Here is a 57671-nt window from a genome sequence, read left to right on the forward strand (position 1 = left end):
AGACTTGAGGAATCTCAAGGTAAGGAAGGTAAAGAGTGGGTCGGGGGTAAAAAACGCGGTGGCCAAGGACAAGAACCAATCAAAATTGTTGAGGATGTTGCAAAAGCTGGCTACAACATGCAAAACAAGCGTAATGTATTAGAATCAGGTCGAATCTCCGGTAGTAGTTGTAGCGGATTACTTTGTCAAACTTGGGATAATCCTAAAGATATGACAGATTGGTTAACGAATGTGATCGGTGAGAAGCAATTAACTACTTGTAAAACAGATTGTGGTACTGCTAGTAGCTCTCGAGCTGGTGTTGGTTTAACACCTGAAATTGAAAAAGAAAATATTAAGACGGTAACTCAATTACAAAAAGCGCTTAACATGAGCACTCCTTCCGTTGAAGTACTTGCAGAATTAAGTTCTACAACAGTTCCTGTAACTCGTGGCTTAATTGAGTCTTTACGAGAAGATCCCGATGCTCAAGTATTAGGGCAGCGTTTAGCCAGTGAAATTGCTGTAGCTAAAACAATGGAGAAAATGCTTCTTGCACGTCGAGCTGTTTTAACGGGTATGCGTGAGCCAAATGTGGCCAACAATAAAGATGCTCAAGAAGAGTTAGAAAAGATCCTCACTTTAATTGACCGAGAAATAGGTCAAATTAGAATGGAGATTGATCTACAAAAATCACTTACCGGGAATTCCGCAGTTGCAATCCTACAAAATAAAGAGCTACGTGAATATAACACTGGAACCGGAAATGTTACACGTGACAGTGTAGATAAACGGATTAGCGATTTAGCTAATGGTACGAATAGCAATGCTGCTGAATTGGCAGATGCTGACAATATCAATATTCCTCGTAACAATGTCACTTTAGAAGTGCCTCAGATGTCAAACTCCCTGTCTTACACCGGGACTGGCGGTACATCCGGAAATAGTAGAGGTAACACTTCTTATTCATCAGTTCCAGCAATTAAAGGGACTGCACTTGATCAAGCTACAGGGTTGTTGAAAAAATTTGAAGGGTTTAGTGATAAAGCATATTGGGATGTCAATGCTTATCGCACTGGATATGGTTCAGATACTATCACAAAAGCGGATGGTACAATTGTCAAAGTAACGAAAGATACTGTAGTTAGTCGCGCTGACGCAGAGCGTGATTTAGCACGTCGAACACAAGAATTTGCAAATAGAGCGAGAAATAACGTATCATCTTCAACATGGGATAAGTTACCGCCAAATGCCCAAGCCGCATTAACATCTTATGCCTATAACTATGGCTCATTAACAAAAGATGTGATTGCTGCAGCCCAGGCATCTGCGCAATCAGGCGATATGAACGCACTAGCAAATGCAGTAAGAAATCGTCAAAACAATAATAATGGTGTAAATGCTAAACGTCGTAACCAAGAAGCAGATTACATTTTAGGAAAATAAATAAAGGATATTTTTATGAAAAAATTACTCACTATTGGAGCGGTAGCTATGTTTGCAACGCCAGCTTTTGCAGCTAATAATATTTTTTCTTGTACAGCAGAGAACGGAAGCCCGGTGTCTGTAACAAAAAATGGTTCAGATTATGAATTCACTTATGGCCAGGTTTCTTTTAAAAATCCGGTAAAACAAGTTTTTGCTAATCAGGATTCTTATGTAGCTACTGGTTCAGGATTTATTACTAGCTCATTAGAAATGAGAAATAATGGCACAAGTTACACGATTCAATTTGTGCAACCACACAATAGTAACAGTATTGAAGAGCCAATGCTTTATATCACCAATGGCAGTAAAATGGATACGGTGAGCTGTAAAGCGGGTAGTGCAACTCAAAACTTTGAACGTCGCAGTATGAAAGCTTCATAAGCGTAAATAGAGATAAAATAAGCGGGATTTTCCCGCTTATTTTTTTAGTGGTATTCACTATTTTTAAAGATTTGTATTAAATTATTTAAAATCTCCTGTTCACATTCATTTCCGTTAATGATGTTCAGTTCATCATCAAGATGAGTAAGCATTTCATCAATTCCTAATTCATTCATTGCTATTTCATTTAAACTAATAAGCCATTCTTTAAAACGAGCTTTCATATCTCCTCCTGGTACGGTTTATTTTTATATTGCAGTGTTAAGGTACATTGAGGGGATAGATAAATCAGTAAAATTAGGGGTCTGACGCTCAGTGGAACGAAAACTCACGTTAAGGGATTTTGGTCATGAGATTATCAAAAAGGATCTTCACCTAGATCCTTTTAAATTAAAAATGAAGTTTTAAATCAATCTAAAGTATATATGAGTAAACTTGGTCTGACAGTTACCAATGCTTAATCAGTGAGGCACCTATCTCAGCGATCTGTCTATTTCGTTCATCCATAGTTGCCTGACTCCCCGTCGTGTAGATAACTACGATACGGGAGGGCTTACCATCTGGCCCCAGTGCTGCAATGATACCGCTAGACCCACGCTCACCGGCTCCAGATTTATCAGCAATAAACCAGCCAGCCGGAAGGGCCGAGCGCAGAAGTGGTCCTGCAACTTTATCCGCCTCCATCCAGTCTATTAATTGTTGCCGGGAAGCTAGAGTAAGTAGTTCGCCAGTTAATAGTTTGCGCAACGTTGTTGCCATTGCTGCAGGCATCGTGGTGTCACGCTCGTCGTTTGGTATGGCTTCATTCAGCTCCGGTTCCCAACGATCAAGGCGAGTTACATGATCCCCCATGTTGTGCAAAAAAGCGGTTAGCTCCTTCGGTCCTCCGATCGTTGTCAGAAGTAAGTTGGCAGCAGTGTTATCACTCATGGTTATGGCAGCACTGCATAATTCTCTTACTGTCATGCCATCCGTAAGATGCTTTTCTGTGACTGGTGAGTACTCAACCAAGTCATTCTGAGAATAGTGTATGCGGCGACCGAGTTGCTCTTGCCCGGCGTCAACACGGGATAATACCGCACCACATAGCAGAACTTTAAAAGTGCTCATCATTGGAAAACGTTCTTCGGGGCGAAAACTCTCAAGGATCTTACCGCTGTTGAGATCCAGTTCGATGTAACCCACTCGTGCACCCAACTGATCTTCAGCATCTTTTACTTTCACCAGCGTTTCTGGGTGAGCAAAAACAGGAAGGCAAAATGCCGCAAAAAAGGGAATAAGGGCGACACGAAAATGTTGAATACTCATACTCTTCCTTTTTCAATATTATTGAAACATTTACCAGGGTTATTGTATCATGAGGCCCTTTCGTCTTCAAGAATTTTATAAACCGTGGAGCGGGCAATACTGAGCTGATGAGCAATTTCCGTTGCACCAGTGCCCTTCTGATGAAGCGTCAGCACGACGTTCCTGTCCACGGTACGCCTGCGGCCAAATTTGATTCCTTTCAGCTTTGCTTCCTGTCGGCCCTCATTCGTGCGTTCTAGGATCCTCCGGCGTTCAGCCTGTGCCACAGCCGACAGGATGGTGACCACCATTTGCCCCATATCACCGTCGGTACTGATCCCGTCATCAATGAACCGGACTGCCACGCCCTGAGCGTCAAATTCCTTTATCAGTTGGATCATATCGGCAGTGTCGCGGCCAAGACGGTCGAGCTTCTTAACCAGAATGACATCACCTTCCTCCACCTTCATCCTCAGCAAATCCAGCCCTTCCCGGTCTGTTGAACTGCCGGATGCCTTATCGGTAAATATACGGTTTGCTTTCACACCTGCGTCTTTGAGTGCTCTGACCTGAAGATCAAGAGACTGCTGACTGGTTGAGACCCGAGCGTAACCAAAAAGTCGCATAAAAATGTACCTTAAATCGAATATCGGACAACTCATGTCTATTATTACAAATTTACGATTTAATAGACATATTAATGTAACAGTTTTACGATGTCCGATAATTTATAACATTTCGTACGGTTGGAAAAATGTTACTAAATGCCCGTCAGGCAGGGAGGCCGATATGCCCGTTGACTTTCTGACCACTGAGCAGACTGAAAGCTATGGCAGATTCACCGGTGAACCGGATGAGCTTCAGCTGGCACGATATTTTCACCTTGATGAAGCAGACAAGGAATTTATCGGAAAAAGCAGAGGTGATCACAACCGTCTGGGCATTGCCCTGCAAATTGGATGTGTCCGTTTTCTGGGCACCTTCCTCACCGATATGAATCATATTCCTTCCGGCGTCCGGCATTTTACCGCCAGACAGCTCGGGATTCGTGATATCACCGTTCTTGCAGAATACGGTCAGAGGGAAAATACCCGCCGTGAGCATGCAGCGCTGATACGTCAGCACTATCAGTATCGTGAATTTGCCTGGCCCTGGACATTTCGCCTTACCCGTCTTTTATATACCCGGAGCTGGATAAGCAACGAACGTCCTGGCCTGCTTTTCGATCTGGCGACAGGGTGGCTTATGCAACATCGTATTATTCTCCCCGGAGCCACTACGCTGACCCGGTTGATTTCAGAGGTAAGGGAAAAGGCGACGTTGCGCCTGTGGAACAAACTGGCACTGATACCGTCAGCCGAACAGCGTTCACAGCTGGAGATGCTGCTGGGGCCAACTGATTGCAGCCGCCTGTCTTTACTGGAATCACTGAAAAAGGGCCCTGTGACCATCAGTGGTCCGGCGTTTAATGAAGCAATTGAACGCTGGAAAACTCTGAACGATTTTGGCCTGCATGCTGAAAACCTGAGTACACTCCCGGCTGTGCGCCTGAAAAATCTCGCACGTTATGCTGGTATGACTTCGGTGTTCAATATTGCCAGGATGTCACCGCAGAAAAGGATGGCGGTTCTGGTTGCCTTTGTCCTTGCATGGGAAACGCTGGCGCTGGATGATGCATTGGACGTTCTGGACGCCATGCTGGCCGTTATCATCCGTGACGCCAGAAAGATTGGGCAGAAAAAACGGCTCCGCTCGCTGAAGGATCTGGATAAATCTGCATTGGCGCTCGCCAGCGCATGTTCGTACCTGCTGAAAGAAGAAACACCGGACGAATCGATTCGTGCTGAGGTGTTCAGCTACATCCCAAGGCAAAAGCTGGCTGAAATCATCACGCTTGTCCGTGAAATTGCCCGGCCCTCAGACGATAATTTTCATGAAGAAATGGTGGAGCAGTACGGGCGCGTTCGTCGTTTCCTGCCCCATCTGCTGAATACCGTTAAATTTTCATCCGCACCTGCCGGGGTTACCACTCTGAATGCCTGTGACTACCTCAGCCGGGAGTTCAGCTCACGGCGGCAGTTTTTTGACGACGCACCAACGGAAATTATCAGTCGGTCATGGAAACGGCTGGTGATTAACAAGGAAAAACATATCACCCGCAGGGGATACACGCTCTGCTTTCTCAGTAAACTGCAGGATAGTCTGAGGCGGAGGGATGTCTACGTTACCGGCAGTAACCGGTGGGGAGATCCTCGTGCAAGATTACTACAGGGTGCTGACTGGCAGGCAAACCGGATTAAGGTTTATCGTTCTTTGGGGCACCCGACAGACCCGCAGGAAGCAATAAAATCTCTGGGTCATCAGCTTGATAGTCGTTACAGACAGGTTGCTGCACGTCTTTGCGAAAATGAGGCTGTCGAACTCGATGTTTCTGGCCCGAAGCCCCGGTTGACAATTTCTCCCCTCGCCAGTCTTGATGAGCCGGACAGTCTGAAACGACTGAGCAAAATGATCAGTGATCTACTCCCTCCGGTGGATTTAACGGAGTTGCTGCTCGAAATTAACGCCCATACCGGATTTGCTGATGAGTTTTTCCATGCTAGTGAAGCCAGTGCCAGAGTTGATGATCTGCCCGTCAGCATCAGCGCCGTGCTGATGGCTGAAGCCTGCAATATCGGTCTGGAACCACTGATCAGATCAAATGTTCCTGCACTGACCCGACACCGGCTGAACTGGACAAAAGCGAACTATCTGCGGGCTGAAACTATCACCAGCGCTAATGCCAGACTGGTTGATTTTCAGGCAACGCTGCCACTGGCACAGATATGGGGTGGAGGAGAAGTGGCATCTGCAGATGGAATGCGCTTTGTTACGCCAGTCAGAACAATCAATGCCGGACCGAACCGCAAATACTTTGGTAATAACAGAGGGATCACCTGGTACAACTTTGTGTCCGATCAGTATTCCGGCTTTCATGGCATCGTTATACCGGGGACGCTGAGGGACTCTATCTTTGTGCTGGAAGGTCTTCTGGAACAGGAGACCGGGCTGAATCCAACCGAAATTATGACCGATACAGCAGGTGCCAGCGAACTTGTCTTTGGCCTTTTCTGGCTGCTGGGATACCAGTTTTCTCCACGCCTGGCTGATGCCGGTGCTTCGGTTTTCTGGCGAATGGACCATGATGCCGACTATGGCGTGCTGAATGATATTGCCAGAGGGCAATCAGATCCCCGAAAAATAGTCCTTCAGTGGGACGAAATGATCCGGACCGCTGGCTCCCTGAAGCTGGGCAAAGTACAGGTTTCAGTGCTGGTCCGTTCATTGCTGAAAAGTGAACGTCCTTCCGGACTGACTCAGGCAATCATTGAAGTGGGGCGCATCAACAAAACGCTGTATCTGCTTAATTATATTGATGATGAAGATTACCGCCGGCGCATTCTGACCCAGCTTAATCGGGGAGAAAGTCGCCATGCCGTTGCCAGAGCCATCTGTCACGGTCAAAAAGGTGAGATAAGAAAACGATATACCGACGGTCAGGAAGATCAACTGGGCACACTGGGGCTGGTCACTAACGCCGTCGTGTTATGGAACACTATTTATATGCAGGCAGCCCTGGATCATCTCCGGGCGCAGGGTGAAACACTGAATGATGAAGATATCGCACGCCTCTCCCCGCTTTGCCACGGACATATCAATATGCTCGGCCATTATTCCTTCACGCTGGCAGAACTGGTGACCAAAGGACATCTGAGACCATTAAAAGAGGCGTCAGAGGCAGAAAACGTTGCTTAACGTGAGTTTTCGTTCCACTGAGCGTCAGACCCCAATTAGTAAAATTTGCGACGTGGATCGCAAAAATCACATTTTTCCTGCTTAAAACGAGGTTTTAATAAAAGAATAATAAGAGTACAATGAGAGTAAGTCAGAGTATTTTAATAGGAGAGAGAATATGGACGCTCAAAAGTTTGGCCATACTGTCGGACAATTTTTTAAGAAAATTGACCGCACTTTGTCATTTCTCCCAGGAAAGCCTCGTAAAGCTGTTGTGACAGCTGCTGCTCTTGCTGCGAGTCCAATTTTGGCCGGAGTTATAATTTCCAAAACCAAGCCTTCTAAAAACATTGAATATTTAGATGAAGAGCCAGTAAGTGATACATCTTTGTTGTCAGAATTACTTGCAAATGATGATTCATCAGAAGAAGGAAAGTGGGATTATGGTTTTCAGGGGTTTGGCTATTATATTAACGGAGTAAAAGTTTACGGAGATGATGACGATTAATTATTTTCGTAAATAAAAAAGTCCATCTGTCTAACAGATGGACTTTTTTTATACGTTATATTTTTTTACTAATTTTATCTCCAAATTGCCCCCCTGATTTTTGGGATGATTCAGTTCCTTTCGCAATGGCAGCGCTAAGCTCGCCACCCACTCGAATTCCAGCCCAGGTCATTGCTCCAAACCATAAACCAGGTAAAATTATAAATAAACTCCCCATCACAAAGTTAGAAATAATGTCATCTTCTGCATTTTCTAAAAAGTGGATGTTTAGCATATTATGAGATGGAGAACTATACATAATTTCTATTAGGTATGAATCAAGCCATCTTGCTAACTCCCACCAAAATGTGGTTGTAATGAGTGCAAAATATACGAAGCTTAATGTCATTACAGTTTTAATAGCAAAGCCACTTAAAATCGTAATAATTGGAATTAAAATAATTACAGCCATAATCATAAAGGCTTGAACCATTGGTAGGGCTTGTCGCATTGCATCTAGGCCTGGGAATATAGCCAAACTTCCAACAGCCGTTCCTACAGTTGAGGTGAGTCGAGTAACCGCATTCCAAAATCCAGCATCCACGCTACCACCGTAACCTTGATACATTTTCCCTTTTGAAACATCTATGTTTTCAGAGCGTAAAAGTGTTCTCAATAAAGCTTCATCTTGGTTGTCGATAGAGTTAAAGAAATCACTCACCTGGGCAGATAAGTTTTGACGCATATCTGTAAGTAAGCGAGATTTTAATCCAGCTCCACTTTCATCCCACCATTGATCACAACTTGGGAAACCACCTTTTCCCGAATTAGGTAATGCCGCATCTCGATTTGCATCATAAGGGAACGTGCTAATAGGTTGCTGAGCCCTAAAACGAGGGTAGAGCTCGCTGTTATTAATAAGCAATTTACCACCTAACCAGGATGTTTCGCGGATTTGTGCCGGACTCAAGGCAAGTTGGCTTGTTTGTAATTTTTGACGAGCCGGGATATAGCATTGTTGCACAAATTGCTGCACTTCAGTTAATAATGCTGGGTTAGTGATTTTTTGATGTTGCACTTCAAATCTAACCTGACGTAAATCACGCTGGCAAGGCAATACTGCAGTCATACCATAAGTTAGACCTTTATCCACTTTGTGCATCAACATCCACCAAATAGGAATTCGGGCTTGTCTGTCTCCAAATGTTGTCGTAAATGGCGCATAGCCTGATTTATCCGGGGAAGCAGGAACTTTATAGCCACATTGAATAGATGAACGTTCATTGTATTCAAGGTTATTCAATGATACCGGGATAAGAGGGGCTAATGTCAAAACAACGATAAGCATTGCTGGAAGGAGTTCGATTGTGAGCCAGCGGATTAATAAATCCCCTTTCTCACCTTCATCATCCCCTTGTTTAGCTACGTCACGCCAAATTTTAAAGATCATTCCGATAAGCGGAAGAAGCCATAACCCTGTTCCAACAAATAACGCAAAAACTCCGTTATTAAGCAACCAACCAAGTAGAGTCAGGAAATATTCAAGATAACTGTCAACTGAGAATGTCATATTTCCCCCTAAGCTAAAGTAATCTGTGTAATCGCTTCAGCAAAAATTAAAATCATCGCAATTAACCATTTTGCTTTTGCCGGCATAGAAGATGGTTGGCGACGAGAAATGGAATAGACCATCAACATAATCGCACCATATAGTAATAATCGTACTGCAAACCATATCCACTGCGTTTTAATAAACCAAGCACGAATATCAACATTCTGAAGATATTGAGTTGCAAAGATGCCAATTGCAGTAAGGGCTAAAAATAAAAATAAAAGGATAGCAATAAAACGGAGTACATTTTTAAGCCATCCTCTTGATTGTGGCTTTTTACCTTGAGACATCAGGACTCCTTATTCATTACCCACAGTCTTATCCCCAAAAACTGGGGATAAGTCAGCAGGGGATTCCCAAATTGCAGCTAATTTCCAAAGCAAATATTGAATTAACCAATATGCATCAACGTGATCGGTTAATTCCACATTAAGTCTAGCTGGCCAGTTTTCGGAAGAAAACACAGGTAATTGGAAACGCCCGGAGATATTAAATAATAAATGCACTTCACCTTTATCTCCTTTAGCGTGTACTTTCCAACTTGATTGAGTAAATACACGCTGAGGAAATGCGCTTAATTGGCAGTTTGAACCAATTTTTGTCTTAATTTTTGCAATGAAATGCAGCACGTAGGCTTTCACCTCATCAGAGGTAAAAGCAAGTGATTGGATGCGAGGCCCAATGTCAAAAATACGATGAAAAGTCATATTAGGATTAGGCTGCGATTGAGTTAAGTTCGTCATTGACTGCAATCCCCCGTTTTTTGTCTAAGTCTTTAGCAACCATCAATGCCGCATCTAACTCAGTACAGTTATGTTCCATCATTAATTGTTTACGTTGTGCTTTCTCGTGTTTTTCAGTCATCCCTAGTGCTAAGTAAAGACTAGGTGGAACAACACGGAATAAGGCTTCCATATTGGTTGCGAGCACCACACCTTCAGTATATTTCTTATCTGCTTTTTTCGCAGATAACAACATCATTTTCTGAGCTTCGGATAAACGACGGAAACGGTTTACCTGTTCGACTTCATCATTAGAAAGGTTAAGTAATTCCCACCATTCAACCATGCTGAGTAATTTATCAGATTCATCAGGGAAGTCAGCCATATTCTGTGTAGCTAACCATAACCAAATACCCAATTTACGCCACATTTTAGAACCTTTAACCAGGAACTTAGCTAGAAGTGGATTTACGGTAATGATATGCGACTCATCCGTAATGTTCACGATAGGGCGGAAACTGTGTTGATATTTTTCACCTAATGAGTTGATATGGTTAATTAGGGAAATATACGAAATCGCTAATTCAGCTTCATAGCCATCACGTGCAAACATCGCCAAATCGACAAGTGTAATATCAGCTTCAGGCCAAATTTCCCCTTCACGGTTAAAGAATCGACCATTTACCCCAGTGCAGAAAATATCCATTGCTTCGGCCATATCTGCAAGACGAGATGCACGTTCCGGGCGAATATCTTGGCGACGACTTAACTCCTCAAGTGCGGCTTTTACATCCCCGGTTAAAACTTGACGAGGTGGGGTCTCTTGTGAAGTTTTCTCTGCAGCTAATAAAATAGCCTGGCGAATAGCCGAGCGGTCAGCACGGCTCATTTTCTCATCTTCCTTCGCTTCTCCCCCGGTGATCATTAAGCGAGCGGTTAATTCCATTTCCGCAAGTAAGTCTCGTTGTTCCTCGCCTTCATCTTCATTATCGTCATCATCTTGAACTTCAAGATCGATATCCATTTCCAATAAACGATGCGCTTCAGAGAAGAGCGGTAAAGCGATGTTACTACTTGGCTCAAGAGATACCCGGTTAACCGTTAAACCGTAACGCTCCGCATAATCTGAAAACAATCCAAAAGAGTTACCTGCTTCTACAATAAACAAGCGAGGACGGTGCACCGCCATCAGTTGTGCCATTTGTGCGGTTAATGTTGCCGATTTACCTGAACCTGTAGGGCCTAAAATGAGCTTATGCGCATTTTTAGTCCGGTCTTTAGGGTTTAGTGGGTCAAAATCTAATGGGCTTCCACCGCGGTTAAAATAGGTGATTCCTGGGTGTCCCGTTCCGGTCTCACGGCCAAATACAGGTAACATATTCGCAATGTGTTGCACCCAATAATATTTGGTATAAAAACGAGATTTTGCATCTAATTGAGGATTAAAATTCATCGGTAGCCAGCGTAAATAGCTATTAAGAGGCGCAACTTCGTTGCCTTCTTTTACCGGCACTAAATTATTACTGAGTAAAACCGTTCTTAATTCTCTTGAGCGAATGCGTAGCTCTTGATCGTCTTTCCCTCTTACATAGAAAACCATGCCAGCTTGATAAAGCTTGTGTCCGTCTTTTAAATATTCCGTTACTGTGAGGGCATCTTGTTTTAAATAGATAGACTCATAGTTATTACCGACAGCTCGACTACTTAATTTGTCTAAATGCGCCTGTAATTTATCTTGAGGATGAATGACTACAGTGATAGCCATAATGGTTGATTCCGGCAATAAATCAAATAGTGCATTAATATTACGACCTCGAGTGACTTCGCCTGTCATGTGGCCAACATCCGGCTGCTTACGAATATTATCAACTACAATGACTTCGTGAGGTTGCTCATTAAAATACCAATAGCCATTTTTACTTTCCGGTGGCGTAAAAAAGAGATTTTCACTAAAATCTTGGTCTTGTAATGGTAGAGCAGATTCATCCTTAGAGAGTGATAAAAGATCATAGCAAGCTTTATCATCGAGTCCGTTAAAATAGCGTGATGGATTTGGATTAAACCATTCTAATAACCAACGATGAATTTGTGTTTCATTTTGGCGTTCCATGGTTAATCCAGCTGTGATAAAAGCACTTTGAACACGATCACAAGCTGTATTTAATTTCTCGATTGTATCTGTCTCATTATTTCCAGCATAACGATAAATAACCATGCGTGTTTTACGCACTTTTCCAGCCCATGCCGTATTTGTTACCCGGTCATCAACAAAAAGCCCACCTGGTTTACCTACTGCTTTTAAGTGACGCTCCATTTCACCAAGCCACTGTTCTGTAAACTCACTACCGCTCGCTTCAGGTGAAGTGGTTTTAATGTACTGTCTCAGATTCTCAACATAACCGCTTAAATCCTTGTCATCCTGGCAATAGAATTGTACAACGTAAGGGTTGGTATCAAGTTCATCGAAACTATCCTGTAAGGCATCTTTAACCAATGTGCGAACGCGATTAAGATAGTCGCTGCTTCTTCCCTCAGTTCCTATAGGCTTAATATCAAATACCGCACCTGCACTTTTAGCATCATCAAAAAGCATTACGCCTTCTTCTTCCAAATATTCCGCATAAGGAAGATTGGAGATAAAAGAGGGATCGCGCCCATAAAGCATTTTAACATGTTGCTCTCTGGTCATTTTTCTATTACGCATAACAGGAGTGATTTCAATCGTCTCTTCTACGTTATTGGTATCATCCTGCTGTGCTTCTTCCGGTGCAATGGATGTTAGGATAGGTTCCTTTTTAGGTTGAGGCTTATCACCTTTTTTAGCAGGGAAGAAAGCCTCTAACACGTCTTGGAATAATGCCATCGTTTCTTACCTCATCTAGTACATTCTTGTACGCTCACCCGGTTGGGCATATTGCACACGTCCATAAAATGGAATTACTGAAGAATAACCTGGTACAGGCATTTGCTCTGAGGAATCAGTTAAGTGCGGATAAACATACATCACTAAATCAGGGTTTGGTAAACGAGGGAAAAGATTTTTCACCTCGTTTTCTGCTGTACGGGTATAAGTTTGTTGTTCACGAGATGAAACGTAATTTGGTGCATCAATAAGACGGCCATTCGGTGTCCGATAAGATGTAATATTGCTATCATTACCGCCTCGATTCCAAATATCTTTCATTGTTGCATCGCCTGTTGGCAATAAATCACCTTGAGAAGTTGAGCAGCCAGTCAAAACACTGCTTGCGGCTAAAATCACGCCCATCATCATTAAAACTTTCATTATTGCTCCTTAATCCAAGTTAGATTGTCTTGAGGCTTGTCCGTATTTCACTTTTCGAGACATGCGGTCATAATCAATATCAATTTGTTTTTCGATGTGTACAGCCACTTCTTTACCCGGTGGAACATATACCGCATCAAACATTTGGCCATAACGCTGACGGAACCAGTCTGCTGTTTCTCTCAAACCGCCACCTAACGCTTGACCAAGAATATACTTACCGTTATTACCCGTTACCGCACCAATTACTGCACCGCCATCAACCACTGTTGTTGATTGAGAAGATGATAAGCCTTGTGCAGCTGCTGAAGCCCCCGTTAAGAAGAAGTTGGTCGTTAGATATTCCGGAGCATTTGTTCTGCGTTCTCCAGGAATGCAAGGCACACCATGTGGATCAGATAACCAGCCAATTTTATCGTCAGAATTGTCTGTTGAAACAATGCGGCCATCGCTAAACACAAAAGTTAAGCTTTTCACATCACCACGAACACAAGATAGCGTCCAGTCACCGCTTGCTGTTCCAGAGACAATTGCGCCTTCAATATCCGGCAGTTCAATGCCATTTGCAATTAAGTTATCTCGACCAATAAGCAATTTAAACGGATAAGGCTCGGTTACCTTATTGTCAATCGGCACACGCCCAACAAGCGCAGTCATAGCAACAGAATTAGTTAAAGTAGAGTTAGCTGCAATTGTGAAAAATGGTGTAGCGGTATTAAATATTGCATTATTACCTGTACTAGATTGCAACCCATCATTAGATTTTCGGATGTCATTCACATTGTTATCGAAGGTTTTGGGAAAACCGATTCCTGCACCATTTACACCAATACCTTGTAGAGCATTCCCTTGTCTGTCTGTAGTTGGCATATCACTAGGGTTCACCCAATTAATTCCCCCTCGAGTTTCAACCTGAGGGCCAGTTGTTGCTCCGTTTATTGGTAGAGGAGCATTGGGATTTGCCTGGGCATTTCCATTCCCTACAACTTGATTACCAGCTTGTACAACCTGATCTTTTAACGCATTAATCTCATTAATTAACGCCCCTGTTTCTGCTTGTACCGCCTGTTGAATTTGATAATCCGTATTGTTTGCTTGATTTTTTAACTGCTCATTCTCTTTTACCAAGCGTTCATTTTGTAAAATCACTTCATCAAATCGCTTATTATGCTCTTTCACTTTACCTATAAGTGTTCTTACCGTATCTTTAGATGTGTCACCCTCAATCCCCATTGCTCGTAATTCTTCCGGTGATAAATCTTTAAAAGAGATATCTAAAGTATCTTCTTTCTTGGTTTCTGCTGTATTTGTTGAACTACTACCGGAGAAAAGAAATCCAGCCATCAGCGTCACGACAAGAGCGGTAATCCCACCAATAACATAGAACGCTTTATTTGCTTTCATTTGCATTGTTCGCTCCTTATTTTGTTTGAGTTGTCACTGTTGTGGTGACTTTTTTCAATTTTTTCGGTTTATATGAATTTGACTGAGGGATAACAGAATGATTAGGTGAACCTTCTGTCACAAGATATAACGTTGTGGTATCTTCAGGTGTATCATGCCCCCCAAGCCAATTATGCTGAAATGTTGCTGCATAGAATCGACCTTGAAGCTCTCGAGGATCTAAATCAATGCGAGATTGCCCCTGGTTTTGCAAGCGAACCGCAGTGACAACATACTCATCAAGTTGCCAGCTGAGTAATGGAGTAGCTCGCACAGGCAATGCAGGTAAGAGCGTTTTAAGCGGTGTAGGAAGGCGATGTGAAACTTGGCGCACACCTTCCAAAGGCTCAACTGAACGTAAAGGCGCATAAAACATTTGTGCGGCATAACGTGTTAATGCAGCTGGAGCGGGGAGTGCCGGACGCGCATTTGGCATTGGTTCGTTATATGCATTTGCATCTTGGCCATAAGCAGTTGTTTGTTTTTCAACTTTATTTTCATAAACAAAGCGAATTGGCTCACTTGCATTGGCAACAGAATGCTTCGCTTGCACATCAAGTAAGATTATTTCTCCAGTTGCAACATCCATAAGCTGCAAGCGTGTTTTTGGGAAATCTGCAGTTGCTTTTAAATAAACCGCACCGCCAGTTGATTGAATGCGAAGCTTGCTATCTAATTCAGGTGGATAACCTACTTTTACATTTTTATCTACGAATAGAATACGTTCTTTTTCGATTTGTAAGTCAATAGGTAACGGTTTGCGCGCCCATTTCATTAACACATCGGCAGATGCCGTCATTGGTGAAAAGATAAAAGCCGCGCTTAGTAACAAAGTGAGTTTTTTCATTATTGGTTATCCCCTTCTCTAAATTCTTTTGCTTCTAAACGTAATGGAATTGAGCTGTAGCAGTTAAATCCCAATCCCCAAGGATTGTTCTGTAAATCTGTTTCCATGCGCACGATATTGACCGGGAAGCGGGTTAAAACACGTTTTACTGGTTCATCTTTGAAATACTCATCTACACTTAAATCAAGATTAACCGTCCAGCTATCTGGACTATGCACAATAACGCTACTGTCTTTAAATCCACGTCCCACAATTTCATAAACACCACGTGCACGTTCACGTAATTCACCGTTAGATAAACGGTCATAGTAGTCTTTCTTCAAAAATTCTTGGCAACTTGGCGTAATAAAGGCTTTATTTCTTTCAATATTTAATTTGTATTCTTCCTCGCCATTCTCCATCCAGCGGTTTAACTGCTGGAAGGTTTGATAAGCAAAGGCATAAACGGTTGATTTTGGCACTTCCCACCAAGGGCGTTGACTTCCCGCACGTAAATCCGGTGGGTTATAAATCATTAATCGACTTGGTGCGGTAAAAATAATGGCACATAGCACCAAACAAATCACAAGCAATGCACCGATAGCAATTCGCCCGGTCATGATTTCGCGATTTTTTTGATGAACAATCCCTTTTAAGTTACTCATAATAAACTCTCTTATTTTTTAACTCGGCGAATAGACCAAGTGCCTTGACGGGAGATAAAGCGATTCCCCCCTAATATTCCATCTAATTTAACCTCAATCATTCGATTCAAGTAGGCTTCCGGCTTACCTCGTTTAAGGCGCGCAATAATCACTTTGCCAATCACCACAGAAAGAATGCAAAACAACATGGCGAGAGACGGAATTAACAACCAAAAATCAAAGCCTAAGGCAAAACAACAAAGGAGGCCAAGCACTGCACCCAAGATAAATCCCATTGCTGCAGCCAACATAAATTCACTTACAGATAACCCGCCATACACACTCGATTCACGATTTAATCGAGTAGGAAGAAAGGGGATTGTTTGTTCTTTATCGCTTGACATCTTGACCTCACAGAGATAATTAAAACAGACCGATAGCCAATTTCACCAACCAGAGGCTGAAGAAAATTAAAATGAAACCAAGAATAAGAGCGATAATAAATGGGCCCCATCCTTTTTTGTCATTTTCGTCAGTCGCTGCGTTATAGGTTTTAATTAATGCCTTAACCACTGTCATGATTGACCATGCTGCAAATAAAATTGCACACAAGGTTGCCAATGATTTAGCAACAAGATAGATGATTTCCATCGGGTCTTTGGTATTGCTATCTACGCCTGGGATTTTAAAATCAGGGATTTTAGAGGCATTGATACCATTACCACCGCCTGTAGCAAACGCATTTTCAACGGATAACCAAAGTAAAGTTACTACCGCAAGAAAACGACTTGAAACATTCTGAAAGAAGGATTTAATCAACTTCATGAGATGTCCTTATGGTTTGTTAAATAAAAAAGCTGACAACACATATAATTAATGCTGCGCCCCATAGAATCAGTTTAAAGAATGACCAAATATCACCGTCGTTCACCATGCCTTTGTAGCCATGATTAGTTGCCCACATATACGCAAGCAGTAATACGACAACCAAAATAATGGCCAGCATGATTTTCAGTTTTAGCGGGTCTAAACCACTTACAGTATAAAAACTGTCTAATGGTGAAACAGAAGGGAAATTAGCGTTACTCATCTGCTATTGACTCCGAAGATTGAGATAATCTTCTTTTAAGTTACGAATAGCTTTAGGATTTCTAGGGATTGCCCGGGAAGGGTTAATATATTGCTTAATCCCTGCCTGTACCGTAGCAATATCTTGATGTGCTGAAGCGTAATCAAAATATTCACGACTTTTCGCAGAAACCTTTGCACTTGCAGCTGCTCGCTGTAATGAGAGTTTTGCTGCATCCAACTGTTTAATTGCTTGCGCTAAATGCTCTTGCTCTGTTGCTTGAGCACTTATAGCGCCAAACAATAACCCTATTGCTAGAGATAAACTGAAAATATTTTTAGTCACGGAGAACTCCTTACTTGAAACAGATTCCAAGCAAAGAGTGCCAAAGAAGAGAGGGAAATTTAATGAGAAACTCTTTTTAAATTCAAAACAGTTTTTAGTGATAAAAAAGGGCGCTTATTCTTGGAAAAATAAGCACCCATAATGACAACATAGAGGAATATTAAAGGTATTTTTTAAAGCTCGCTGCCGTTACACAGATGGATAGTCCAAATAGAAATGCAGCTGGCACCAAAATTATATTCGGGTAAATAGAAATTGGGATAGAAAGATACAATACCCATGCCGACAACATAATCGGGCCAATTAATCGACGTGCATGATGATAAAGAAAACTAGACTCTCTGCCCGCACCAAATTTACGACGGTCACGCATCATTAACCCTTCAGTAAAGCCCGCAAATGCGGCTAACAAAAAGAGTGGGGAAGTAAAAACAATCACTACAAGTCGAATAACAAAGGTGATAAAAACATAAATCACTGACTCAATATACGCTCGCCCATAATGATACACCCACAAACCTACGCCACTATGCTCACGAGGGTTGGCTAACCAATCTTTTACACCTGTTTTCACAAAAAGCCATTCATGTAATGACAAAATAAGACCTTCAGCCAGCTCTTTTGGAGAATGATAGAAAAGACCTCTCGTTAGACTATCAGAAAGCCATCCAAGCTCAGTTAGCATCATTTTTTGACTGTGTAAATGACCTTCTTCAGGCCATAAAAATGCAATACCTAACCATTCAAGAATAATGCTCAAAATCAGGGAACCCAATAAGGCGGCTAATACCGCATTAATGTAGTAAAAAAGACCCTTTTTCTTTTTTTTGACTTGTTGTTCTGCCATTACTGTAATGTTCCCGCTGGAGATAATTTACAGTGAAAGAAAAGATAACCTTTTACTTCACCGTCTAAAAAAATTTGAATTGCCTGGATGCCATTTTCAGATTTTTTTACATCATTAGCCGTCCAAAGTGAGATGCCTTTATTTGCATACTTTTTCGCAAATTCATGTGTGGTATAACGCTGATTATTCCAATCTTCCAAATAAGGTAAAAAGTAATTAAGTAATTCATCAGCGTTTTCCAGCCCACAAGAACAGCTAGTGACTGAATTGAAATCTACGCTCATATCCGGAATATCAAGCAAGTTCATATCCGGCTGATTAATTATCTGTGTCATCAAAATCATCCTCATCTGTATCATCATTCTGATCAATATCTTCATCTTCCATATCTTCAGCAACTGGAGCTTCAACATCCCCGAAAAGCATTTCTTCTCCTGCGTGTGAAGGCGCTCGATTTAATGACATTGACTGAAAAGCGGTTGCTATATCTTGACTTGGCGCATAATCAGAAAATGCAGATTGCCACCAATTTGGAGAAATATGGTAGTTTTTGCGCATATAAGCCGTCAATTCTTGAAGTGATTCCGGCATCACATCATCTTTATCAACCGCAGGTAAAGGCATTCTTAATTTATAAAGCGTACTCCCTTCAAGAAGAGCAAATGCCTGTCCTTTTGGTAAATTTGTAATATGTGCTGGCGATAGCATTGGCACCATTTTTTCAGAAATACGTTCACCAGTATTAGAAGTAAACGCCTTGCCATCATCCGGATTGCTGTTATCTGTCGTACTTGATGTCACCATGCTTTGATAAATTGTGACATCGTTGAGCTGACGCGTTAAAAACTCTGCAGTGGCCGGCTCTTTTACCCGGAACATTAAAAGTGTATTGAAGTTACCTGTTGTTTGTCCCGTTTTTGCCTTACTTCCAATACGAGCTTCAATATCTGAAAGTGTTTGAGTATAGGCTGTTACCTGCATTCCCGCACCACGACCTTTATTGATCAGCGGGATAAATTCATCCCCCATCAATTCATTGAACTCATCGCAATGAAGGTTGATTTTAGGCGGTTTGCTTTTAGTTTTAAATGCATCTGGCAACCCCTCATCTACGCCAAATTTATAAATATGACCAGCCATTGATACCAAATCAGCAAACATACTATTACCCACAGCTGCAGCTACGGTCGCATCGGATAATGCATCTAATCCAACGTAAACAATCCCTCTTTTACGAATAATAGATTCCCAATCAAAGATAGGGCGCTCATCATGAATATCAGTGTAATCAGGCGAGAGAAGCTCTGCAGTTTTACCTGTAGTGAGTTTTTCAAGTAACGGTAAAAGCGATGCCACAATTTTATCAAAATAGGTTTTATCGTAACGTACCGCACTTGATAACCCTTCAAGTACCGGGTCAAAAATCTTATTCTCTAAAATATATTGGTTAATAACAGCAATCAGCGGTCTATCTTTCATCGAGAACGGTAAATTTTTTACATCTAAGTTAGCCGCAACCGAAGCCAACGTTGGCCATATTTTCTTATCTACGGCATCAAAATGAAGTTTGGCGTAATCTAAGAAAAGTGCATCAATATTTTGCACAAAACGCGAGATTTGCACATAGTCCGGGCGTTTTCCCATTTCAACCAATGCACGGGAGACAATATTCACAAAACGCCACGCAAACTCTTTAAATGCTGCACTATTTCCCGCACCACTTAATTGCCCAGAAATACGTCCTGCCACTTCAGAAATTCGACCGAAGCGACCAACTGGGTTATATCGAGCAGAAATTTCCGGATGCCCTAAATGGAATACATAAAATTCATTTTCACGCCCCGCACGTTTTGCTTCTGCATACATTCGTTTTAACATATCCGGGTCGCCTTTCGGATCAAAAAAGACAACCACTTCACGCTCTTCAGGTGTTTTACCTCGATGTATATCTTGTGTAACAAGCACTTCAGCAAAACGCGTTTTCCCTACGCCAGTTGTACCAAATACTAAGGTATGACCGCCACGGTCGCCTAACGGAAGCATAATATCGCGTTCATTCGGCTCCACACCATGCATCACTGGAATGCCGCCAACTGGCGGTAGCGGTCTGACTGGATTTAATGGAGAGTCCATTGAAGTGAGTCTAGATAACCAATTATCATGCACTTTTTCATAATCACGAGCGGCTTTAAACCACTTCCCATTTTTCCAATAAATTTGCCCATTTGCAGAGAAACAGTCATAAAGACGTTGCGTATGCTTTGGTTCCCATTCAAAGCCTCGTCCTAAGAACAAGGCTTTTTTACTTACTGGAATTTGACGACTGGTCAAAGCATAGTGAGGGAGTCTGCGTAAATTTCGGTGATAGCGTACAATTTCCATGCCTTGACGAAAACGCATAACCCCCATACCTGCGAAAGCGGCCCCTAATCCATATCCAATAAGAGGATTTAATGCGAGCGACCAAGGCGCACCGCAACAAACCAAAGCACAAGTACCATGGACGGCAGCTGGAAAAAATTCAACAGGCGGTCTAAGTAAACCTTCTAATACATGTTTTTGACTCATTGCGACAATCCTTCTGAAGTCAATAAAGCAGGGTAGTGAGCAAGATTTAATCTTGAAGCTAAGTCATCCCCTGGCGTTGGCATTAAGGTTAAATCCGGTGCTAATTGGCGTAACTCGCTTAATTCGTTTGTTGTTTTAACGCTTACTACAAGTCCCATTGCACCAATTTTTTTAAGGTAATTATAATTAGCGTGTAGCCAATTTTTAGATAAGTTATCTGTTCCAATAAGAAAAATAGGCAACATTCCAGGAAGATTCATTCTGACTGGTTGTATTTGGCCCGGTGTCATTCTATGTGAGATAACAGGTAAAATATCCGCTTCGGTCAATGTTGAAGGAACGCTATTAGGGTAGGCTTGAACCATTGATTCATCCGGTTGTAATGCTTCATAAAAACGGACTGCACTTTCTCCGCCAAAATCACCAATAACTTTTAATTCAGCTTGCGCCTGAACTACTGCTCCTAAGCAGACCAAAGAGAGGAAAAAGGATTTATACTGCATAATTCTGTTCTCGTATTAATTGGTTGGATTTTGCCAACGAATAGCTTGTTGATTTGTTTGATTTGACGCTGGCTCAACCCAACGCATAGCGGTTTCTGTTGGAGAAACCCAATGTAAATTGGCTGGTAATGGTTTATTCTCAATTTGATAACGTGGTGATACTGAAGGGCGCTGGAAGTTAGCTATTTGTTTACTGACATTAAAACGCTCACTTTGATAAACAAGAAAGCCTTGTACCGACATTCCTTTTTTCATCCCGTTACGCTTCATATTTAGAATATCTTCACGTGTTGCTCTACCTTGTAGCGCTCGATGTAAACCATCTATACCGATATTATGAGCAAGATATAAATTTTCATGGGATGGTTTTATGCCTCGCTCAAAAAACTGATTAATATGCCATCTAGCTAAAAGTGCGGTTGCTAGAGTGTTAAGTTGATTGTTTTTTCTAGGGTCGAAAGGTGTATCACGATTGTAACGAGTGATTTGAGTCATACCTAAGGCTCGCCCCTCATCAGTTGTTGCAAGCCAATTCCAGGTGCCCCGGGTAAATTGCCCCACACCGGTTGCCCCGGTTGGGGAAACATTTCCATACCACCCATCTTCAATTTTTACTAACCCACGTAGCATCGCTTCATCGACCTGGTAGCGATTAGATGCATCTTTAATATAGCCATCAATATCAGTTCCAAAGCCATTAAATGCAACGGAGTGAGTCGCAACGCCAAGACCGATTAAGCTAAATACGATTTTTAATAGACGATTTGTTGCCATTGCCCATCCTGTTGAATTTGGAATGCAGCAGGCATTTTGCCATCTGCATACTGTAACCAGGCTCCATTATCATGATTAAGGGTAATTAATTTTCTATTCACTTTATTTGGGTCGATGTTATGTTTTTTCGCCCAATTATAGATTTGCTCATTATTATTCACGCCAACAAAATAAATATCTATAGGCGTTTTATCATTCACATATTGCAGTACACGATCAGCATTCGCTTCACATTTGTCACAATTTTCTAGGCGAGTAAAATAAATCACCCGTCCAAACCGCTCTGAAATATGAGGTTCAACCTTAAATGGTTGCTCATTTGGATACATTTCAGCAAATACGCGATCATAAGTGCGTTGGAACTGCAGCTCTCTCTCCATGCGGTCGTGCATTTTTTTTGCCAGTAGTCGAGCATAACGCTCTCTTTCCTGCTCATTTCGAGACTCCACACCAAGCGAGGTTAAAGGGTCAAGACCTGGCGACCATATACCACGAGCACCTTGATTAAGCTCTTGGTAGCGTTGCCATTCTTGCTCAGTTAAACCCCACTCTTGAGACTTAGCTAATAACTCTTGTTGATTTAATTTATTTGTCACCAAGTTTTGTTGATTGAGGGATTGAGTAGCAAGTGTATTAGCCGCAGTGACTTCAGCAAATACAGCAGTAGAAAACATCCCTAATATCATCGCCACATAGGATATTTTTTTGACATGATTCATTGCTTATTCCTCGATGATTTCTGTTGTAGTTGTTGTCGTTGTTGTGGTTTCTACTTTCGGCTTTTCCCCTGTAGCACGTTCCGGTACAGCTGGGCGTAATTTAAAACAAACGGTACGAGAAACGTCATTGATAGTAATTTCATAAGCCGGCCCTGCTAACATTTGAAGGGCATCACGTAAAGCCATCGGGCCAAATTGATAATGTACTTTTGGTAATGGACGGGAATAAAGCGTAGAAAGTGTTGGTTCATTCTGACCAAAACCATGACAAAGTGAAAGGCCTGTATCTTTTAACGTCGTGCGTAATCCCTGCTCAACGGTTGCCGTTAAGGCTCGTTTCTTTTTACCTAACATGTTGACAGTGACACTTTGGTCTAGAAGGTATTTTTGACCTTCTTCTGGAGAGAAATTAATTAAAGTGTATCGACCTTCACGTAACACTTCTGTACGTTCAGGCTGATAGTCTGTGTAAATATCCGGACGAACAATTCGATCTTCCGGTTGTAAAACTTGATGCTGACCTTGTTGAATATTTGGATTTTCTAGTGCTTGTTGCTCATCGGCTGTTTGTTGTTTATGTGCACAACCTGAAAGCACAACCAATGCAAAAGTGGTTAATAGAAATTTTTTCATGATGAGGCTCCAATTAAGGTATTTAAATAATGCCTTAATATGGATAACTCTCACCTGAATTTGAATAATTTATTCTTCTTGAAGTAAAGATAGAAAAATTAGCTGAGAAAAATATATTTAATGCCAATAATAATTGTTAAGTGCACCGGGTAAAAAAGATAAAAGAAAAGCTTAGGCATTCGAGAGATTGAGATATTACATTGACGAAGGCCTTTAGGGTGAAGAATAAATATCATTGTACCGACCACAACAGTAACAACACTGATTGTTTCAACAATAGTTTCCCCGAAATTATCAATAAAACTGTGATTGACGAAAAGTGCGAGCAATACACAGGTTAGCATCGTAATAAGACGAAATTGAGTATCTTTTGTTTGCAAGAATAGGTAACAACCAATGCAATATAAAAGCCCAGGTAAACCATAATCAGAGAGTGCGGAAAGAATAATAAAAAAGCCCAATCCAAAAAACATGACCCAGCTATTTAAGTCTTGACGGTTTTTATATACCCATATTACCCCGATTACAGACAAAAACTGAAATAGGACATTTAAACGGTCATAATTAGGCTCGAAAAGCGTAAAACTGATTTCAGATAAAAATGCGGTTGCTATCATCCAAGTGAAATAACTTTTAAAGTTTACTTTATCTCGAGATAAATTAAGCGCGATGATAAATCCAAACGCCACGTAGGAAAATCGACCTATCACCCGACACCAGGATAGGGCTGGGTAAGCATTTGAAAAAGCCACACCAATGTGATCGATAATCATCGTGATAAGAGCTAACCATTTTAGGCATTCAGTTTGTGAAGAAGTTAAATAAGGCATCGTTATACTGTTAAAAAGAGTTTTATTTATCATATCCTAAAAAGGAAAAGCCTATCTACATAAAGTAGATAGGCTTTCAAGGTAAATAGATTAATATTCATATCCGAGCATAATCGTTGTAGAACTACGATCTGCTTCAGTGATGACAAAAACACTTTCGCCATCAATAAAATGCTGGCTCACAATGCGTTTATCCTTCTCTACGGCATGATCGTTTTCAATCCAATCTTCAACGCAGGTAGCACCCCAATCATAACCTAATTGTTTTTCAATTAAGCGATGAATGGTTGGCATTCCCAATAACTGTTTAGCGCAGATAGTACACGAAACATCCCCTAACTTAAGTGGTGTTCTTTTTGATTGATATATATCCCAATCAAAGTGTCCTCTTTGCTCATCTTCACTTTCATCAGAAAAAGAAATCTTAGTTGTTCGATTCCCGTCATCATCTACTGAAGTAGAGAGTTGAATGGTGTCTTTACCATTATCTGCTTGATAGAAATTCATAACAATTTCTGAAAGCGGATGTGGCGGTTTTTCAATCCAATCTTTATTCCCCAGCATGATAATGCAGCCATTTTGATGCCACGAGATGACCTCATTGATCTTTTCGGTAGTTAATTCCGCTAAGATACGACGAGAGACGAAGATTTTTCCAAGTTCTAAAATACGATTTTCCTTACACATAAGTGTTTCTCCTAAATTTTTAAAATGTAAAAAGTAAAGGGGATAACACTGCCATTGAGGGTGTTATCCCCCAATGGGTGAAAGGTTGTTAGCTAAATAAGATGATTATCAGTAAAGCAAAAAGATGCTGAACCAGAAACGATAAAGTGATCAAGTAATTTAATATCCATTAATTCACAAGCTTCCTTTAATCTCTTGGTTATATATTTATCAGCATCACTAGGCTCAACATTTCCAGTTGGATGATTGTGCCCAATGATAATTGCTGATGCATTTAGCTTTAATGCTTGTCGAATAATCTCCCGAATTGACACAGAAGTTTCTGAAACAGATCCTTGAAACATCACCTCAGATTTAATCAATCTGTGGATTCTATCCAAGAAAAGTACCACGAAATTTTCTCTTTCCTCATTACCTATAATGGTTTGAAAATAGAGTTTAGCTATTGATGGCTCAGTAAATTCCTGTGCACCTTGGTAAAAGGGCTTTTCTTCCATCACTTTAGTTAAAATAACCTGTGCCTGTTCTAAAATAGCTTGTTGTTGCTCGTTTAATTTAAACATTCGATATTCCTTCTAAAATAGGGAATATCGCCCATAAGGGATATATCCCCTATGGGTAAGGTGCGAAAAGAATGCTTATCGCACATTAAAGTTAATGTTATTAATCAGAAGTTTTTAAACTGTCGATAATCTGTTTAATTTTTGCTGCAAATTCTAAATCGTGCTCAGATTCATCATCTATACAATATTCCAAATAATTACTCATATCAGCAATTAGTGCTTCTTTTGTTGGCGAAGGTTGGAACATAATTGATCCATCCCCATTATTACTAGCATTTTCCAATGCCAATTCAACAAGTAAAGCTTCTGCTTCTTGAGGTGTATATTGGTACTCAGAAGTTGCTACACATTTGCCAGAGTACCATGCATAAACTAGCTTGGTTTGAGGATCATAGAAATGATTTGGCTCAATCCCTTTAGGGGTAGTTGCCTTTCCTAGAAACTCACTTATAAACTCTTGCGTTGTTAAAGTAATTAGCTCTAATCCACTATTTACATAGTAAAACATATATTTCTCCAATTTATGTTTTCAAAAGTTAAATTTACGCCCAAAGTAATTCGGCTAATTTTACTTTTTTCTCAAGCTCATTGACTGCTTTTTTAGCATAAGTGAGAGAAAAAGCATGTGTTCGCAATTCAGGTTTATCTTTAAGCTCTTGGTGTTTTTCTTTGGCTTTTTCCAATTCAAACTTGAAGAACTCAAGACTTTCCGGCATGGATAAATCAATTTTCCCTGCCATCTGTTCCCAATAAGCGATTTTACCGTCATAACTTTCTGCTTTACGCATTTCTTCAATAGACTTATCCATGCGTCTTGCATTACGTTCAATCAAGGCTCTATGGCGTTTTTCGCTATGATGACCAATTTTAATTGGTTCTCCCAAGCTAAGAAATTCACGGCCTTCATTAGCAGCTTCACAATATTGTTCACTGCGTTTTAATGCATTATTAGCTGCGTTTTGATAACGCTCAGCTTTTTGTTCTGCACGAACTTGACTATTCACTCCATCACACCGGGTGAAGGAATAAAAATACGCATCCTCAGAGGTTTTTACGAGATTATGAATCTCCACTTCAGTCTCTTTACCGTATTTACTGGTTAAGATGATAACGTCACCTTTTTGGTGAGCATCCGGACATTTAGCAACAAAAACATTAGGGCAAAATTTAGCGTAAGTATTCATAGGTTTCTCCTCAAATAGAAATAAAAAAGGAGAAACCACCCATAAGGGGAGTTTCCCCTTCAGGGTAAAGAAAAAGCCAACAAATTTTGTTGTTGGCTTTCATCAGTTTATAGGTTAGTCATTCCCTTGCTCATCTTGGCGTTTTGCTTGATATTTCAACTCACCATCAACTTTAATAAAGTTAATACGATAGAGTCGTCCTTTAATCGACACGCCAGTATCACCTTTTTTGTGATATTCGCTATCTTTTGAATAAGTGAATGTGTCATACCACAAATCACTCATTACAAAGGAAACCAAGACTTTTTTCTTAGCTTCAACAGCTTCTTGACAGCGTTTGATTAAATTTACAGTTTCTTCACCGGATACGTTCATATCAAAAAAACGATATTCCGGAGAATCGGAAGAACCTGTAAGAGCAGCAATTCGACAAGCCCAAAATGCATCTCCTTTTTTCGGCTTGATTTCGCGAATATCGCTTAAATAACCAATGCCAGAAGTATGAAGATTGAAATATTTTGGTTGTGCGTTTTGAGTAGACATAATGTTTCTCCTAAGTAGTAAAAAAGCGGAGAAACATCCTTACCCAACACGGGAAAAATGTTTCCCGCCAAGGGTTAAATTGTGATTAAACTAGAATAAGTAATCTTATTTTAGGTTAAGGGTAGTTTAAGGTGGCACACCTACGAATTATTCGTAGATTCTCCTTTCAGTGTGCTGGAAAAAATTTTGGCTATGATTCTACTTGCGCTAAGGCAAGGCGTTGCTTCTCAAGAATCGTGCAACTTCTTAAAGGCTGTTTTCACAGCACCTTAAAAACTGTTGTTATTAAAATCTAAAGCAAACCTTAAATGTATAAAAAATTAAAAATTCTATTTGGAGATATTTTAGTCAAAAGAAAAGGTCACCCAGTTTCCTGAATGACCTTATAGTTTTGACTATAGATTGATTAAATAAAAATTAAGTAGGCCAAACTAATTTGATTCATAAAAATACTGATACGTTCGTTACCATATACGGATTTTTACGGCTCGCCTTATCCGATTACTTTGTGGCCATCAATCGGTTATATCTGTGGCATCAAATTGACACAAAGGGCACCCATTGTTTCACCGGTGGGCTCCGGTAAGGAAAAAGTAGCAAGCCATTGCGAATTTTCAAAATGCACTTTGCAATACACTTTAAAAATCCGCAATGGCCAGCGATTTGAAAAGTCGAGAGTAAATTGGGGCGTTACTCCATCATTACTCTGATTAACTAGGTGGCACACCTCACAAGGAGCGTTAATCAATGTGAGAAATTCCTTTCAGCGTGCTGGAATCATTTTTGGCTAGTGTGAATTGATAACCGACAATTCACGAACGGTCTTACGAAGGCTTTAGTATAGCACTATTTTTGAGGGCTCGCCATTCACAGGCGCTTAAATCCTAGTTCAATAAGCTTCGTAAAGATGAAATTTGCTCACTCACACTTTTACTCGACTTTTTCTTTAAATTTTTTGTACTTTTAGTATTCTTCTTGCTATCAATATTTTCAATATGTTGGCAATTTGGATAAGCAGAACACCCAAAAAAAGCCCCATTTTTACCATTTCTTTTAATCATTGGTGCACCGCACTTAGGGCATTTACGAATTTCAATATTCCCCAAACTCATTCCCTTTTTAAGGCAATCAGCCATCAAATGCCGCACAAAGACTTCTTGTTTTTGCATAAACACTTCTAGCGAAAGCGTTCTTTCAGCAATTTGATTGAGCGCTTGCTCCCAAAGTGCGGTTAAACCCGGATCTTTTAACATCTGAGGTAAATTATCAATTAGCGTCATTGCTTCATCTGTCGCTAATAGTGATTTACCTTTCTTTTTCAAGAAACCTTTATCAATCAAACCTTGAATCGTTCCCGCCCGAGTAGCTTCTGTTCCAAGCCCTTCAGTTTCTCGTAAGCGTTGTTTTAAACGCTCATCAGTTACAAAGCGAGCTGCATTTTTCATTGCGGTGAGCAATGTACCTTCCGTGAAGTGATTAGGTGGTGATGTTTGTAAGGTTTTTATTTCTGAATCAGAAATCTGACAGATTTGTCCTTGCTTTAACGTCGGCAAGGCTTGAGGTGCGTCATCATCTTCATCAAGTGATTTGCCAAATAGAATTTTCCAACCTGGAGCAATAAGCACATTCCCACGTGCACTTAATATATGTTGACCGCACTTCAAAATAATTTGTGTCTTATCTGTTTCAGAAACAGGTAAGAATTGAGCTAAATAACGACGACGTATGAGATCATAGAGCTTTAATTCTTCATCAGACATTTTGCTAATATCAGCTTTAATCATAGTCGGAATAATGCCATGGTGAGCAGTAATTTTTTTATCATTCCAAACTCGTGATTTTTGATTAAGGTTTAACATACCTGCAAGGGGGTGTAATCGATTATCGGATTGCAACAAACATTGGATAATTTGAGGCGCTTCTGCAAACTGAGACTCCGGTAAATAACCACAATCTGTTCTAGGATAGGTTGTCGCTTTGTGAGTCTCATAAAGTGATTGAGCTATATCCAATACTCTTTGCGCACCCAGTCCATAAAGGCGGTTAGCTTCTGATTGTAAGTCACTTAATGCAAAGCAAAGTGGGGCATTTTGTCTTTCACGTTTAGTTTCAACTGATTCCACTTTCGCTTGGCCAAATTGGCGAATTTGCTGATTTGCTGCTTGTATAACTTGGGCAGACAAACAAAGTCCATCAGGATCACAATATTGCTCCGGAATAACATATTGCGTAGCAAAATGCTGATTTCCATCAGAAAGCATTACTTGCAAAGCAAAATGTTGCTTAGGAATGAAGTTTTTTATCTCACGGTCACGATTAACAACCAAGCTTAATGTTGGAGTTTGTACCCGACCAACACTTAAAGGTTTCCCTTGATACCCTTGTTGTTGCGCTAATAAGGTATAGAGACGAGAGAAATTCATACCAATAAGCCAATCAGCTCGACTACGTGCAAGTCCCGCATAGTAAAGAGGTAGTGTCTCCTCATTATTTTTAAGTGCGCCCAAGGCTTTGCGAATACTGGTATCATCTAGTGCAGACAACCAAAGGCGTTTTATTTGCCCTCGAAATCCTGCCAAATCCAGCAATTCTCTTGCTATAGTTTCGCCCTCTCTATCAATATCGGTTGCAATGACAACAAGTTTAGCTTGTTTGATAAGTTTCATGACGACATTGAACTGTTTTTTTGTTTCTTTTTTAGGTGAAAGCCCCCATTTACCCGGGATAATTGGCAAGGTCTCAAATGCCCACTTTTTAAAGGCAGGATCATATTCTTCAGGATTAAATTGCTCTACTAGATGACCAATTCCCCAGGTAACTGTAAGCTGACCGTCAGGTGTTGATAAACAACCCTCACCACGCTTTGTCGCACCTAATACTTTTGCAATATCATTGCCTTGTGATGGTTTTTCACATAAAAATAATTTCATGATGTTTTCTCTCATTGATATTTGAGAGATATTTTCGATGTAATAAGATAAACCACAATTAGGAATTCTTTTTAAACTGAGGAGTAAATCATGATAAAACTGACCCCTTCATCAATTGGAGTGATGGTTGATACGCTTAGATATTCAGGTCGAGATAGATATATTATTTTTAGAATGAAAACGAGAGAGCAGAAAGTCGTGTATATGCGTTATCCACAGCATATTGAAAATATGGCTAATCAAGAGAACATGATTGTCATCGTAGATGCTCAAAAGTTTCTTTCTTTATGGCAGCGATCACCGTATGAGGTAGATAAAAATACATGTGCGGGCGATGAGTCAACATGGAGAAAAGATTATAAGTTTCATCATGCTGAAAACGGATTTGCTAAAAGTATGGATTCTCCAGTTCCACTTGCAGATGTAAATGTTCATATTAAAGATGGAGAAATAAGCTGTAGTCTTAATGATGGTATGACAAGAACGCTTTGGTTGCTTGCAAATGGTGTAAAGGAGTTTCCTATTTTGGTTAGAAACCATAAAGAGAAAGCTAAAATTCTGTCAAAGTATGCAAGCCCATTATCTTCACTTCATTTTGAGCCACTTAATTTATTTTTTGCAATTACAGGAGAAAAATACCCCTTGTAGCCAAGGGGTAAACGTTTGAGATATTAAACAATATGAGGAAAAGGAAAAGTTTGGATGGATCTCAAAAAACAAATTTGTTTCGTTATCTATCATACAAAATAATCATTATTATCGGTATCGAAATTTAAAAACACCTGAAATAAAAAAAGCCCCACTAAGGTTGGGGCAAAGGAGAATGAGGTATTGATTACCTACACTATGTTTATGTTGTCGTATTATTTAATTGCTTTTATCACTTCTGATTTAACAAATTGAGCAAAATCAGATTCATTTGAGGATGCAATCCAGGAAATTCTAACCTTGCCATCCTCTTTTGCAAGCGTTATGTCAATTTTTCGACCGCCAACATAGCTATTTGCCATGTGATAATAGACCCCAGGAGTCGCTTCATGAGCATGTCCTTCTTCATCTAAAAGCGATTCGTAACGTTGACGCTCATACCCGGATAATCCACTTAATGCTTCCTCCCGTGTTTTGAATTTTAAATTACGTTTAATTTTTACGTAAAGAGAGTCAATATTTTTAGATGATGTAATTGAATCCTCTACGTTATAGCGATGAGAACGAGAACTTTGAGTGTAAGCCACACCGGAAGAACTAGAGGAACTATTCCCCCCGCCAAGAACACTGCTGAGTTGACCTGCAACATTACCAACCGCATCATTCAATGAGTTTAATTCAGCACAACCACTTAAAGCAGCGACGGCAGATAAAACAAAAATTATTTTTTTCATCACGATTAACCTTAATTATATTGAGTTCAGAATGGTATTGAATCATCAAAAGCATTTGCCGATGCATCTTGTTGTGGCATTGGCTGAGAATTATTTGCACCATCTGCACTTTGAGGGCGAGTACCTAACATTTGCATTACATCACCTTGGATTTCCGTGGTATAACGATCTTGCCCGTTTTGATCTTGCCATTTACGAGTACGCAAGCGTCCTTCAATATAAACTTGCGCTCCTTTCTTGAGATATTGGCCGCAAATTTCAGCTAATTTGCGATAAAAAACGATTCGATGCCATTCAGTCACTTCACGACGTTCACCGGTGTTTTTATCCGTCCAAGCTTCGCTAGTTGCTACACTGATATTTGCAACTGCTTCACCATTCGGCATGCTTCGCATTTCAGGATCATTACCTAAATGTCCCACGATAATTACTTTATTAATTCCAGCCATATTGATTTCTCCTAAATCACAAAATTAACTGTCAAGATTGTGCATTTTTTACATCTAATCCTTAAGGGTAAATTCAGTAAAAAACACAGAGATTTTTTAACACAACCACGAAAGGCAAAGGCTTTTTTTCGTTAAGGTAAGGGGCTTGTCCCCTTACCTTTAAAAGGCCTTTTAGTGAGCCGATCACAAACTATATAAATTAGCCGATTACAAACTAGAAGATCCAACGTTCACAAATGTGAATGTTATAAATGATCTTCTATCTCTTTAATTTTATCTACCGCACTTGATACCTGTCTCATCATAAAATTTAGTACGGAGACCTGCAGATTAATCAAAATGCGTTCTTTCTCAGCTGAGACAAGTTTTTGTCGTAAGTCTGAAGATAACTGAGGATTATTAAATACCGGATTTAACACAGCATCACCAGTCTTAGAGGCTTGAAAACTGCGCCAGCGTAAAAACGTCCCACCGGATGATGAAGCTTTATCTCGGATCATGTGAATAGGTAATACACTAAGTTCACTTTTACGAACGTTCTGCAACATTTCATTCTGCTGCAACATTAAAGCTTCACGGACTGTAGCAAGGGATTCAGCTAGTAATTCATACTGTTGCACTGAGTCTAACTCACTGAATAACTGTTTCAGCGAGTCATTAAGTGGGGTTGTGCGTCCTAATTGTTTATACATATCAGAAGGAATGAGCACGTTATCCATAATCCCAATCTCCATTATTCAGTTTTATTTGCTGTAATTTGGACTTCAACAGAGCCATTATCATCTGATTCAGCAAGTGATGATTTTTTAATTGTTGGAGCAAATGTTGCACGTGTTGTACCGGAAAGCACGTCAGGCGTTAAGGTATATTTCATACGTTTTACAGCAGCTTGATAGCGAGCGTTATTTTCAAGCGCATCTTGGCGTGTAATACCGGAATTTCTGTAATTCTCAAGCACACCAAATGCACGACGAATTAATTTAGCTCCGGATTCTAACCAATCATACGCATCATCTTTTGTAAGTAATGCAATATGTGAAGCGGTCATCACTGTACGAGCTAACGAATCAAAGTCAGCCAAAAGATACAATAATTGATAACCCAGCTGAGTATTCACAAAAATAGGGTATTGAATCGGAGCAATATTGGCACAACGCTCAATTTGAAAGTTTTCAGGAATTTTCTCACTGTAGAGATTAACCATTCTCCAGGTCATATCTTGCATTTCTTTACGAAACCCTAATACTTTTTGTTCAAAACGAAGAAGATAATCATCAGCATAAGGATCATCTTGTTCGGCAGCTTGCTGAATTTGACTCAATAGAGATAGAGCATTAGGAATACTGAGAATTGATGATGTAACGACTTCCCCGGCTTCATTTTTAACTAAGTCACGACCATTCCAAAGACGTGTTGCATACTGAGTATGAAGCGTAAATGTAATCTCACTGCGTAACGGCCCAAGCTGTTGGTTGTATGTTGTTGTCATGTTATGTCACCTTTTATCATTTGGTTAAAATTTGTACTTTGTCCAGCCCCTGGACAGTGGTTAATTTTTGTTCACTGTGCAACCCTAGCACAGTGGTTAATTTTTGTTCACTGTGCAACCCTAGCACAGTGGTTAATTTTTGTTCACTGTGCAACCCTAGCACAGTGGTTAATTTTTGTTCACTGTGCAGTCCCCGCACACTGGTTAAAATTTGTACTTTGTAAAGTCCCTTTACAGTGGTTAAATTTTGTACTTTGTAGAACCCTTCTACACTATTCACTTTTTATACAGCTTATTCAATTGCAAATTGAAGCCTTAAATTGTCGAATGCGATCAGCTCTCGCTTTTCGCTCTTCTTCAGATTGCACTCGCATTGGTTTTATTGTGCTATCGGCTTTCACATTATTAACTAAGCTAGTTTCATCATGTTGTGATAACCGATTTTTTGATGATAATGATTGCGCTTGTGTAGCCAAAAATTGTTCATACAAATATGGTTTAAATTCACCACGGTGTGCACGTTGGATTAATGTCACTACATAGCCTTGTGGTTTTTTCACTTCACCTTTTGCCACACGCTGTTCTAGCTCAAATAAAATCGCTTTACAGATTCCTAAATCAAGTCCACGCATTGCTTGCATAATTGCTGTTTTTTCCAATGATGAAAACTGAATATTAGTCGGCCAGTCAATTTCATCCGCATTACCAGTACAGTACGTATTTATATAAATACTAGTACCTGTACTGTACTGTGAAAAACCTGAGTTCCCTTTTGGAACTAAGCCTGAAATCAATGACTTATCATCATTTTGGGTACTGAGTTCCTTTTTGGAACTCTGCTTGATTTTACTGAGTTCCATTTTGGAACTAAGGTGATTTTTACTGAGTTCCCCTGTTTTTTCACTGAGTTCCTTATTGGAACTTAGTAAGTTTTCTTGAATAAATGTTGATTCTTCTTGCTCTGAAATATCCATTTTTGGACGTTTTTGATAGTCTTGAAGGCGAGCTCGCATCCAGTCAATGTGAGAAATATAATGCCACTGAGTATTATCTGAGAGCAGGTTTTCTACAATATGGTTTGCTACACCTCGCACAAAGTTATCTCGATGCTGAATGGATTTTTCAAGGAGTGCGATGTAATCATGGTTTAATTGAATCGTATCAATGATTGGCATAGGTTCATCATGAAGGATGTAAAAATTACCCAATACTTGACCTTGCTCATTACGTACAGTTTCACAAAGTGTTAGCCAACGAGTTAATCTAAGTAATAACAACGTTTGGCTAACTAGCTTACGCGAGAGTTCTGCTTCATCATAAGGTTTATCTGAAAGTAATTTTGCAAGCACTTCGTATGATGGGAACATGCCTGATTGAAATTCTCTTGCTTTGTATTTTATAAGTTGCCATGCCAATTTTGCTCTTGATGTTAAATAAGGATCAAATAGCAAACGGGTTGGAACTGTTTCATGCTGGTTGCCAAAAAAGAGCAACCCATGCTCTTGTAATTTTGTTTCCATAATTTAATTCTCTCTGAGAATATTTCATTTTTATTGTTGCAATGTGCTTAAACATCTTTACAATAGCCAATGAACTTTCCCAAGTTCCTTACTAACGATATGAATAACGCCCAACTTAACGTAACGCACTAGGTTGGGCGTTATGTTTTTTAAGCTGCATTCCAGCGGCTAACAAGTTTCCAAATTTCAGTTAAATTAATACCGGTTTCTTCCGCAATTAAAATTAACAGCTCTAGTCCTTCTGTTGATTCAATTGTTTGAACATCACCTTTATGCTCTTGCCATAAGTCCCAAATTAATTTTTCTTCCTCTTCGGTTGCAGCTGGCTTACGTCCCATTGGTTCTTGTTTTCCAAGTAGGCTACGACGAGCAGATACTTTTGAAGTGGTTAAGCCGAAGTAGGAATTGAGCATTTGGATGGATGCACCTAACATTAATGCGCGATCAATAAGGCGACGTTCTTGTGACGACATGCGTACTCGAGCCACTAATCGCCAAAATGCATCGTGATTAATTTCAACTTTGGCAAAGGGAGCTTTGGTGTTAGCCAGTTCATAAACTTCCTCTGTGCTGAGTTTTTCAATTTCTTGCAATTCTTGTTTTGAGAAACCATAGTTCCGGCAAACATTGATATTGCCTTCTTGTAAATTAACCAAAATCTCATTCAATACCACTTGGTTTAAATTGCTGAACATGCTCATTATGCATCTCCTTCTGAACGAATATAGCGAACGAGGCGAATTAAACGGAATAATTTAACTAGCGTGGTATCATCAATTTCTTGAGTATTGAGTAAATATTCCGGTAATAAGGTGAAAGATGTCTGTGGGTGCACATCTGTTTGTAATAAATTTAAGAAGTCATAACACATCTGTGCTACACCGCTCACATCTTTATCTAATGGTTTTACGCGGTAAGTGTAATCAACAGGCTCTTTTACTACATGTTCAATGTAGTCAGTTAATCCAACACTTTCCGCAATGTCGAGTGCTAGTGAATAAGCTTCTACTTTATGCTGACGACCAGGATAAATTTTCCAAATATCATCAACTGGTTGACGGCCTACGCAAGCAAAGCCTAATCCATTTTCTTCTGCACGTTGTTGGCGTTGCTCCTGAATGCTCATGCCTGGAGTAATACCAAATTGTTGAGTTAAATTTTTAGCAAAATCAAAAGAAAGGCCATCTGAACTAGCATTAGTTTCATCAAACTCTTCATCCTCTGTTTTATCATCTGCTTCATTCTCAAATGAAGGAGAAATTTCAACACTTGCTTGCTTTAATACTGGCGCAGGTATTGATTTTTTTTCAGGGGTAGTCATTTTTGGAGTATTGACTACGCTAGGTTGAGATAATGTGTCTAATGCGGTTTCTTGTGGCTGTGGCGTATTAAACGCTTGAACATCTTGGATGCTTTCTTGTACGCTTTGTTGTATTTCGTGTTGTTTTTGCGCCATTTTCTTGAATTTTTGCTCATCGAGATCAATTTCAAGGTAAAGGACTTCATAACTTACACGATCACCTAACATGGATGACATTTCATCAATGAGATGGTCTTGGAATACTTTGATATGAAACGGTTGGTCATCATTACAACGAGCTAGGCTGTGTCCCCAAATTTCATCAAAGGACACTTCCAATTCAAATTGATAATTTTGCCAAATGGCTAAGGCGTTATTACGAATCGCAAGCAATTTATCAATTGGCGCATTACCTAAACCGTTAAAAAGTACATCCGGGATATAAGGATAAAGATACTCAATGCAACGTCCCATCTTCGCAATCATTGAAAATTGAATGATATACCCATCTTTTTCTAACTCACTTGAAAGCTCGCGAGCAGAAAGGGATTTTCCTAACTTTTTCTCGTAGTATTCTTTCGCTTGCTGAATTCCCAACGCTTTCTCAATAAAGGTTAAATCTGCACGTGTATCATTTTCAATTAAATGACCAATAAGCAAATCTAATTCCGCTTCTACACTATCAGCACTTTCACCTTTCCAGGGTTTATATAAGCATTCAATAGACCAAAAACGTTGATCTTGAGTCTCTGTAAACAGTTCTTTTAATGCTTGAATACGAGTATTCCCACCGTCAGCGATGATATAAAAAGGTTCGCCAGGTCGTTGAGTGATATTTGGTTTATGATCAAGACCACGACGACGAATTGACTCTTTAATCATTTCAAAGTTAGGATTACGTGTCTTACGAGGGTTGTGTTCATAAGGGCGTAATTTATCTAACGTAACGGTAATGTATTTAGATTGCGCAGGATAATGTGTTGCTGTTGTTGTTTGATAAGCAGCAGACTGATTATTAATAGGTTGAACATTTAATCCTTTCGCAATCGCGTCTAATTGACTTTGTTGTTTTTTATTTTTAGCAATAAATGGATTATTCATAATATCTATCCTGTGTCGTTAAATTCTCAAAAATGCTGTATTGACCTTGAAACAGTGTTTTTACTGTGGCTAACGGGCCATTACGCTGTTTACCAATGATGATTTCCGCAATGCCTTTATCTTCTGTGTCAGGGTTATAGATTTCATCTCTATAAAGATGAATGATGACATCAGCATCTTGTTCAAGAGAGCCGGAGTCACGTAAGTCGGCATTGATTGGACGCTTATTAGCTCGATTTTCTAAACCTCGGTTTAGTTGAGATAATGCATAAATTGGGCATCCAGTTTCTTTGGCTAATTTCTTTAAATCATTGGATATTTCGGCAAGTTCTAAATTGCGATTTTCAGTTTTATTTCCAGTTCTCATTAGTTGGATATAATCAATGAAAATCGCTTTAGGTTTGCCGTATAGACGAGTGTTTTTACGTACTTTGGCGCGTAAACGATGAGGTGTTAAAGAAGCTTCATCATCAATTAACAAACGATCTTTCCAGTCTTTTTTAATTGTCCCCATTGCATTAGCAAGGCGAGTCCATTCTTCCTCTTCAAGCTCAGTCGCTTGACGAATAGATTGCAAGCTGACGCGAGAGCGCATTGCCATAAAACGTTCTAATAGTTGATCAGCTGGCATTTCTTGACTGTAAAATTGGATAGGGCTGTCAGGAAATTTATCTAACGTACTTGCGGCAATCGTTTGTGCAAAGGTTGTTTTACCCATTGCTGGACGAGCTGCAATAATGATAAGTTCTCCTGGTTGACCGCCTGTTGTTGCTCTATCTAATTCAATAATGCCTGTTGGTGTTCCACTAACTGGATCGGCATTAATAGAGGACGTTTCCATGCGAGAAAGGATTCGCTCGAAACTTGCATTAAGATCAGCAACACCATCCGTCTCTTGTTCGATGACAATATTGGTATATTGCTTATCAACACTTTCCTCAAAAGAAGTTAATTCAATCTCATCTTTTGAAGATTGCATTTCAGTTACAATAAACTGGCCCAGAGTCAAAAAACGACGTTGTTTGCTATAACGAGAAATAATCTCAGCATACGCAGTGATATTAGATGCAGAAGGGGTATTGTGAATAATGTCAGCTAAGTATGCTAATCCCCCTATCTGATCAATCAGTTTTTTATCTTTGAAATACTGCTCCAAAGTTAAAATATCAGCGGGTTTTCCTTGTGTTAATAGATGGCTAACACCTTCAAACAATACTTTATGAGCTGAGACATAAAAATCATCAGAGCGCAGTAAAGTTGCGATCTCATCAAATTTGTCATTATCAATAATGAGAGCACCAATGACCGCACTTTCCGCTTCAATAGAAGCAATAAGTTTATCAGTCATATTAGCCTTCCTTTTTCATTGGTTTATCAAAAAGTGTTTTAAATTGAGGGAGTAACAAGCAACACAGTTCTTTGATAACAGGATATTCAGCTTGGCTATGGCGATAAACTGGCAATGAATAAGTTGCAGCTTCTCTATATGCCACATGCGCAGGGATTGAAAAATCAAGGAAGGTTTTGCTTTCATCAAAATTGGTTTCAAATAGGACATGCAATTGATTGAGTACAAATTTCACGTCATTAGTATTATCAACGCAATTTGCGATAGCTTTGAGAGGTGGTAATTTGAAGCCAAATGATTCAAAGGTTTCTAAATCTTGATACATTCCGATAGTTCCACGGATAAATTCTTTCGCAGAAAGAATGTGTGGAAGAATAGGGCAGAATAGGATGTCAGCTGCTAAGACAGACATATCGACAGTAATGTCTCTAGTACCTCGAGTATCAACCACAATAACATCATAATTATCAATGTTTTTAATTAAGTGACTAAATCGAATTGCACCATCAGGGGCATTACGTAGAGTTTGACTTACATTGTTTGATGGGTCATTTGATTGAATTAAATCCAAATTAGGAATGGATGTTTTTGAAATGATATGGGAAGGTTCAATATCACGACGGGTTAAAAACTCATAAATACCACCGGGAGCTTCTTCAGTTAAAGCATAATAAGAGCTTAAGGTTGGTTGAGTATCAGTATCAATAAGAAGAGTTCTTAAACCGTGGTCAGCGCAGAACGCCCCAATATTGGCAGCATTTGTACTTTTTGCAGAACCGCCTTTAGTACAAGCGACAGTAATAATATAAGGTTTTTTAGAAACAGAAGAGAAGTCCATAATTCCTCACCTAACGATAATTAAAAATTAAAGTTAAGTATTGGACTAGGTACTGATTATTGGTTTGGAATTAGATGGTGCCCGAAGCCAGACTTGAACTGGCACGCCTCGAAAGGCGAGGGATTTTAAATCCCTTGTGTCTACCGATTCCACCACTCGGGCATCGAGTGATTAACTAACTGCGTGGTTATGGAGGCGTGTCCCGGAGTCGAACCGAGCTACATGGATTTGCAATCCAGTGCATAACCGCTTTGCTAACACGCCGTTAGTTTGGAGCGGGAAACGAGGCTCGAACTCGCGACCCCGACCTTGGCAAGGTCGTGCTCTACCAACTGAGCTATTCCCGCATACGCTGTTAGTGCGGTGAATTTTACGGAAATTTTAAATTCTGTCAATCGAAGATCTGAAAAAAAAATTCAAATGTTGAAAAAATCTTCGTTTCGGTTGAAATTACAGCAAAATCTGACACAAGAATATAATTTTAGCTTAGTTTTCAATTTCTACTTTTATCGTGATTGGGTTTGTGACAAAATTGGAGCGTTTTGTTCGCCATTAAATCAAGAAAAGCGCGGTCAAATTTTTGCATGTTTTAGAGGTAAATTATGACACAACAATATTCTATCGATACATTATTAGCCCAAGCGGGAAATCGCAGTGATGAGCGCACTGGTGCAGTTTCTACGCCAATTTATCTTTCAACGGCTTATGGCCACCACGGGATTGGTGAAAGCACCGGGTTCGATTATACGCGTACGAAAAACCCAACGCGTAGTGTTTTGGAAGATACCGTAGCAAAATTAGAGAATGGTGATCGTGGTTTTGCCTTTTCCTCCGGCATGGCGGCAATTCAAGTGCTGATGAACCTATTTAAAGGCCCTGATGAATGGATTGTGTCAAGTGATGTATACGGTGGGACTTATCGTTTATTAGATTTTGCCTATAAAAATAACAACAGTGTAAAACCCGTTTATGTGAACACCGCTTCTTTAGCTGAAATTGAAGCTGCGATTACACCGAATACAAAAGCAATTTTTATTGAAACCCCATCAAATCCATTAATGGAAGAGTGTGATGTGGTAGAAATTTCAAAATTAGCGAAAAAACACAACTTGTTAATGATTGTAGACAATACTTTCTTAACTCCTGTGCTATCTCGTCCATTAGATTTAGGTGCGGATATTGTAATCCATAGTGGCACGAAATATATTGCAGGTCATAATGATAGTTTAGTGGGCTTGATTATTGCAAAAGGACAAGAGCTTTGTGATCGTATCGCCTATATTCAAAATGGTGCAGGTGCCGTACTTTCGCCATTCGATTCTTGGTTAACCGTGCGTGGTATGAAAACCCTTTCATTACGAATGAAACGCCATCAAGATAATGCGAAGGAAATTGCAGAATTTTTACGTGAACAGCCACAAATTGATAGTGTATTATATCCAAATAAAGGCGGTATGCTTTCTTTCCGTTTGAAAGATGAAAATTGGGTGAATACTTTCTTAAAATCAATCAAGTTGATTACCTTTGCAGAAAGTTTAGGCGGAACAGAAAGCTTTATTACCTATCCTGCAACTCAAACTCATATGGATATTCCAGAAGCAGAACGCGTCGCTCGTGGTATTACAAACACATTATTGCGTTTTTCTGTTGGTTTAGAAGATGTGGAAGACATCAAAGCCGATTTATTACAGGCCTTTGCACAACTTAAATAATTAGTTTTTATCAATCAGACTAATCTGTGCAATCCAATATACCTTGTGCTATTATGCATAACATCAATTAACGCTAGGTGTTGATTTGTCAGCATCTTATTAAATAAGGAAACAAAAATGAGCGAAGTATTACATATTAATGATGCAGATTTTGAAACTGCGGTTGTGCAATCAGATATCCCTGTATTAGTGGATTTCTGGGCACCTTGGTGTGGTCCTTGCAAAATGATTGCGCCAATTTTAGATGAAATTGCACCTGAATTTGCAGGTAAAGCAAAAATCGTTAAAATCAACGTAGATGACAACCAATTAGTGGCAGGTCAATTTGGTATACGTAGTATCCCAACTTTACTACTTTTCAAAAATGGCCAACTTGTTGCAACACAAGTCGGTGCGTTACCAAAAAATCAATTAGCGGCGTTTATTAATCAACACCTATAATTGAGTTATTAAACATAAAGAGCGGTCAAAAATAGTGATGTTTTTGACCGCTCTTATTTTTTCTCTCGCCAATAAGTGGCAAAACGAGGTTTTCCTGAATTAGTTAATCCACGATATTTATAGGTGATTGTGGAGCCAATAGGTGGTGGATTTTCGCGCTCACTCAGATTAAATCCTGAACCAATTTTGAATTTTCCACGATGGTTTTCACAGGTGAGCGATCCGAGTATATTCTCAAATTGTCCTTTCCCTTTGTGATGTGCTATCACGGTGCATTCTTCATCATAAGTGTTTTTTAACTTTAAAATTTGTGTACTGCGTTTTCTTTCGTAAGGCGCATTAGGATTACGTAATACAATCCCTTCACCTTTTTTCGCTTCCACTTCATACAAATACTCGAATAAATGTGTTTTATCTCGTATCGGAATTTGCGGAATAATCTTGATATAAGGTGTAGGGTGTTCTTTCAAATAATCTTCTAAGGTTTTGAGACGTTCAAAGAGATTGCCTGATGCATTAGGCACATCGAAAACATAAAGTATCAATTTTGTCCAATTATCATCTTTAAAGGATTTCGTGATAGAGGCAATCTCTTCAAATTGATTACGTTCACTAAATATCTCACCATCAATGGCAAAAGGCGGAAATTGAGCGGTAAAATAGGTCGGTGCGGGCAAGGGCAGTCCTTGACGACTTAATAATGTTTTGCCATCCCAATAACCTCGTATCCCATCTAATTTTTCTGACATTACCCAACCTTGAATATCTTGGTTTTCATAAGTGTCTAATAGCATTAAATCACGCTCATTCGCCCAGGTTATTTGGCTGAATAGGAGGCAAAGTAATAAGTAAATCGCTCTCATGATGTTTCCTTTTTAAATTTATTGAGTTTAAACAGTGCGGTCATTTTTTACAGCGTTTTTAATTGAATCTGTGATTCGTATCGCAAAATAATGAGAAGTAAGCTGAAAAATTGAGAGATAAGAAAGAGCGCTAGATTATTTGAAATGAACGCTATACAATGCCAACGCTATCGCGAATTTTAATTTTTAAGGAGAATAAAATGTATTTTGATCAAATTAAAGCTGAGCTTGTGGAAGCACAAGACGTACTAAATAAGTTTGTTTCAGATGATAACAACATCAAACTTATTGAAAAAGCAGCTAAATTGTTAGCCGAAAGCTTTAAAAATGGCGGGAAAGTATTATCTTGCGGTAATGGTGGTTCTCACTGTGACGCCATGCACTTTGCAGAAGAACTAACTGGTCGTTATCGTGAAAATCGTCCTGGTTATCCTGCAATTGCGATTTCTGATGTGAGTCATTTAAGCTGTGTAAGTAATGACTTTGGTTATGAATATGTCTTCTCTCGCTTTGTTGAAGCCGTCGGTAAAGAAGGCGATGTTTTATTCGGATTATCAACATCAGGCAATTCTAAAAATATCTTAAATGCGATTGAAGCAGCGAAAGCAAAAGGCATGAAAGTGATTGCGATGACAGGCAAAGATGGCGGTAAAATGGCCGGCCTAGCGGATGTTGAAATTCGTGTGCCACACTTTGGTTATGCAGATCGTATTCAAGAAATCCACATCAAAGTGATCCATATTTTAATGATGTTAGTTGAATTTGAAATGGCGAAAGAGGCCTAATTCGCGACAAGTGCGGTTAAAAATTCAATGATTTAAGGATCCCAAAAAGTTTTTTGGGATTTTTTTACAAAAACGCTTGCATAATTAATCATCAAAAAGTAATATTTATTCATTCTTAAGAATCAAGAGAGGATAGCAGTAAACTTAGTATGGCGATTAGTGTTAAAAATTTGAATTTCTTTTATGGTTCATCACAGGCATTGTTTGATATTAATCTTGATGCACAAGAAGGCGATACCGTGGTGTTACTTGGACCAAGTGGTGCAGGAAAAAGTACGTTAATCCGTACGCTAAATTTGTTAGAAGTACCAACCTCTGGCGAATTGCATATTGCGAATAATCATTTTGATTTATCTAAAGCGAATAATAATCCGAAAGCCATTCGTCAACTTCGTCAAGATGTCGGCATGGTATTTCAACAATACAATCTTTGGCCGCATTTGACGGTAATTGAAAACCTGATTGAAGCGCCCCAAAAAGTATTAGGCATTAGCGAAGAAGAAGCGAAAAAAGATGCATTAGAACTTTTAAAACGTTTACGTTTGGAAGAGCATGCCGATCGTTTCCCTCTTCACTTATCAGGTGGTCAGCAACAACGTGTAGCCATTGCTCGAGCATTAATGATGAAACCACAAGTGTTGTTGTTTGATGAACCAACGGCAGCACTGGATCCTGAGATTACAGCTCAAGTGGTTGATATCATTAAAGAACTTCAACAAACGGGTATTACTCAGGTGATTGTGACCCACGAAGTGAACGTGGCACAAAAAGTGGCGACCAAGGTCGTCTATATGGAACAAGGTAAGATTATTGAAATGGGCAGTGCAGATTGCTTTGATAATCCAAAAACTGAACAATTTAAACAATATCTTTCACACTCAGAATAAGGAAACACAACATGAAAAAATTACTTTTAAGCGCAATGTTAATGGGCTCAGCTTTTGCTGCGAATGCACAAGAAATCACTTTTGCGATGGAGCCGAGCTATCCACCATTTGAAACAACAAATGAAAAAGGCGAAATCATTGGTTTTGATGTGGATGTTGCGAATGCAATTTGTAAGGAAATCCAAGCAACTTGTCACTTCAAAAGCCAAGCTTTTGATGCCTTGATTCCAAGCTTAAAATCTAAACGTTTTGATGCAGCGATTTCAGCTATTGATATTACCGAAGCACGTGCAAAACAAGTAGCATTTTCTAATGCATATTATGATAGTTCTGCAAGTTATGTTGCGCTAAAAGGAAAAGCGGATTTAGCTTCAGCAAAAACGGTTGGTGTTCAAAACGGAACAACATTCCAACAATATACCGCAGCAGAAACCAAGCAATATAATGCAAAATCTTATGCAAGCTTACAAGATGCGATCTTAGACTTAAAAAATGGTCGTATTGATATCATCTTCGGTGATACCGCCGTATTGTCTGATATGATTTCTAAAGAGCCTGAAATTCAATTTGTTGGCGAGAAAGTGACTAACAAAAAATATTTCGGTAATGGTTTAGGTATCGCGGTGAATAAATCAAGCAAAGAATTGCTAGAAAGCTTAAATAAAGGTTTAGAAACCGTGAAAGCAAATGGTGAATACCAAAAAATCTATGATAAATGGATGACAAAATAATCTATGTTTTATGATTATCTTACATTAATTGGACATGCAGCCCTAATGACCTTAGGGCTTGCTATTTGCTCGTTAATTGTCGGTTTATTGCTCAGTATTATTTTTACGGCTTTAGAAGCGAATAAATATGTCTTTATTGCTAAACCAGCTTCTGTTGTGATTGCTTTATTGCGTGGTTTACCGGAAATTTTAGTGGTTCTACTGATTTATTTTGGTTCAACCCAAGTCGTAGAAATGCTGACGGGTGAGTATATCGAATTCAGCGCCTTTGGTTGTGGTGTATTTGCATTGTCTTTGATTTTTGCCTCTTATGCTTCACAAACCTTACGTGGTGCGATCCAAGCTATTCCAAAAGGACAGTGGGAATCAGGTGCAGCGTTAGGATTAAGCCGACCTTATACTTTCATTCATTTGATTATGCCGCAAGTATGGCGACACGCTTTACCGGGCTTAAGCAATCAATGGCTCGTGTTATTAAAAGATACGGCATTGGTGTCATTAATTGGTGTTGATGATTTAATGCGTCAGGCTGGGTACATCAATACAAATACTCATGAACCTTTTACTTGGTATGGTATTGCTGCGTTGATTTATTTAGTGATTACGTTGATCAGCCAAGCGGGTATTCGCAAATTAGAATTACGTTTCACTCGATTTGAACGGGGAGTCGAATAATGTTTCAAGAGTATTTAGCAGTGATTGCTCAAGGCATTCCGACTAGCCTGTTGCTTACAGTCGTATCTTTGTTTATTGCCTTTTTCTTAGCATTGGGACTAACCTTCTTGCTTTCTATTGGCAATAAATTGGTGAAAAGTGCGGTCAATTTATTCCTTGTTTTATTTACAGGGACCCCGCTTTTAGTGCAATTTTTCTTAATTTATGCTGGCCCTGGTCAATTCCAATGGTTGGTGGACAGTCCATTATGGGGATTATTCTCCAACGCATGGTTCTGTGCAGCATTAGCTTTAGCTTTGAATAGTGCCGCTTATTCAACCCAATTATTCCACGGGGCAGTAAAAGCAATTTCTAAAGGTCAATGGGAAAGCTGTGCGGCATTAGGTTTAAGTCGTCTGCAGACGTTAAAGATCCTAATTCCCTATGCATTAAAACGTGCGCTCCCATCTTATACCAATGAAATTATCTTGGTATTTAAAGGCACGGCGTTGGCTTCTACCATTACGATCATGGATATCATGGGATATGCACGCCAACTTTACGGCACAGAATATGATGCACTGACTATCTATGGTATCGCAGGCGGTATTTATCTCATTATTACCGGTATTGCTACTTTATTACTCCGTCAGTTAGAAAATAAAGTGTTAGCATTTGAACGTATTGATACCGCCAAAGCATAAAGTGCGGTCAAAAATAGAAACAAATCGGGCAGTTTAAAAATTGCCCGATTTTTTATATGATTAAAGAAAATATTTTTATTTATGAGGCAATTATGTCCGAATCATCTTCCCTAAAATTCCATCTCGAACTATTACGTTTAATTCCGAAAAACTATTCCATTAGCTCATTAGAATTGCGAGAGAAATTGCTCGCATTAGGCATTGAGCGCGATTTGCGCAGTATTCAGCGTGCACTGAATACGTTATGTGAGCAGTTTGAAATTGATTGCAATACCAATGATAAGCCCTATAGCTATCGCTGGAAGCCTGATGCGAAAGGCTTAGATATGCCGATTTTAAATGAACAACAATCGTTAGTGTTGATGCTGGCAAAGCAATATTTAACTGGTATTTTGCCAACCAATATTATGCGGTCAATGGACGGTTTCTTTAAACAGGCGGAATATAATTTAGCTTATGGCAAAAATCAGAAAAAGGAAGCCTCTGAGTGGTTGAATAAAGCTGGGATTGCTCCCACTAGCCAGCCATTATTACCCGCAAAGATTGATCCTGAAGTATTCAATAAAGTAAGTATTGCTCTTTATCATAATAAATACATTAACATGATCTATCGTAAGAATGATGGAAATATACGTGATGCTCAAGTTAAACCCCTTGCATTAGTGCAGCAAGGTCCAAGTACTTATTTGGTGGTTCAATATGAGAGTGGAGCGATTAGACATCTTGCGTTACATCGATTTATTTCGGTTAATGTCAGTACGATGCAATTTGAACGCCCAAAATTTAGTTTAAAAGCGCATATCGAAAGCCAAAACTTTGGTTTTAGCTCAGGTAAGAAAATTCGCCTAACCTTCCGCATTGATAAAGAAACAGGTGGATTTTTGACAGAAACACCATTATCAACCGATCAAACGGTAAAAGATTGTGGCTCTGAATATGAAATTTCCGCTACCGTGATTGAGAGCGCTATGCTGGAGTGGTGGATTGCCCATTTTGGTGAAGATTACCAAGAAATTGACCGCACTTATTTAGACGAAAATGCCTAACGACATAAATTGTCGCTTCATCTTTTATCATTAAGCCATCAACAGAGAGGGCATTAAAATGAAGAAAATTGTTTATATTGATATGGATAATGTGATGGTTGATTTCCCGTCTGGTATTGCAAAATTAGATGAGAAAACTAAGCAAGAGTATGAAGGTCGATATGATGAGGTCGAGGGCATTTTTAGCTTAATGGAGCCGATACCTAACGCCATTTCAGCCGTTCATAAATTGATGAAGAAATATCATATTTATGCACTTTCTACCGCCCCTTGGCATAATCCATCAGCTTGGAGTGATAAAGTAAAATGGATTCAGCGTTATTTCGGCGAAGAAAAAGGCTCGGCATTATACAAACGGTTAATTTTATCTCACCATAAAAACCTGAACAAAGGCGATTATTTAATTGATGATCGCACTAAAAATGGGGCGGATAAATTCGAAGGCAAACACTTACATTTTGGTACTGAACAATTTGCTAACTGGAACTGTGTACTATCTTACTTAGATTGCGGGCCTTTTACACCAAGTGACATTTTGCAAGATTGTTTAAAAAAGCCGGCCGCCCTCGTGCAAGTTGAAAATGAGGAGCAAAGCCGAGTCATTGCTGCTTTTGCAGATCGCTATAAATGGCAAGTGTTTAATTTAGCCTGTATTTATGCGGATGAAACATCAACCGAACACAAAACGGTCTATTTAATTATCAGCCCTTATCTCAGTGATGAATTTAAAATGCGTATTGAAGCAATGTGTGCTCATATTCAAGCCGAATATGACGTGTTATTACGCTCAAAATCACAGCTAAAACAATATTTCCAACGCCTTTCAGATAAGCCATTCTTGTATATTGAAAGCTATAATTATCAACCACTTTATAAAGCAGGGAATATTTTTGGCATGATGGCGAGAGATAGACAGATTGATGAAATTTTAGAAGAAAAAGGAGCCTGAAAAATGACAGAGAAAAATAAACCAATTTGCGTGATATTAACGGGAGCTGGAATTAGTGCTGAAAGTGGTATTCCTACTTTTAGAGCAGAAGATGGCTTATGGGCTGGGCATAAAGTGGAGGAAGTTTGTACGCCTGAAGCCTTAAAGAAAAACCGTGCAAAAGTATTGGCGTTTTATAATGAACGACGTCGTAATGCTCAAGCTGCAGAGCCAAATGCTGCACACTTAGCTTTGGTTGAATTGGAAGAGTTTTATGAAGTTCATATAATCACTCAAAATGTGGATGATTTACATGAGCGAGCGGGAAGTACTAACGTACTCCATTTACATGGTGAATTGAATAAAGCTCGCAGCAGTTTTAATACCGATTACATTGTTCCATGTTTGGGTGATCAACTGTTAGAGGATAAGGATAATCACGGTCATCCAATGCGTCCACATATAGTCTTTTTTGGGGAAAATGTACCCATGTTTCCTAAAGCAGAAAAGTTAGTGAAAAAGGCAGATATTGTGATTGTTATTGGCACTTCATTACAAGTTTATCCAGCTAATGGATTGGTAAATCTCGCTCCATATGGTTCACTTATCTATTTGATCGATCCTAATCCCAACACAGGCTTTGTTCGTAAGCAAGTTATCGCAATAAAAGAAAAAGCAGGCGAGGGTGTGCCGAAAGTGGTGGCCGAGTTATTGGAGAAAATTAAAAAATCATAGAAAATCGACCGCACTTTTTAAACAAATAGCGACTTCGGTCGCTATTTATCATTACTTATCTTGCTTATGTTTAAGCATATGCATAATAAGCCTAATAAGCGTTTCTTTTTGTTTCGGATCAGATTCAGCAACTAATAAAGTGAGTGCTGCAAGCCCCGTATCATTGATAACAGGGTGTCCATCATGATCAAACAAACGCCCATTTCTATGTAAGAAATCCACAAATAAAAATGCGCCACTACGTTTATTACCATCTGAAAAAGGATGGTTCTTGACGACAAAATAAAGTAAATGTGCCGCTTTTGCTTCAATGCTTGGATAAGCAGGTTCACCAAATACACTTTGATCTAAATTACCTAGAATCGCAGATAAGCCATTATCTCGTTCACGTCCAAACAGATCACTTGCTTCACCTTTTGCCATCAGCTGTGATTTTAACTCTGCTAGTGCAGAACAAGCCTCGGCATAAGTCGGTAATGTACCGCCTTGCTGTGTTTGTGGTTCAGTAAGTAAACCTTCATCATATTGTTGTAGCCATAAAAAGGTATGCGTATAACGGCTGACAATATCCACTAGTCCACGACCGCTTTCTAGCGTTAATTCCGATGAATTTGCCGTTTTTTGAATAAGTGCAAGTGCTTGCTCTAATTCGTGAGCATTTTGCTGCAAACGTTTTTGGTTAATGGTATAGCCTTGAGTCAGATATTCTTTTAAACGTGCAGTTGCCCAGATTCTAAATTTAGTACCTAAAATAGAATTAACTCTATAACCCACAGATATAATTACATCAAGATTATAGTATTCGATTGTTCGATTAATTTGTCTTTTGCCTTCAATTTGAACTGTTGCATTTTTTGCAACAGTTGCTTCTCTATTTAACTCGCCATCAGTATAGATATTGCGTAAATGACGTGAAATAACAGACTTATCTCGTCCAAATAAATCAGCCATCTGCTGTAAACTTAGCCAAACGGTATCATTTTCAAATCTCACTTCCACTTGCGTTGTGCCATCTTGAGCTTGGTAAATTTCAATCGGATTTTGATGATTCATATTCTTTTCCTTAATAAGTTATATGTATATATAAACAGATAAATATACATATTGCAATAAGGATAATCTTATTTGTAAAAGATCTTCTAAAAATAACCGCTTGTAACATTCTCCAGCGACACGAAATGTCGCTTCCTTCCATATAATTTTTTCCATAAAAGAGAGTTTTTTACCTCTTACAACACGCTTAAGCCCTTTTATAGAAACAACACAGGAGAAAACTTATGGCAATGAAAGTCACTTTTAAACGAGATCCACTTTTTGAGGATGTAAAAAAATTCGTGCAACAAGAAAAATTTACATCTGGTTCACGGATTCAACGCAAATTTAGTTTAGGCTTTAATCGAGCTGCGAGAATTGTAGAACAACTAGAAGAAGCAGGCGTTATTTCATCAATGAAAAATGGACAGGGAAAAGTATTATGAAAAATGATTTAAATTATGCAGTGGAACTTATCCGAAAGGCCGATGGCATTTTAATTACTGCTGGGGCAGGAATGAGCGTGGATTCAGGTTTGCCGGATTTTAGAAGTGTAGGCGGGTTTTGGAATGCCTACCCAATGTTTAAAGGCCGTAATATCAATTTCCAAGATATTGCGACACCATTGGCTTATGAAACCCATCAAGAGTTAGCTTATTGGTTTTATGGGCATCGTTTGTCGCAATATCGTGCAACAAGCCCGCATGAGGGCTACCAAATTTTAAAACGTTGGGCAGAAAGCAAACCGCATGGTTATTTTGTTTTTACAAGCAATGTGGATGGGCATTTTCAGAAAGCGGGGTTTGAAGAGGGGCGTATTTATGAAGTGCATGGCACACTAGAGCGCTTGCAGTGTGCGCATAATTGCCGTGATTTGAGCTGGTCTGCAAAAGAATTTCAACCAGTGGTGGATAACGAAAACTTGCGCTTATTAAGTGAGCCACCTCGTTGCCCTTATTGTCAGCGTTTGGCAAGACAAAATGTACTCATGTTTGACGATTATTTTTACAGCAGTAATTATCAAAATTTAAAACGAAATAAGCTCGATTTATGGTTGAAAGAAGTGCAAAATCTCGTCGTTATCGAACTGGGAGCGGGGAAAGCCATTCCAACTGTGCGTCGATTTTCTGAACGTACGGCAAAAGCAAAAAAGGGCGGATTTATCCGTATTAACCCACAAGATGCAGGCGTGCCGAAAATGCACTTTTTAAGTCTAGAAATGAAAGCGTTAGATGCGCTAAAAGCGATTGATCGCCTTCTAAATCCTTCTCAACAAGCGGTTGAATAATGGAAAATTTTTGCGAAATTACCTTCTGCCAACAAATTGGCAGCAATAAGCGACACAACCAAGATGCCCTTTTTAATGGCGAGTCGGTGTTTCAATATAAACTCAAAACGGCTGAAAAACGCCTTGAAAACCGACCGCACTTTATTGTGGGCGTGGCAGACGGTATTTCCAATAGCAATCGTTCGGAAAAAGCGAGCAAATTGGCAATGCAATTATTAAGCAAAATGGAAAGCCTAAGTCGCCAAACGATCTACGATTTACAATCCAGTTTATCAGCAGAGTTAGCAGAGGATTATTTTGGTTCGGCGACCACGTTTGTGGCTGCCGAAATTGATCAAATCACTCGTAAAGCCAAAATTCTCAGCGTAGGGGATAGCCGTGCTTATTTAATTGATGCCCAAGATAAATGGCAACAAATCACCCAAGATCATTCTATTCTTTCTGAATTGTTAGCTGATTTCCCCGATAAAAAAGAGGAAGATTTTGCCACGATTTATGGCGGCGTTTCTTCTTGTTTAGTCGCCGATTATTCCGAATTCCAAGATAAAATTTTTTATCAAGAAATTGAAATTCAACAAGGGGAAAGTTTATTACTGTGTTCTGATGGGTTAACAGATGGCCTTTCAGAAGAAATGAGAGAAAAGATTTGGAAACAATATGATAATGACAAATCAAGATTGACGGTGTGTCGTAAATTAATTACGAAACAGAAGTTTTATGATGATTTATCGGTGGTGATTTGTAGAGTATAATTATTAATCAAAATAAGTTAATTAATGGAGTATGTTATGGAATATCTTATTGATGTTTATCTTACTGATGCAGAAAATAATTATCGTTATGCGTTAGGTTATCAGTCAGAAAAAACACTTTTTGTAATTGGGTTAAATCCAAGTACTGCATGTGATAAAACACCTGATAATACAATTAGAAAGGTAATGGGATTAGCTGAGTATAACGGCTACACTAGCTTTATTATGCTAAATTTATATCCTAAACGAGATACGTATCCAGATGATTTACCTGATGAGGCTGATAAAAAAATACTGGAGGAAAATCTTTCTATTATTTATGAGTTAATAAAAAAAGAAAAGCAGGCTAATATCTTATTGGCATGGGGAAATAATATTTTTTCTCGTGCTTATTTACTAGACAGTATTAAAATGATTTATAAAAAACTGGAGAGTTGTAAGCCTAATTGGTTTCAAGTGGGGACATTGACGAAAAGAGGTCAGCCTAGACATCCATTATATCTCTCATATCAAGCATTTACACCAATAGATATGGATGATTATCTAAAAACGTTACATTTAATCTAGACGACACAATCTGTCGCTATCCTTTTTAAACTATGCTCAAACCTATTAGGTTTGAGCATTTTTTATTGGAGTGATGATTATGTCGAAATTCAAACTTAACCCGTCGTTGGTTTCTCCTTATACCGAAAAATTAATGTTGCAACTTTTATTAGAGCATCGAGGATTTTCAGAGGTTTTTCATGAGGATGTTTGGCGATATGACAATATTGCAGCGGCTTTAGGTTTACCGGGTGAAATGGAGCGTTGTGATGATTTCCGTGCGAAAGTGAAAAAATTATTACAAGCACGAAATAAAACATTGCCCAAATTGACTGCACTTTGCGTAAACGAGAATTCAATTATTCAACAAAATATCGATAAATTGACTCAATTATTATCATTGAATACAGCTGAGCAGACAGTTTTTCGCTTAGCTATTCAGTTCCGTTTAGATGAAGCATTGAAAGAATTGAGTGGAGCATTACCAAAATCTAATTTGGCAGAGCTAGGTGAGGTATTATCAAATTTATTTGATTTACCCAAATCGGACATTATTTCTGCCTTAAAAGATAAAGGAAAACTATTAGGCTATGGCTTGCTCGCTCGAAACTATAATCCAGATAGAATCCATGAATATTTGGATTGGGGCAAAATGCTAGATTTTGATGAGTTTATCTCGGAAGCATTAAATGAACAGATGCTATTAAAATCGTGCACTCAGCCTGCGATTGAAACGAGTTTAAGTTTAGACAATTTTTCTTATCTAGGTAAGATGAAAACCATGATGCTGGATTATCTTCAGTCCTCATTTGCTACTCATAGAAAAGGCGTAAATATTTTAATTTATGGTGCACCAGGTACGGGAAAAACAGAGTTGGCAACTTTGTTGGGTAAAGCGTTGTGCGTTTCGGTGCATAACATTACCTATATGGATGGAGATGGGGATGTGATTAGCGCAGAAGATCGTTTGAATAAATGTCGTTTTGCGCAGAAGGTGTTAGAAGGACAATCTTCGCTATTGATTTTTGATGAAATAGAAGATGTTTTTCGCGCTAGTTTCTTTGAGCAATCAGTGGCACAGCAGAATAAAGCTTGGATGAATCAGTTATTGGAAAACAATAACGTGCCGATGATTTGGTCATCTAATTCTGTTTCGGGCATAGATCCTGCTTTTTTACGTCGCTTTGATTTAATTTTAGAAATGCCAGATTTGCCGTTGAAAAATAAGTCAGCACTCATTACGCAACTGACTGAGGGAAAATTAAGTCCGGCTTATGTCCAGCATTTTGCTAAAGTGCGGTTATTAACGCCTGCGATTTTAAGCCGCACAATTCGGGTGGCAAAGGAACTCAATACGTCAAATTTTGCTGAGACTTTGCTCATGATGTTTAATCAAACGTTAAAGTCGCAAAATAAACCGAAAATCGAACCGCTTGTTTTAGGTAAAGCTGACTATAACTTAGATTATGTGGCTTGTAATGACAATATTCATCGTATTAGTGAAGGGTTAAAACGGTCGAAAAAAGGGCGAATTTGTTGCTATGGCCCGCCGGGAACAGGAAAAACTGCTTGGGCAGCATGGCTTGCAGAACAGTTAGATATGCCGCTGTTGCTAAGACAAGGCTCAGATTTACTTAATCCTTATGTAGGCGGGACAGAACGGAATATCGCACAAGCTTTTGAGCAAGCGAAAGCTGATAATGCATTATAGGTGCTAGATGAAGTGGATACGTTCCTGTTTTCACGTGATGGCGCAGAACGTAGTTGGGAACGTTCACAAGTAAATGAAATGCTAACGCAAATTGAACGTTTTGAGGGATTGATGGTGGTATCAACAAATTTAATTGAGGTACTCGATCCTGCTGCTTTACGCCGTTTTGATTTGAAACTGAAGTTTGATTATTTAACGCTGCCACAACGTTTAGATTTCGCTAAACAACAGGCTGAAATCTTAGGGTTGCCATCATTATCGGAAGAGGATTTAAGTCAGATTGAATCGCTTAATCTGCTGACGCCTGGGGATTTTGCTGCGGTGGCTCGTCGTCATCAATTTTCCCCTTTTCAAAAGGTGCAAGATTGGCTGAGCGCATTACAAGGTGAATGTGAAGTGAAACCAGCGTTTTCTGCAACGACAAGACGGATAGGGTTCTAATTAAAGTGCGGTCATAATTTTTATGGTTTTTTGACCGCATTTTTTATTCTCCTGTCAGCCAGCTTGCGAGCAAAATAACGATAGTGAAAATAGCGAACCAGATAAGGTGAAGTTTAGTGCTTTTTCGATTAATTTCGGCATTATGCTGGCGTCGTTCTTCGAGTTTTTGTTTGTAAATTTCAAGATCTTCTTCTTTAAAAGAAAAACCACAATTTGGACAAAATTGAGCAGATTCGCTGATTTTTTTACGACATTCAGGGCAGCGGGTGAGAGCCATTGATGATCCTTTATTAGTTATTTTAATTTATATCCCTATTGTAAGTGAAAAAAACGTAATGATAAACGTGACATGGATCACAAAATTGAAACAATGTAAAAATTAAAATTTTGATTTTGATGATTTTCACTTAGAATACCGCCGACGAAGTCTAGTATATGACTAAATTTCGGTATTCATTTATTCCTGAGGAGTATTTTTTATGTTGTGGTTTTTCTTCTGCGTGGCGTTATTGCTTGCAGGTTATTTCTTTTATAGTCGAGTGATTGAGCGCATTTTTGTGATCAATCCAAATCGTCAAACGCCAGCGTATACCATGAATGATGGCGTTGACTATATGCCAATGTCTAAAACTAAGATTTGGTTAATTCAATTATTAAATATTGCAGGTACAGGCCCAATCTTTGGTCCGATTCTTGGTGCGTTATACGGACCAGTTGCAATGCTTTGGATTGTGGTGGGTTGTATCTTTGCGGGTGCGGTACACGATTATTTCTGTGGAATGTTAAGTGTGCGTAATGGCGGTGCATCTATGCCTAACCTCGCAGGTAAATACTTAGGTCGTCCAGTTAAAGCATTTATTAACATCTTAGCGGTTGTACTTTTATTATTAGTGGGTGTGGTATTCGTTGCAAGTCCAGCTCAATTAATGGGTACGATTACAATGGATGTGTTCGGTGCTGCATCAGGTAGCATTTCTATTAGCAATGCGGAAGAAATCCATCAGGTAGCTGAAGCAGGTGGTATTACCGTTTGGGGTATGGATAAAGCGACTGTTATCAGTGTTTGGACTGGTATCATTTTCATTTACTATATTCTTGCGACATTACTTCCGGTTGATAAAATCATCGGTCGTATCTACCCATTCTTCGGTGCATTATTACTCTTTATGTCTGTAGGTATGGTATATGGTTTAGTAAGTGCAGATCTTAGCTCAGCAGACCCAATTTCTTTCTATCGTTCTGTGGACGGTATGTCTTTTGAGAAATTCTTCCAAAACTTTGAAACCCGTGCAGATTTACCATTATGGCCACTCTTGTTCTTAACAATATCTTGTGGTGCATTATCTGGTTTCCACGCAACACAAAGCCCGTTAATGGCGCGTTGTACTGAAAACGAAAAAGAAGGACGTTTCATTTTCTACGGTGCGATGATCGGTGAAGGTGTGATTGCGTTAGTATGGTGTGCAGTTGGTTTAAGTTTCTATGATTCTTTACCAGATTTATTAGCAGCGATTAAAGCAGGTTCTCCTTCTAAAGTGGTTTATGACTCTTCTATCCACTTCTTAGGTCTTGTTGGTGGTATTTTTGCCGTGTTAGGTGTGGTTGTTCTTCCAATTACATCAGGCGATACAGCATTCCGTGCGGCACGTCTTGTTATTGCAGAATTTTTCCATTTAGAACAAAAAACCTTAGCTAAACGTTTAATTATTGCTGTGCCATTATTCGTGGTTGGTTATATCGTATCAAAAGTGGATTTCTCTATCTTATGGCGTTACTTCACTTGGGCGAACCAAACTACTGCGATGGTTATGTTATGGACTGCAGCTGCGTATTTATATCGCTATAATAAATTCCACTGGATATGTACAATCCCTGCGGCATTTATCAGTACCGTATGTTTTACTTACCTTGCATACAACAAAATTGGTTTCGGTTTAGACTATCAATTATCTGTTTATATCGGCTTAGGTTTAACAGTACTTTGTTTAGTATTATTCTTCACACAGCTTAAACCATTAGGTGAACGTGACGAAGAAGCGTATGTAAATAACTAGTCAAATTGAGTTAAAAATTGAAAAACCGTTTGAGGAAAACCTCAAACGGTTTTTTTGTTTATTTTATTACCAAAATTTACCAATCTTTACGTTTTAATTGCTTGCAAGTTAAGGCTACAACCGATAAACTTACATAAAGTGGTGAAAAGTGGAATTTTGTGGAGAATTCTGCTAATTTTTCTAAAAATAAACGTTTAAAGGTAGAAAAATGTTTCGTGGTGCAGCAGCGGTAAATTTAGATGCGAAGGGTCGTGTAGCGATTCCTACTCGTTATCGTGCTGAAATCATGGAAAAGAACCAAGGCCAAATGGTTTGTACTGTTGATATTCGTCAGCCTTGTTTATTACTTTATCCTTTAGATGAGTGGGAAAAAATCGAACAAAAACTACTTTCACTCTCCAACTTTGACCCAAATCAACGCCGTTTACAACGTGTTATGCTTGGTTATGCCACAGAATGTGAAATGGATGCACAAGGTCGTATCTTATTAAGTGGCCCATTACGTCAACACGCAAAATTAGAAAAAGGCTTAATGTTGGTTGGGCAGTTGAACAAATTTGAAATTTGGAGCGATACAGAATGGTACGCACAAATTGATGAGGACATTGAAATTGGCTCAAGTGCTGAATTCGGTGCTTCTGAAGAACTAAAAATGCTGTCATTATAGAACAGCAGCACTAGCAGGATAAGCGGTGCTTGCGCCGCTCTATCTTCTCTTTATCGATTTTGATTTAACTTTTACTTTTTACTTATGACTACGCAAAATTCCTTTTCTGCACCTGAACATATCACGGTTTTGCTTCACGAAGC

General features: G+C 39.4%; 63 protein-coding genes, 3 tRNA genes and 1 pseudogene (2 of these 67 only partly in view). 23 read left to right on the plus strand and 44 right to left on the minus strand.

Annotation, left to right across the window (positions count from 1 at the left end; genetic code table 11):
- Both INP95_RS05350 and INP95_RS05355 read left to right on the plus strand, forming a co-directional pair.
- Positions 1-1425: the 3' portion of an integrating conjugative element protein gene (locus INP95_RS05350; RefSeq protein ID WP_005687597.1), read on the plus strand. It extends 576 nt beyond the left edge of the window; only the last 1425 of its 2001 coding nucleotides appear in the window; the start codon falls outside the window, past its left edge; it ends in the stop codon at positions 1423-1425.
- Positions 1426-1440: 15 nt separating this feature from the next.
- Positions 1441-1848, plus strand: coding sequence for a hypothetical protein (locus tag INP95_RS05355; protein WP_005667853.1), 408 nt, complete (start codon positions 1441-1443; stop codon positions 1846-1848).
- Between the two features lie 44 nt (positions 1849-1892).
- Here the strand turns inward: INP95_RS05355 and INP95_RS05360 are convergent, their stop codons facing one another.
- The 3 genes from INP95_RS05360 to INP95_RS05370 all read right to left on the minus strand — a co-directional run bounded on the left by INP95_RS05360 (position 1893) and on the right by INP95_RS05370 (position 3761).
- On the minus strand, positions 1893-2072 hold the full coding sequence (locus INP95_RS05360) for a hypothetical protein (protein WP_005667851.1): 180 nt from the start codon (positions 2070-2072) through the stop codon (positions 1893-1895).
- Positions 2073-2295: 223 nt separating this feature from the next.
- Positions 2296-3156: an inhibitor-resistant broad-spectrum class A beta-lactamase TEM-30 gene (locus INP95_RS05365; RefSeq protein WP_021561477.1), complete on the minus strand. Its 861-nt coding sequence runs from the start codon at positions 3154-3156 to the stop codon at positions 2296-2298.
- 47 nt (positions 3157-3203) lie between these two features.
- Positions 3204-3761: a recombinase family protein gene (locus INP95_RS05370; protein ID WP_001235713.1), complete on the minus strand. Its 558-nt coding sequence runs from the start codon at positions 3759-3761 to the stop codon at positions 3204-3206.
- Between the two features lie 163 nt (positions 3762-3924).
- On the opposite strand from INP95_RS05370, the gene INP95_RS05375 reads away from it, so the two are divergent.
- Both INP95_RS05375 and INP95_RS05380 read left to right on the plus strand, forming a co-directional pair.
- Entirely contained in the window at positions 3925-6930 is a 3006-nt protein-coding gene (locus INP95_RS05375; RefSeq protein WP_001143760.1) for a Tn3-like element Tn3 family transposase, read from the plus strand.
- A gap of 157 nt (positions 6931-7087) precedes the next feature.
- Positions 7088-7417, plus strand: coding sequence for a hypothetical protein (locus INP95_RS05380; RefSeq protein ID WP_005667844.1), 330 nt, complete (start codon positions 7088-7090; stop codon positions 7415-7417).
- A gap of 55 nt (positions 7418-7472) precedes the next feature.
- Here INP95_RS05380 and INP95_RS05385 read toward each other — a convergent pair whose 3' ends face one another.
- The 26 genes from INP95_RS05385 to INP95_RS05510 all read right to left on the minus strand — a co-directional run bounded on the left by INP95_RS05385 (position 7473) and on the right by INP95_RS05510 (position 30124).
- On the minus strand, positions 7473-8966 hold the full coding sequence (locus INP95_RS05385; RefSeq protein WP_011271852.1) for a conjugal transfer protein TraG N-terminal domain-containing protein: 1494 nt from the start codon (positions 8964-8966) through the stop codon (positions 7473-7475).
- A gap of 8 nt (positions 8967-8974) precedes the next feature.
- Positions 8975-9298: a hypothetical protein gene (locus tag INP95_RS05390; RefSeq protein ID WP_011271851.1), complete on the minus strand. Its 324-nt coding sequence runs from the start codon at positions 9296-9298 to the stop codon at positions 8975-8977.
- A 9-nt stretch (positions 9299-9307) separates the two neighbouring features.
- Positions 9308-9751: a hypothetical protein gene (locus tag INP95_RS05395; RefSeq protein WP_005687593.1), complete on the minus strand. Its 444-nt coding sequence runs from the start codon at positions 9749-9751 to the stop codon at positions 9308-9310.
- Complete coding sequence (locus INP95_RS05400) at positions 9723-12593, minus strand: conjugative transfer ATPase (RefSeq protein WP_011271849.1); 2871 nt, start codon at positions 12591-12593, stop codon at positions 9723-9725. The genes INP95_RS05395 and INP95_RS05400 overlap by 29 nt, the downstream gene beginning before the upstream one ends.
- A gap of 15 nt (positions 12594-12608) precedes the next feature.
- On the minus strand, positions 12609-13016 hold the full coding sequence (locus tag INP95_RS05405; RefSeq protein ID WP_011271848.1) for a TIGR03751 family conjugal transfer lipoprotein: 408 nt from the start codon (positions 13014-13016) through the stop codon (positions 12609-12611).
- Between the two features lie 9 nt (positions 13017-13025).
- Positions 13026-14426 carry a TIGR03752 family integrating conjugative element protein gene (locus tag INP95_RS05410; protein ID WP_011271847.1) on the minus strand — a complete coding sequence of 467 codons (1401 nt, stop codon included), beginning with the start codon at positions 14424-14426 and terminating at the stop codon, positions 13026-13028.
- A gap of 10 nt (positions 14427-14436) precedes the next feature.
- The gene (locus INP95_RS05415) at positions 14437-15306 is read right to left on the minus strand and encodes a TIGR03749 family integrating conjugative element protein (RefSeq protein WP_011271846.1); all 870 of its coding nucleotides are present in this window, start codon (positions 15304-15306) and stop codon (positions 14437-14439) included.
- On the minus strand, positions 15306-15950 hold the full coding sequence (locus tag INP95_RS05420; RefSeq protein ID WP_011271845.1) for a PFL_4703 family integrating conjugative element protein: 645 nt from the start codon (positions 15948-15950) through the stop codon (positions 15306-15308). Before INP95_RS05420 ends, INP95_RS05415 begins: the two co-directional genes overlap by 1 nt.
- An 11-nt stretch (positions 15951-15961) precedes the next feature.
- Positions 15962-16333, minus strand: a complete 372-nt coding sequence (locus INP95_RS05425) for a TIGR03750 family conjugal transfer protein (RefSeq protein ID WP_011271844.1) — start codon at positions 16331-16333, stop codon at positions 15962-15964.
- A 19-nt stretch (positions 16334-16352) separates the two neighbouring features.
- Positions 16353-16754: a DUF2976 domain-containing protein gene (locus INP95_RS05430; RefSeq protein ID WP_005687585.1), complete on the minus strand. Its 402-nt coding sequence runs from the start codon at positions 16752-16754 to the stop codon at positions 16353-16355.
- A gap of 19 nt (positions 16755-16773) precedes the next feature.
- The gene (locus INP95_RS05435; protein ID WP_005687584.1) at positions 16774-17019 is read right to left on the minus strand and encodes a DUF3262 family protein; all 246 of its coding nucleotides are present in this window, start codon (positions 17017-17019) and stop codon (positions 16774-16776) included.
- Positions 17020-17022: 3 nt separating this feature from the next.
- Entirely contained in the window at positions 17023-17343 is a 321-nt protein-coding gene (locus tag INP95_RS05440; protein WP_005687583.1) for an integrative conjugative element protein, RAQPRD family, read from the minus strand.
- A gap of 160 nt (positions 17344-17503) precedes the next feature.
- Positions 17504-18190, minus strand: coding sequence for a TIGR03747 family integrating conjugative element membrane protein (locus INP95_RS05445; RefSeq protein ID WP_005687582.1), 687 nt, complete (start codon positions 18188-18190; stop codon positions 17504-17506).
- The gene (locus tag INP95_RS05450; RefSeq protein WP_005687581.1) at positions 18190-18525 is read right to left on the minus strand and encodes a hypothetical protein; all 336 of its coding nucleotides are present in this window, start codon (positions 18523-18525) and stop codon (positions 18190-18192) included. The genes INP95_RS05445 and INP95_RS05450 overlap by 1 nt, the downstream gene beginning before the upstream one ends.
- Positions 18509-20758, minus strand: coding sequence for a type IV conjugative transfer system coupling protein TraD (gene traD, locus INP95_RS05455; RefSeq protein WP_011271842.1), 2250 nt, complete (start codon positions 20756-20758; stop codon positions 18509-18511). The genes INP95_RS05450 and traD overlap by 17 nt, the downstream gene beginning before the upstream one ends.
- The gene (locus tag INP95_RS05460; protein WP_011271841.1) at positions 20755-21261 is read right to left on the minus strand and encodes an integrating conjugative element protein; all 507 of its coding nucleotides are present in this window, start codon (positions 21259-21261) and stop codon (positions 20755-20757) included. Before INP95_RS05460 ends, traD begins: the two co-directional genes overlap by 4 nt.
- A gap of 15 nt (positions 21262-21276) precedes the next feature.
- Positions 21277-22035, minus strand: coding sequence for a transglycosylase SLT domain-containing protein (locus tag INP95_RS05465; protein WP_011271840.1), 759 nt, complete (start codon positions 22033-22035; stop codon positions 21277-21279).
- Complete coding sequence (locus INP95_RS05470) at positions 22014-22754, minus strand: TIGR03759 family integrating conjugative element protein (protein ID WP_011271839.1); 741 nt, start codon at positions 22752-22754, stop codon at positions 22014-22016. Before INP95_RS05470 ends, INP95_RS05465 begins: the two co-directional genes overlap by 22 nt.
- A 3-nt stretch (positions 22755-22757) precedes the next feature.
- The gene (gene pilL2, locus INP95_RS05475; RefSeq protein WP_011271838.1) at positions 22758-23387 is read right to left on the minus strand and encodes a PFGI-1 class ICE element type IV pilus protein PilL2; all 630 of its coding nucleotides are present in this window, start codon (positions 23385-23387) and stop codon (positions 22758-22760) included.
- A gap of 98 nt (positions 23388-23485) precedes the next feature.
- Positions 23486-24217, minus strand: a complete 732-nt coding sequence (locus INP95_RS05480; RefSeq protein ID WP_020910031.1) for a TraX family protein — start codon at positions 24215-24217, stop codon at positions 23486-23488.
- Positions 24218-24307: 90 nt separating this feature from the next.
- Positions 24308-24904 carry a hypothetical protein gene (locus INP95_RS05485; RefSeq protein WP_011271836.1) on the minus strand — a complete coding sequence of 199 codons (597 nt, stop codon included), beginning with the start codon at positions 24902-24904 and terminating at the stop codon, positions 24308-24310.
- A 92-nt stretch (positions 24905-24996) separates the two neighbouring features.
- Positions 24997-25467, minus strand: a complete 471-nt coding sequence (locus tag INP95_RS05490; protein WP_011271835.1) for a RadC family protein — start codon at positions 25465-25467, stop codon at positions 24997-24999.
- Positions 25468-25567: 100 nt separating this feature from the next.
- Positions 25568-25975, minus strand: a complete 408-nt coding sequence (locus tag INP95_RS05495; protein ID WP_011271834.1) for a hypothetical protein — start codon at positions 25973-25975, stop codon at positions 25568-25570.
- Between the two features lie 34 nt (positions 25976-26009).
- Positions 26010-26651, minus strand: a complete 642-nt coding sequence (locus INP95_RS05500; protein ID WP_011271833.1) for a DUF3560 domain-containing protein — start codon at positions 26649-26651, stop codon at positions 26010-26012.
- Positions 26652-26765: 114 nt separating this feature from the next.
- Complete coding sequence (locus INP95_RS05505; protein ID WP_011271832.1) at positions 26766-27194, minus strand: STY4534 family ICE replication protein; 429 nt, start codon at positions 27192-27194, stop codon at positions 26766-26768.
- 884 nt (positions 27195-28078) lie between these two features.
- Positions 28079-30124: a DNA topoisomerase III gene (locus INP95_RS05510; protein WP_014326561.1), complete on the minus strand. Its 2046-nt coding sequence runs from the start codon at positions 30122-30124 to the stop codon at positions 28079-28081.
- Between the two features lie 90 nt (positions 30125-30214).
- Between INP95_RS05510 and INP95_RS05515 the strand changes: the two genes are divergently transcribed.
- Positions 30215-30772 carry a plasmid fertility inhibition factor family protein gene (locus tag INP95_RS05515; RefSeq protein WP_011271830.1) on the plus strand — a complete coding sequence of 186 codons (558 nt, stop codon included), beginning with the start codon at positions 30215-30217 and terminating at the stop codon, positions 30770-30772.
- 215 nt (positions 30773-30987) lie between these two features.
- Here INP95_RS05515 and INP95_RS05520 read toward each other — a convergent pair whose 3' ends face one another.
- From INP95_RS05520 to INP95_RS05575, 12 genes are all read right to left on the minus strand, one after another.
- Entirely contained in the window at positions 30988-31506 is a 519-nt protein-coding gene (locus tag INP95_RS05520; protein ID WP_005687559.1) for a membrane lipoprotein lipid attachment site-containing protein, read from the minus strand.
- A 26-nt stretch (positions 31507-31532) separates the two neighbouring features.
- Positions 31533-31955, minus strand: a complete 423-nt coding sequence (locus INP95_RS05525) for a single-stranded DNA-binding protein (protein ID WP_005687556.1) — start codon at positions 31953-31955, stop codon at positions 31533-31535.
- A gap of 245 nt (positions 31956-32200) precedes the next feature.
- Positions 32201-32674: a DUF3158 family protein gene (locus INP95_RS05530; RefSeq protein ID WP_005653583.1), complete on the minus strand. Its 474-nt coding sequence runs from the start codon at positions 32672-32674 to the stop codon at positions 32201-32203.
- 14 nt (positions 32675-32688) lie between these two features.
- Entirely contained in the window at positions 32689-33444 is a 756-nt protein-coding gene (locus tag INP95_RS05535; protein WP_005667775.1) for a PFL_4669 family integrating conjugative element protein, read from the minus strand.
- A 296-nt stretch (positions 33445-33740) separates the two neighbouring features.
- Complete coding sequence (locus INP95_RS05540; protein WP_011271828.1) at positions 33741-34964, minus strand: STY4528 family pathogenicity island replication protein; 1224 nt, start codon at positions 34962-34964, stop codon at positions 33741-33743.
- A 149-nt stretch (positions 34965-35113) separates the two neighbouring features.
- Positions 35114-35665 (minus strand): DUF2857 domain-containing protein, encoded by a 552-nt coding sequence (locus INP95_RS05545; RefSeq protein WP_005653590.1) that lies wholly within the window; start codon positions 35663-35665, stop codon positions 35114-35116.
- Positions 35665-37365 (minus strand): ParB family protein, encoded by a 1701-nt coding sequence (locus INP95_RS05550; protein WP_011271827.1) that lies wholly within the window; start codon positions 37363-37365, stop codon positions 35665-35667. Before INP95_RS05550 ends, INP95_RS05545 begins: the two co-directional genes overlap by 1 nt.
- Positions 37358-38713, minus strand: coding sequence for a replicative DNA helicase (gene dnaB / locus INP95_RS05555; RefSeq protein WP_011271826.1), 1356 nt, complete (start codon positions 38711-38713; stop codon positions 37358-37360). Before dnaB ends, INP95_RS05550 begins: the two co-directional genes overlap by 8 nt.
- A gap of 1 nt (position 38714) precedes the next feature.
- Positions 38715-39551, minus strand: coding sequence for a ParA family protein (locus tag INP95_RS05560; protein WP_011271825.1), 837 nt, complete (start codon positions 39549-39551; stop codon positions 38715-38717).
- 75 nt (positions 39552-39626) lie between these two features.
- A tRNA-Leu gene (locus tag INP95_RS05565) sits at positions 39627-39713 on the minus strand.
- A gap of 28 nt (positions 39714-39741) precedes the next feature.
- Positions 39742-39815, minus strand: a tRNA-Cys gene (locus INP95_RS05570).
- A gap of 7 nt (positions 39816-39822) precedes the next feature.
- Positions 39823-39898, minus strand: a tRNA-Gly gene (locus INP95_RS05575).
- Between the two features lie 255 nt (positions 39899-40153).
- On the opposite strand from INP95_RS05575, the gene INP95_RS05580 reads away from it, so the two are divergent.
- Entirely contained in the window at positions 40154-41263 is a 1110-nt protein-coding gene (locus tag INP95_RS05580) for a methionine biosynthesis PLP-dependent protein (protein WP_197560274.1), read from the plus strand.
- Between the two features lie 117 nt (positions 41264-41380).
- Positions 41381-41704 carry a thioredoxin gene (gene trxA / locus INP95_RS05585; RefSeq protein ID WP_049356568.1) on the plus strand — a complete coding sequence of 108 codons (324 nt, stop codon included), beginning with the start codon at positions 41381-41383 and terminating at the stop codon, positions 41702-41704.
- Positions 41705-41757: 53 nt separating this feature from the next.
- Here trxA and INP95_RS05590 read toward each other — a convergent pair whose 3' ends face one another.
- On the minus strand, positions 41758-42567 hold the full coding sequence (locus tag INP95_RS05590) for a DNA ligase (protein ID WP_197560275.1): 810 nt from the start codon (positions 42565-42567) through the stop codon (positions 41758-41760).
- A gap of 200 nt (positions 42568-42767) precedes the next feature.
- On the opposite strand from INP95_RS05590, the gene lpcA reads away from it, so the two are divergent.
- The 8 genes from lpcA (at position 42768) to INP95_RS05630 (ending at position 49037) form a co-directional block, all read left to right on the plus strand.
- Positions 42768-43352 (plus strand): D-sedoheptulose 7-phosphate isomerase, encoded by a 585-nt coding sequence (gene lpcA / locus INP95_RS05595; RefSeq protein ID WP_014065007.1) that lies wholly within the window; start codon positions 42768-42770, stop codon positions 43350-43352.
- Positions 43353-43501: 149 nt separating this feature from the next.
- Positions 43502-44239: an arginine ABC transporter ATP-binding protein ArtP gene (artP, locus tag INP95_RS05600; RefSeq protein ID WP_070775726.1), complete on the plus strand. Its 738-nt coding sequence runs from the start codon at positions 43502-43504 to the stop codon at positions 44237-44239.
- 11 nt (positions 44240-44250) lie between these two features.
- Entirely contained in the window at positions 44251-44970 is a 720-nt protein-coding gene (locus INP95_RS05605; RefSeq protein WP_197560276.1) for an arginine ABC transporter substrate-binding protein, read from the plus strand.
- A gap of 3 nt (positions 44971-44973) precedes the next feature.
- Positions 44974-45645 (plus strand): arginine ABC transporter permease ArtQ, encoded by a 672-nt coding sequence (gene artQ / locus INP95_RS05610; RefSeq protein WP_005696554.1) that lies wholly within the window; start codon positions 44974-44976, stop codon positions 45643-45645.
- A complete protein-coding gene (artM, locus tag INP95_RS05615; RefSeq protein ID WP_014065011.1) occupies positions 45645-46328 on the plus strand; it encodes an arginine ABC transporter permease ArtM in 684 nt (227 codons plus the stop codon). Before artQ ends, artM begins: the two co-directional genes overlap by 1 nt.
- An 89-nt stretch (positions 46329-46417) precedes the next feature.
- Complete coding sequence (locus INP95_RS05620; RefSeq protein ID WP_186821532.1) at positions 46418-47374, plus strand: helix-turn-helix transcriptional regulator; 957 nt, start codon at positions 46418-46420, stop codon at positions 47372-47374.
- A 58-nt stretch (positions 47375-47432) separates the two neighbouring features.
- Positions 47433-48323, plus strand: coding sequence for a 5' nucleotidase, NT5C type (locus INP95_RS05625; RefSeq protein ID WP_197560277.1), 891 nt, complete (start codon positions 47433-47435; stop codon positions 48321-48323).
- 3 nt (positions 48324-48326) lie between these two features.
- Positions 48327-49037, plus strand: a complete 711-nt coding sequence (locus INP95_RS05630) for an SIR2 family NAD-dependent protein deacylase (protein WP_197560278.1) — start codon at positions 48327-48329, stop codon at positions 49035-49037.
- Positions 49038-49088: 51 nt separating this feature from the next.
- Here the strand turns inward: INP95_RS05630 and INP95_RS05635 are convergent, their stop codons facing one another.
- Entirely contained in the window at positions 49089-50090 is a 1002-nt protein-coding gene (locus INP95_RS05635) for a virulence RhuM family protein/type II toxin-antitoxin system death-on-curing family toxin (RefSeq protein WP_197560279.1), read from the minus strand.
- 224 nt (positions 50091-50314) lie between these two features.
- Here INP95_RS05635 and INP95_RS05640 point away from each other — a divergent pair, with 224 nt between their 5' ends.
- The 5 genes and pseudogenes from INP95_RS05640 to INP95_RS05660 all read left to right on the plus strand — a co-directional run bounded on the left by INP95_RS05640 (position 50315) and on the right by INP95_RS05660 (position 54807).
- Positions 50315-50515, plus strand: a complete 201-nt coding sequence (locus tag INP95_RS05640) for a DNA translocase FtsK (RefSeq protein ID WP_070591408.1) — start codon at positions 50315-50317, stop codon at positions 50513-50515.
- Positions 50512-51357 carry an SIR2 family NAD-dependent protein deacylase gene (locus INP95_RS05645; protein WP_070591406.1) on the plus strand — a complete coding sequence of 282 codons (846 nt, stop codon included), beginning with the start codon at positions 50512-50514 and terminating at the stop codon, positions 51355-51357. Before INP95_RS05640 ends, INP95_RS05645 begins: the two co-directional genes overlap by 4 nt.
- Entirely contained in the window at positions 51357-52109 is a 753-nt protein-coding gene (locus INP95_RS05650) for a PP2C family protein-serine/threonine phosphatase (RefSeq protein WP_070591404.1), read from the plus strand. Before INP95_RS05645 ends, INP95_RS05650 begins: the two co-directional genes overlap by 1 nt.
- A gap of 36 nt (positions 52110-52145) precedes the next feature.
- Positions 52146-52676 (plus strand): DUF1643 domain-containing protein, encoded by a 531-nt coding sequence (locus INP95_RS05655; RefSeq protein ID WP_070591401.1) that lies wholly within the window; start codon positions 52146-52148, stop codon positions 52674-52676.
- A 79-nt stretch (positions 52677-52755) separates the two neighbouring features.
- Positions 52756-54807 (plus strand): annotated as a pseudogene (locus tag INP95_RS05660) (AAA family ATPase).
- A 43-nt stretch (positions 54808-54850) separates the two neighbouring features.
- On the opposite strand, the gene INP95_RS05665 reads toward INP95_RS05660, so the two are convergent.
- On the minus strand, positions 54851-55084 hold the full coding sequence (locus tag INP95_RS05665; protein ID WP_014065022.1) for a zinc ribbon domain-containing protein: 234 nt from the start codon (positions 55082-55084) through the stop codon (positions 54851-54853).
- Positions 55085-55286: 202 nt separating this feature from the next.
- Here INP95_RS05665 and INP95_RS05670 point away from each other — a divergent pair, with 202 nt between their 5' ends.
- The 3 genes from INP95_RS05670 to rsmH all read left to right on the plus strand — a co-directional run.
- On the plus strand, positions 55287-56861 hold the full coding sequence (locus tag INP95_RS05670) for a carbon starvation CstA family protein (RefSeq protein WP_070591399.1): 1575 nt from the start codon (positions 55287-55289) through the stop codon (positions 56859-56861).
- A gap of 208 nt (positions 56862-57069) precedes the next feature.
- Positions 57070-57528 carry a division/cell wall cluster transcriptional repressor MraZ gene (gene mraZ, locus INP95_RS05675; RefSeq protein ID WP_005696540.1) on the plus strand — a complete coding sequence of 153 codons (459 nt, stop codon included), beginning with the start codon at positions 57070-57072 and terminating at the stop codon, positions 57526-57528.
- An 84-nt stretch (positions 57529-57612) separates the two neighbouring features.
- Positions 57613-57671, plus strand: partial view of a 16S rRNA (cytosine(1402)-N(4))-methyltransferase RsmH gene (gene rsmH / locus INP95_RS05680; protein ID WP_197560280.1) — the 5' portion only. The gene runs 910 nt beyond the window's last position; the window shows 59 of its 969 coding nt (coding positions 1-59); the start codon lies at positions 57613-57615; its stop codon lies off the right edge, out of view.

It is taken from the genome of Haemophilus parainfluenzae (assembly GCF_014931375.1).
Taxonomy (GTDB): domain Bacteria; phylum Pseudomonadota; class Gammaproteobacteria; order Enterobacterales; family Pasteurellaceae; genus Haemophilus_D.

Coding starts and splice junctions, on each gene's coding strand:
- INP95_RS05355 (WP_005667853.1), top strand. CDS start 1,441: ATGAAAAAATTACTCACTATTGGAGCGGTAGCTATGTTTGCAACGCCA.
- INP95_RS05360 (WP_005667851.1), bottom strand. CDS start 2,072: ATGAAAGCTCGTTTTAAAGAATGGCTTATTAGTTTAAATGAAATAGCA.
- INP95_RS05365 (WP_021561477.1), bottom strand. CDS start 3,156: ATGAGTATTCAACATTTTCGTGTCGCCCTTATTCCCTTTTTTGCGGCA.
- INP95_RS05370 (WP_001235713.1), bottom strand. CDS start 3,761: ATGCGACTTTTTGGTTACGCTCGGGTCTCAACCAGTCAGCAGTCTCTT.
- INP95_RS05375 (WP_001143760.1), top strand. CDS start 3,925: ATGCCCGTTGACTTTCTGACCACTGAGCAGACTGAAAGCTATGGCAGA.
- INP95_RS05380 (WP_005667844.1), top strand. CDS start 7,088: ATGGACGCTCAAAAGTTTGGCCATACTGTCGGACAATTTTTTAAGAAA.
- INP95_RS05385 (WP_011271852.1), bottom strand. CDS start 8,966: ATGACATTCTCAGTTGACAGTTATCTTGAATATTTCCTGACTCTACTT.
- INP95_RS05390 (WP_011271851.1), bottom strand. CDS start 9,298: ATGTCTCAAGGTAAAAAGCCACAATCAAGAGGATGGCTTAAAAATGTA.
- INP95_RS05395 (WP_005687593.1), bottom strand. CDS start 9,751: ATGACGAACTTAACTCAATCGCAGCCTAATCCTAATATGACTTTTCAT.
- INP95_RS05400 (WP_011271849.1), bottom strand. CDS start 12,593: ATGGCATTATTCCAAGACGTGTTAGAGGCTTTCTTCCCTGCTAAAAAA.
- INP95_RS05405 (WP_011271848.1), bottom strand. CDS start 13,016: ATGAAAGTTTTAATGATGATGGGCGTGATTTTAGCCGCAAGCAGTGTT.
- INP95_RS05410 (WP_011271847.1), bottom strand. CDS start 14,426: ATGCAAATGAAAGCAAATAAAGCGTTCTATGTTATTGGTGGGATTACC.
- INP95_RS05415 (WP_011271846.1), bottom strand. CDS start 15,306: ATGAAAAAACTCACTTTGTTACTAAGCGCGGCTTTTATCTTTTCACCA.
- INP95_RS05420 (WP_011271845.1), bottom strand. CDS start 15,950: ATGAGTAACTTAAAAGGGATTGTTCATCAAAAAAATCGCGAAATCATG.
- INP95_RS05425 (WP_011271844.1), bottom strand. CDS start 16,333: ATGTCAAGCGATAAAGAACAAACAATCCCCTTTCTTCCTACTCGATTA.
- INP95_RS05430 (WP_005687585.1), bottom strand. CDS start 16,754: ATGAAGTTGATTAAATCCTTCTTTCAGAATGTTTCAAGTCGTTTTCTT.
- INP95_RS05435 (WP_005687584.1), bottom strand. CDS start 17,019: ATGAGTAACGCTAATTTCCCTTCTGTTTCACCATTAGACAGTTTTTAT.
- INP95_RS05445 (WP_005687582.1), bottom strand. CDS start 18,190: ATGGCAGAACAACAAGTCAAAAAAAAGAAAAAGGGTCTTTTTTACTAC.
- INP95_RS05450 (WP_005687581.1), bottom strand. CDS start 18,525: ATGACACAGATAATTAATCAGCCGGATATGAACTTGCTTGATATTCCG.
- traD (WP_011271842.1), bottom strand. CDS start 20,758: ATGAGTCAAAAACATGTATTAGAAGGTTTACTTAGACCGCCTGTTGAA.
- INP95_RS05460 (WP_011271841.1), bottom strand. CDS start 21,261: ATGCAGTATAAATCCTTTTTCCTCTCTTTGGTCTGCTTAGGAGCAGTA.
- INP95_RS05465 (WP_011271840.1), bottom strand. CDS start 22,035: ATGGCAACAAATCGTCTATTAAAAATCGTATTTAGCTTAATCGGTCTT.
- INP95_RS05470 (WP_011271839.1), bottom strand. CDS start 22,754: ATGAATCATGTCAAAAAAATATCCTATGTGGCGATGATATTAGGGATG.
- pilL2 (WP_011271838.1), bottom strand. CDS start 23,387: ATGAAAAAATTTCTATTAACCACTTTTGCATTGGTTGTGCTTTCAGGT.
- INP95_RS05480 (WP_020910031.1), bottom strand. CDS start 24,217: ATGCCTTATTTAACTTCTTCACAAACTGAATGCCTAAAATGGTTAGCT.
- INP95_RS05485 (WP_011271836.1), bottom strand. CDS start 24,904: ATGTGTAAGGAAAATCGTATTTTAGAACTTGGAAAAATCTTCGTCTCT.
- INP95_RS05490 (WP_011271835.1), bottom strand. CDS start 25,467: ATGTTTAAATTAAACGAGCAACAACAAGCTATTTTAGAACAGGCACAG.
- INP95_RS05495 (WP_011271834.1), bottom strand. CDS start 25,975: ATGTTTTACTATGTAAATAGTGGATTAGAGCTAATTACTTTAACAACG.
- INP95_RS05500 (WP_011271833.1), bottom strand. CDS start 26,651: ATGAATACTTACGCTAAATTTTGCCCTAATGTTTTTGTTGCTAAATGT.
- INP95_RS05505 (WP_011271832.1), bottom strand. CDS start 27,194: ATGTCTACTCAAAACGCACAACCAAAATATTTCAATCTTCATACTTCT.
- INP95_RS05510 (WP_014326561.1), bottom strand. CDS start 30,124: ATGAAATTATTTTTATGTGAAAAACCATCACAAGGCAATGATATTGCA.
- INP95_RS05515 (WP_011271830.1), top strand. CDS start 30,215: ATGATAAAACTGACCCCTTCATCAATTGGAGTGATGGTTGATACGCTT.
- INP95_RS05520 (WP_005687559.1), bottom strand. CDS start 31,506: ATGAAAAAAATAATTTTTGTTTTATCTGCCGTCGCTGCTTTAAGTGGT.
- INP95_RS05525 (WP_005687556.1), bottom strand. CDS start 31,955: ATGGCTGGAATTAATAAAGTAATTATCGTGGGACATTTAGGTAATGAT.
- INP95_RS05530 (WP_005653583.1), bottom strand. CDS start 32,674: ATGGATAACGTGCTCATTCCTTCTGATATGTATAAACAATTAGGACGC.
- INP95_RS05535 (WP_005667775.1), bottom strand. CDS start 33,444: ATGACAACAACATACAACCAACAGCTTGGGCCGTTACGCAGTGAGATT.
- INP95_RS05540 (WP_011271828.1), bottom strand. CDS start 34,964: ATGGAAACAAAATTACAAGAGCATGGGTTGCTCTTTTTTGGCAACCAG.
- INP95_RS05545 (WP_005653590.1), bottom strand. CDS start 35,665: ATGAGCATGTTCAGCAATTTAAACCAAGTGGTATTGAATGAGATTTTG.
- INP95_RS05550 (WP_011271827.1), bottom strand. CDS start 37,365: ATGAATAATCCATTTATTGCTAAAAATAAAAAACAACAAAGTCAATTA.
- dnaB (WP_011271826.1), bottom strand. CDS start 38,713: ATGACTGATAAACTTATTGCTTCTATTGAAGCGGAAAGTGCGGTCATT.
- INP95_RS05560 (WP_011271825.1), bottom strand. CDS start 39,551: ATGGACTTCTCTTCTGTTTCTAAAAAACCTTATATTATTACTGTCGCT.
- INP95_RS05580 (WP_197560274.1), top strand. CDS start 40,154: ATGACACAACAATATTCTATCGATACATTATTAGCCCAAGCGGGAAAT.
- trxA (WP_049356568.1), top strand. CDS start 41,381: ATGAGCGAAGTATTACATATTAATGATGCAGATTTTGAAACTGCGGTT.
- INP95_RS05590 (WP_197560275.1), bottom strand. CDS start 42,567: ATGAGAGCGATTTACTTATTACTTTGCCTCCTATTCAGCCAAATAACC.
- lpcA (WP_014065007.1), top strand. CDS start 42,768: ATGTATTTTGATCAAATTAAAGCTGAGCTTGTGGAAGCACAAGACGTA.
- artP (WP_070775726.1), top strand. CDS start 43,502: ATGGCGATTAGTGTTAAAAATTTGAATTTCTTTTATGGTTCATCACAG.
- INP95_RS05605 (WP_197560276.1), top strand. CDS start 44,251: ATGAAAAAATTACTTTTAAGCGCAATGTTAATGGGCTCAGCTTTTGCT.
- artQ (WP_005696554.1), top strand. CDS start 44,974: ATGTTTTATGATTATCTTACATTAATTGGACATGCAGCCCTAATGACC.
- artM (WP_014065011.1), top strand. CDS start 45,645: ATGTTTCAAGAGTATTTAGCAGTGATTGCTCAAGGCATTCCGACTAGC.
- INP95_RS05625 (WP_197560277.1), top strand. CDS start 47,433: ATGAAGAAAATTGTTTATATTGATATGGATAATGTGATGGTTGATTTC.
- INP95_RS05630 (WP_197560278.1), top strand. CDS start 48,327: ATGACAGAGAAAAATAAACCAATTTGCGTGATATTAACGGGAGCTGGA.
- INP95_RS05635 (WP_197560279.1), bottom strand. CDS start 50,090: ATGAATCATCAAAATCCGATTGAAATTTACCAAGCTCAAGATGGCACA.
- INP95_RS05640 (WP_070591408.1), top strand. CDS start 50,315: ATGGCAATGAAAGTCACTTTTAAACGAGATCCACTTTTTGAGGATGTA.
- INP95_RS05645 (WP_070591406.1), top strand. CDS start 50,512: ATGAAAAATGATTTAAATTATGCAGTGGAACTTATCCGAAAGGCCGAT.
- INP95_RS05650 (WP_070591404.1), top strand. CDS start 51,357: ATGGAAAATTTTTGCGAAATTACCTTCTGCCAACAAATTGGCAGCAAT.
- INP95_RS05655 (WP_070591401.1), top strand. CDS start 52,146: ATGGAATATCTTATTGATGTTTATCTTACTGATGCAGAAAATAATTAT.
- INP95_RS05665 (WP_014065022.1), bottom strand. CDS start 55,084: ATGGCTCTCACCCGCTGCCCTGAATGTCGTAAAAAAATCAGCGAATCT.
- INP95_RS05670 (WP_070591399.1), top strand. CDS start 55,287: ATGTTGTGGTTTTTCTTCTGCGTGGCGTTATTGCTTGCAGGTTATTTC.
- mraZ (WP_005696540.1), top strand. CDS start 57,070: ATGTTTCGTGGTGCAGCAGCGGTAAATTTAGATGCGAAGGGTCGTGTA.